A 56,142-nucleotide genomic window follows, 5' to 3' on the forward strand; every position below is an offset into this window, starting at 1 on the left:
GCCGGGGGTTTTTTCATTTCAGGCCCGGGAGAAGTGATATACTGCCTCCCATCAACCACATCCAAGTTTCTGACGGGAGCCCTTCGATGGCGGCAAGCGATCATCTGGTCATTTTCGATACCACTCTCCGGGATGGCGAGCAAAGCCCCGGCGCCACCATGAACAAGAACGAAAAGCTTCGTATTGCCAAGGTGCTGGAAAAGCTCCGGGTGGATGTGATCGAAGCGGGTTTCGCGATTGCCAGCCAGGGTGACTTCGAGGCGGTGAAGGCCATTGCTGAGACCATCAAGGATTCCACCGTTTGCAGCCTTGCCCGTGCCCTCGATAAAGACATTGATCGGGCAGCAGAGGCTATCCGGCCCGCAGCCAGTGGCCGTATCCATACCTTTATTGCAACCTCGCCTATCCACATGCAGCACAAGCTGCAAATGCAGCCAGACGAAGTGGTAGAGCAGGCGGTACGGGCAGTAAAGCGTGCCCGTAGCCATGTAGATGATGTGGAGTTCTCCTGCGAGGACGCCGGGCGTTCCGAGCTGGACTTCCTGTGTCGTATTATTGAAGCGGCCATCGATGCCGGTGCAACCACCATCAACATTCCGGACACCGTTGGCTATGCCATTCCGGAACAGTTTGGTGAAACCATTCGCCAGTTGCTCAATCGTATCCCTAACGCCGATAAAGCTATTTTCTCGGTGCACTGCCATAACGACCTGGGGCTTGCCGTAGCCAACTCCCTGGCAGCGGTCAGTAGCGGTGCACGCCAGGTTGAGTGCACCATCAACGGTCTGGGCGAGCGTGCCGGTAACGCCTCGCTGGAAGAAATCGTGATGGCGGTACGTACCCGGCAGGATCTGTTCCATATCGACACTCGGATCGATACCCAGCACATTGTCCCGGCGTCTCGCCTGGTATCCACCATTACCGGTTTCCCGGTTCAGCCGAACAAGGCAATTGTGGGTGCGAATGCCTTTGCCCATGAGTCCGGTATTCACCAGGACGGCGTGCTCAAGCATCGCGAGACCTACGAGATCATGCGTGCCCAGGACGTAGGCTGGCACACCAACAGCCTGGTGCTGGGTAAGCATTCGGGCCGTAATGCTTTCCGTACCCGCTTGCTTGAGCTGGGTATCCAGTTCGAGACCGAAACCGAACTGAACGAAGCGTTCACCCGGTTCAAGGCGCTGGCCGACCTCAAGCACGAAATCTTCGATGAAGATCTTCAGGCAATTGCCAGCGACACCAAGCAGAAAGAAGAGATCGGTCGCTACGGACTGGTATGCATGCAGGTTTGCTCCGAGACCGGCGTAGTGCCCAAGGCAAAGCTTACCCTTACCGTAGATGGCGATGAACACACGGTCGAGGCGGAAGGTAGCGGCCCCGTGGATGCCACCTTCAAGGCGATCGAGTCCCTGGTGGATTCTGGCTGTAACCTGCAGCTGTATTCGGTCAACAACATTACCAGCGGTACCGATGCCCAGGGGGAGGTCACCGTGCGCCTTGAGCGGGGTGGTCGAATCGTTAATGGTGTGGGTTCCGATACCGATATCATTATCGCCTCTGCCAAGGCCTACATCGAAGCCCTGAACCTCATTGCCGCAGGCGGTATCCGGCAGCATCCCCAGGTGGCGGATGTCTGAATCGGGTATGAGTGCGCTATTCAGGTCCATCGGAGACTGATGTGATTCAGACCGAAGCCGAGCGCCAGTTCTATCTGGGCATGTCGGGCATACGCATGTGGTATGCCCGCGATCCCCTTCCCGGTGCTGCGCCAAGTCCCGATTACGATTTCGGGGTGCAGGAGCCGGAAGCGGTTGCTGTGCCTGAAGTCCCGGTTATTCCGGCTGCTCCGCGTGCACGACGTGCAGACCCGGAGCAGGCTTCCCGTAACCGGGACAAGATTGCCCGCCTGCAAAGCTTGATGGAGCCGTCAGCGAAGGCCCCGGCGAGCGTGGGCGCAGAGTCGCCTGTCAGCCCGGCTGAGGCGCCAGCCCCCGGGGTAGAGGCTATTGAGCCTGAACCTGTGCCAGCAGAGCCGGTCACGGTCGCTGAGGATGTGCCACGGCTTAATCTGAAGGCCTGGACCGGACGGCGGGTTACCCTGATTGCCGAATTGTCTGAAGACTCCAGTCTGGCGCTGCAGGAAACCCTCGCCCGAAATATTCTTCGCAGCCTTGGCGAGGATGCCTGCAAGGCTTCTGATTCCTTGCACTGGCCCTTGTTCAATAACCTCAAGGTGAGCCTCAATGGCGCTGAACACCTTGCTGTGGCCCTTGAAGCGCTGTTCGGAGGCCTGTCCGGGCAGAAGGTTGTTGTCCTGGGGAAAGTGGGCGACTGGTATAGCCAGGCGCTGGGGCGGGAGCCGGAGGTTGTTTTCGAGACGTCCCTGGCCACCCTTGCCACCGATCCGGAGCGCAAGCGCAAGTTGTGGCACCTGATCAAGCCCCTGAAAGCCTGAGCACTGCCGTGGGTAAACCATCAGTCCTTCTTCGCCCTGACAGCGCAGTGATAAGAACACTGGCGTCAGAAGACATGGCACAGGTGATGGAGCTGGAGCGCCTCGGGCATTCGCACCCGTGGTCAGAAGGTATTTTCCGGGACTGCTTCAAAGACGGCTACCGGCTCTGGGCCCTGGAGCAGGATCACCGGGTTCTGGGGTTTGCCGTGATCAACTACCTGTTCGATGAAGCCCATTTGCTGAATATTTGTGTTCATCCGCAATTGCGCGGTCAGGGCGCCGGGCGCCAGTTACTGCAGCACGCGCTGGCAGAATCCGTCAAAGACGGCATGGTCTGCATGATCCTAGAAGTGCGGGACAGCAACCGGGCGGCGATAGAACTCTATGCCGGTGAAGGTTTCAGGGAAATAGGCCGTCGGCGAGGCTACTATCCCGACGGTCCCGGCCGTGAAGATGCCCGAGTCATGGCTTTACGGTTCACCTGAGCCCCCTCTGGCCCGTATAATAGCTCGTTTTTCAACCATACCATTCAGGTTTCCGATTTCTATGTCTAACCTTTCCCAGGAAGTGGCCAAGCGCCGCACCTTCGCGATTATCTCGCACCCGGACGCCGGTAAAACCACCATTACCGAGAAAGTCCTGCTGTTCGGCCAGGCTCTCCAGAAAGCAGGTACCGTAAAGGGTAAAAAATCCGGCCAGCATGCCAAGTCTGACTGGATGGAGATGGAGAAGGAGCGGGGCATCTCGGTAACCACCTCGGTGATGCAGTTTCCCTACGGTGGCAAGCTGGTGAACCTGCTGGACACCCCGGGCCACGAAGACTTTTCTGAGGACACTTACCGGACGCTGACCGCCGTAGACTCCTGCCTGATGGTTATCGACAGTGCCAAGGGCGTAGAGGAACGGACCATCAAGCTGATGGAAGTTACCCGGCTGCGTGATACGCCTATCCTCACGTTCATGAACAAGCTGGACCGGGATACCCGGGATCCGATCGAGCTGATGGACGAGGTGGAAGACGTTCTGAAAATCGCCTGCGCGCCGATCACCTGGCCGATCGGCATGGGCAAAGGCTTTAAGGGCGTTTACCACCTGCTGCGTGACGAGGTGATTCTGTACCAGTCTGGCCAGGGTCACACGATTCAGGAAAAGCGCATTATCAAAGGGTTGGATAGTCCGGAGCTGGATGAGGCTATCGGAAGCTATGCCAGTGACCTGCGGGACGAGATCGAACTGGTGAAAGGTGCTTCCCACGAGTTCGACCAGGAGGCATTCCTGGCCGGTGAACTGACCCCGGTCTTTTTCGGTACGGCGCTGGGTAACTTTGGTGTGGACCACATGCTGGACGGCCTGGTGGAGTGGGCACCGACCCCGCAACCCCGTGAGACCGATCAGAGAGTGGTTCAGCCCACGGAAGACGGTTTCTCCGGCTTCGTGTTCAAGATTCAGGCCAACATGGACCCGCAGCATCGCGATCGCATTGCCTTCGTTCGGATCGTTTCCGGCAGCTACAATCAGGGTATGAAAGCCCGCCATGTGCGCATCGGTAAGGAGGTAAGGTTCTCCGATGCGCTGACGTTTATGGCCGGCGACCGGGAGCATGCCGAAGAAGCCTTTGCCGGCGATATCATCGGCCTGCACAACCACGGCACTATCCAGCTGGGTGATACCTTCACCGCCGGCGAAGACATGAAGTTTACCGGCATTCCGAACTTTGCGCCGGAGTTGTTCCGTCGGATTCGCCTGAAGGATCCGCTCAAGGCCAAGCAGCTGCAGAAAGGCTTGATCCAGCTGTCGGAAGAGGGTGCCGTGCAGGTGTTCCGGCCGATGCGTAACAACGACCTGATCGTTGGGGCCGTTGGTGTGCTGCAGTTTGATGTGGTGGTGGCCCGCCTGAAGAGCGAGTACAAGGTTGAGGCTATTTACGAACCGATTAACGTGGCGACAGCCCGGTGGGTGACCTGCTCTGACGACCGCAAACTGGACGAGTTCCAGCGCAAGAACCAGGACAACGTGGCCCTGGACGGCGCCGACCGCCTTTCCTATATCGCGCCGACCATGGTGAACCTGAACCTGGCCCAGGAGCGGTACCCGGACGTCGAATTCCACAAAACCCGGGAGCATTGAGCCAATCGCTCCCGAAGCTGAGGTGACCATGAGGCTGGTAGATGCCCATTGCCATTTCGACTTTCCGCGTTTCGACGGGGTTCGGGAGCAGGAGCTGGCCGCAGCCGCAAAGGGCGGGGTCAGGGCCCTGGTGGTGCCGGGGGTGCGCAGGGCCGATTGGGATCGTGTCCAGGCACTGGCGAACCCGGCGCGCGGGATCTGGTATTGCCTGGGTATTCATCCGTGGTTTGTGGAAGAACACACAGCGGCGGACCTCGAGCTGCTCGGGCAACGGTTGGGCAGTTACCCCGATGGCTGTATTGGCGTGGGTGAATGTGGGCTGGATGGCCTGAAGGGTAGCTTTGAAGAACAGCTGCCCTGGTTTCGCGCCCAGATACAGCTGGCCACCCGGCACGATTATCCCCTGGTGATCCACTCGGTGAAGGCCCACGACCAGGTCCATGCTGCCCTGCGGGCTGAGCGATGGCAGGGCAGGGCGCTGGTGCACGGTTTCTCTGGCAGTTACCAGCAGGCCAGTAAGTTGGTGGACCTGGGGTGTTATATCGGCGTCGGGGGTGTGATTACCCACGACCGGGCCCGGAAAACCCGGGATGCCATAGGCCGGCTGCCGGCAGAAGCCCTGGTGCTGGAAACCGACGCGCCGGATATGGCGCCGGCCGGCGTTGAGAAAGGAATGAATAGCCCGGCTTGCTTACCGGCGATACTGGATTGCCTGGCCCGGTTGCGGGGGCAGGATGCGGAGGCCCTGGCGGAAGTGTTGCTGGCGAATGTGAGTCGCCTTTACGGGCGTTCGGAAAGCGTCCTTGCTCCATCGGGATAGGGGTTTAACGAAACACAGATGGGCAGGGTTGGCATTCCTGGTGGGTTCGAGTATACTTCGCGCCCTGGCTTTTCAAGGCGATGTCACTATCTCAGCCCCGAATGGTGTCAACGTCAACATACAGGTATGAACCTCCTCCGGATGCCTTGCATTTACCGGTGGTGGTTTTTAACGTTTCTTATATAGCGTTCAAGGCGGAATCAATGAAGACTCTGAGTGCGAAACCAGAAACAGTAACACGTGACTGGTACGTTGTAGACGCAGCCGGCAAGACGCTGGGTCGTCTGTCAACCGAAATCGCCCTTCGTCTGCGGGGCAAGCATAAGCCTGAGTATACCCCTCACGTGGACACTGGCGACTACATCATTGTTATCAATGCCAGCCAGGTGAAGGTTACCGGCAAAAAGGCATCAGCAAAGATGTATTACAGCCATACCGGCTTTCCGGGTGGAATCAAATCCATCAACTTCGAGAAGCTGGTTGACAAGGCTCCCGAGCAAATCATTCAGAAGGCCGTAAAAGGCATGCTTCCGAAAGGCCCGCTCGGCCGTGCCATGTTCAAGAAGCTGAAAGTGTACGCAGGCGCTGAGCATGCTCATGCCGCCCAGCAGCCCAAAGAACTCGACATCTAACGGAAGGCGAATATGTCTGTAGCACAAAATTACGGTACTGGTCGCCGCAAATCATCCACGGCTCGCGTCTTTATCAAGCCGGGTAGCGGTAACATCTCTATCAACGGTCGCACCATCGAAGATTTCTTCGGTCGTGAAACTCTTCGGATGATCGTTCGTCAGCCGCTGGTGGTTGCCGAGTCTGAAGATCGTTTCGATATCACTATCACTGTTAAGGGTGGTGGTATCAGTGGTCAGGCCGGCGCAATTCGCCACGGCCTGACCCGCGCCCTGATGGAATACGACGAAACTCTGCGCCCGTCCCTGCGCAAAGCGGGTTATGTAACCCGTGATGCACGTAAGGTTGAGCGTAAGAAAGTGGGTCTGCGTAAAGCGCGTAAGCGTCCGCAGTACTCCAAGCGTTAATTGGCAGTTCCTGCCGATGGAAAACCCGGTCTTTTGGCCGGGTTTTTTTATGTCTGTCTGGCGCAAATATTTTTGATCTGGCGCAGGGATAAGGCAGGCCAGCCGCCATTCCGGCTTGTAAGCGGTGGTTAATTTCATTACCATTTCAGCGCTTACATTTTCGGGTTGTGAAGTCCTTTTCGAAGCGCAGAGTCGGGTTTTCCGCATCTGTGCCTCGCCTGATGGGAGAAAACCATAATGAGTAATGGCGACGTGAGCCAAGGCCGGCGCCGATTTCTGATCGGTGCCACGTCTGTGGTAGGTGGTGTCGGCGTCGTCGGTGCAGCCGTTCCTTTCGTAGCGTCCTGGAATCCCAGTGCGAAAGCGGAAGCAGCGGGTGCACCGGTAACCGTCAACATCGACAAGATTGATCCAGGCCAGCAGATCACCGTGGAGTGGCGCGGAAAGCCGGTGTGGATTATCCGGCGTACCCCTGAGATGCTCGAGAATATCGAGAAACTCAGTCCACGATTGAAAGATCCCGAGTCTACAGCAACCAGCCAGCAGCCGGAGTATATCAGTGGGTCTACGCGCTCCCTGAAGCCGGAGTTTATTGTGCTTGTGGGAATCTGTACTCACCTGGGCTGTGTGCCGACCTACCGTCCGGAAGTGGCTCCGGCGGATCTGGGCGACGAGTGGCTGGGCGGCCTGTTCTGTCCGTGTCACGGTTCCAAGTTCGATTTGTCGGGCCGGGTATTCTCCGGGCAGCCGGCTCCTCTGAACCTGGAGGTTCCGCCTTACCGGTATGACAGCGACACGACCATGACCGTTGGTCTTGATCCGGAGGCAGCGTGATGCAGAAACTTCTGAATTGGGTAGATGAGCGTCTGCCGGTTGTTGACGCCTGGAACAAACACCTGGCGAAGTACTATGCGCCGAAGAACTTCAACATGTGGTACTTCTTCGGTTCGCTGGCCATGCTCGTACTGGTTAACCAGCTGGTTACCGGTATCTGGCTGACCATGAGCTACAACCCGTCTGCGGAAGGCGCCTTCGCTTCCGTTGAATACATCATGCGTGATGTGGAGTGGGGCTGGCTGTTGCGCTACCTGCACTCAACCGGTGCCTCTGCGTTCTTCGTGGTGGTCTACCTGCATATGTTCCGGGGTCTGATGTACGGCTCGTACCAGAAGCCGCGCGAGCTGATCTGGATCTTCGGTATGCTGATCTACCTGGTGCTGATGGCCGAAGCGTTCATGGGCTACCTGCTGCCCTGGGGTCAGATGTCCTACTGGGGTGCCCAGGTTATCGTTAACCTGTTTGGTGCCATCCCGGTTATCGGTGAAGACCTGTCTCTGTGGATTCGTGGTGACTACCTGATCTCCGGTATTACCCTGAACCGCTTCTTCGCACTGCACGTGGTTGCCCTGCCGATCGTCCTGCTGGGCCTGGTTGTCCTGCACATCCTGGCGCTGCACGAAGTTGGCTCCAACAACCCTGACGGTATCGAGATCAAGAAGAACAAGGACGAAAACGGTATTCCGAAAGACGGTATCCCGTTCCACCCGTACTACACCGTGCATGACCTGCTGGGTGTGGCGGTATTCTTCTTCATCTTCTTCATTGTTGTGTTCTTCTTCCCGGAAATGGGCGGCCTGTTCCTCGAGAAGCCGAACTTCGAGCCGGCTAACAACCTGAAGACGCCTGCGCACATTGCGCCGGTATGGTACTTCACACCGTTCTACGCCATGCTGCGTGCGGTCACGGTTGACCTGTTCGGCCTGGATGCGAAGTTCTGGGGTGTTGTGGTAATGGGTGCGGCCATCGCTATCCTGTTCGTGCTGCCATGGCTCGACAGAAGCCCGGTTCGCTCTATTCGCTACAAGGGCTGGTTGAGCAAGATCGCACTGGCCATCTTTGCGGTGAGCTTCATCATCCTTGGCTACCTGGGTATTGTTCCGGCAACGGAAGGTCGTACTACGGCTGCGCAGATTCTGACCGCCCTGTACTTCCTGTACTTTATCCTCATGCCGTTCTACACACGCATGGAGAAAACCAAGCCAGTTCCAGAAAGGGTGACAGGATGATGAGAAAGCTTATTTTTGGTCTCGTTTTCGCCATCCTGCCGGCCATCGGCCTGGCAGCTGGTGTCGCGGTTCCTCTTGACCCGATGGAGCCGGATCATACCAACAAGGAATCCCTGCAGCGTGGTGCGGCACTGTTCACCAACTACTGCATGGGTTGCCACTCCATGGAATACGCCCGCTACAAGCGCGTGTCGGATGACCTGGAGATCCCTGCCCAGTTGTTCGAGGAGAACCTGATTTTCACCGGTGCCAAGATCGGTGAACTGATGAAGAACTCCATGAACAAGGACATGGCTGCTGACTGGTTCGGTGCTCCGCCACCCGACCTGACGCTGGAAACCCGTGTGCGTGGCGAGTCCTGGGTATATTCCTACCTGCGTGGCTTCTACAAGGACGAGTCCCGTCCGTTGGGCGTGAACAACGCTGTGTTCGACCTGGTGGGCATGCCCCACGTAATGGTTGGCCTGCAGGGTCTGTGTGCGGTCAAGCCGAACATCGGTGTAGACGCGTCGGTAGAGCCGCTCAGTGGCAACATCAACAACGGTGATGTCTGCCCCGAGTACGCCATCGAAGGCAGCATGTCCGGTGCTGAGTTCGACCAGGCTATGTGGGACCTGACCAACTTCATGTCTTACATGGGTGACCCGGTAAAAGTAGAGCGCGAGCGGTTGGGGATTTTTGTCCTGATCTTTGTGGTGATCTTCTTCATCTTCGCGTACCTGCTTAACCGCGAGTACTGGAAAGACGTACATTAAGATTTAGGGTATAATCCCGGATCCTGAATTCCAGCGGGCCCAGTCGGGTCCGCTGGTTTTTGCGTTTTCTGGATTGTTTCGGTTTGTAGAATCGTGAGGTAGCTATATGGGCGTTGTGACCAAGCGGTCATCAATGACATTCTTTTCGGATCCAGCCAGTCATTACAGCCATCGTGTGCGTATTGTCCTGGCCGAGAAGGGTGTTACCGTTGACATTGTGGATGTGGATCCGGATAACCCGCCGGCTGAGCTGGCAGACCTGAATCCGTACAACGCCTTGCCGACCCTGGTGGATCGTGACCTGGTTCTGTACGAGCCGAATATCATGATGGAATACCTGGACGAGCGTTTCCCGCATCCGCCGCTGCTTCCTGTGTATCCGGTTGCCCGGGCTAACAGCCGGCTGATGATTCACCGCATCCAGAAAGACTGGTGCAGGCTGGTGGATCAGATCCTGGCGCAGCCCACTGGCAAGGCGGCTGATGCAGCCCGTAAAGAGCTGAAAGAAAGCCTGCTGGCTACCGGCCCGCTATTCGCCGAGATGCCGTTCTTCCTGTCTGAAGAGTTCACTATCGTGGATTGCTGTATCGCTCCGATCCTTTGGCGCCTGCCGGCGCTGGGCATCGAAATGAATGAGAAGCAGGCCAAGCCTCTTCAGAAATACATGGACAGCATCTTCGCCCGGGAAGGATTCAAGGCCAGCCTTTCTGACCTGGAAGAAGATATTCGCAGCTGATTATCAGCCCCCGGAGCCGGGGCAGGAGTGGTTGAGTGTCGGATATGAGTATTGCCATGACATCCAGCCGGCCTTATCTGGTCCGGTCGTTGAATGAGTGGATTCTGGATAACGACTGCACGCCCTACATTGTGGTTGATGCGGGTGTGCAGGGTGTTCAGGTGCCCACCGAGCATGTGGCTAACGGCCAGATCGTTCTGAACATCAGCCCCGGTGCAGTTCGGGGCCTGGTGATCGGAAACGGCGCGCTGGAGTTCAGCGCCCGCTTTGGCGGTGTACCCATGCAGGTGTTTATTCCGCTGCAGGCGGTTATGGCCATCTATGCCAAGGAAAACGGTGAGGGAATGGTGTTCGGCAGCGAACCCGGCTCTCCTGATCCTGAGGGTAACGATGATGCGGGCCAGTCCAGGCGGGCAGATGAGCGTCCGAGTGGCCGGCCTACACTGAAGGTGGTCAAGTAAGCCTGAAGATGGTTGTGCAATGATGCGAAAAGCCGGATGGAGACATCCGGCTTTTTTCTTAGCCGCCGAAAAGCTTATGGTCGATCAGGTCGCACAGGGCGTTGATGATCACCAGGAGCAGGGGCATGGCTTCATGGGGCGCCAGGTCGTTCAAGGCGATTTCATGGTCTTCCGGGTGCATCAGGGAGGAAATATCGGATTTTTCCCGGGCGCTGAGTACAACCACGCTCATTTCCCGGTCATGGGCCGCCTGGATGGCCTGGATCAGGTTGGCTTTATGACCGTCGTCGACCACCACAAACAGCAGGTCTCCGGGTTTGCCGACGGCTCTTACCTGCCTTGAGAAGGTGTCGTTGAACCGGTTATCCCTGCAGATGGCAGAGTAGGTAGTCGCATCCGCCCCCAGGTTGATCGCGGGGAGGGCCGGACGTTCCTGGTCGAAGCGTGATAGCAGTGCGGTGCAGAAATACTGGGCCACCACGTTGGCGTTGCCGTTGGCGCAGGCGACAATCTTGCCATCCTGCAACAGGGTGTTCACAAAGGCGTCCGCCACCTGTTCGATGGCCGGGGCAACCTGGCTGGCGGCCTGGGCCGTCTGCTCCATGTGGCTGGCAAACCACTGGTTAATCTTCTGTTCGGTATCGTTCATGCTGTTGAATCAATCTGCCTGAATTGCGTTTCGGATCCATTGTACCCGGTATTTGCTGGCGGAACCCGGTGATATGCCAACCACGTCGATGCGGGTGGGGCTGTCCCAGAGGCCCTGGCGGTGCAGGTAAAAAGCGGCGGCTTTAACGAGTCGTTTCTGCTTTTGCCAGGTGATGGAGCTTACCGGGTCGACCAGGCTGTCGGTTTTGCGAAAGCGGACTTCGAAAAATACCAGCACGCCGTCATCCATGCCGATCAGGTCAATCTCGCCACCACGGTTGTAGACGTTGCGCTCGAGGATGCGTACGCCGCGACTCATCAGGTAGCGGGCGGCCACGCCTTCATAGTGATTTCCGCGTTGTCTTGAGCCTTCCATGGCCATCCTGTTTAGTTGGAGGTTTCGCCTTCGATGCCCGGCGGTTCTTGTTCGGGTGTTTCCAGGAGTTCCGGCTGGCCGTTACGGATCTGTGCCCAGAGCTGTTTGCGGTGGATGGCACCGTCCGGGGTCATGCTCAGCTCGCCGGTCTGGCCGTCAATAGTGGCGTCGCTGACTTGCTGCAACAGGGGCAGTCGCTTGCTCAGTTGCCAGGCATCGGCCCCCATGGCGAACAGGCGGCCCAGCTGGCCGCGGGTGCCACTCAGGTATTGCTGTGCCTGTTCCCGAAGCGGGTTATCTTCCGCCAGGACCCAGGGGATGTCGGTAAAGTTCACATTGTTAATGTCGCGATCCTTGCCCGGGTCCGGCTCACCGCCGTAGATGATGGACGGAGCGTAGACCGGCAGGTCGCCGCCATAGTAGAAGGCAAACAGGGGGTTGAACTGGCGGGCAATGGTCGGTGTGGCGACCAGTACGATGCCCTGGGCGTCTTGCCGGCGCCGTGGCTCAAATTCGACGTTCAGGCCAATGGTGCGCTCTACCGCAATGGCCCGATTGCGCGAGGTGGTAATGCCCAGCAGGTCGGCGGTGACCTGTCTGAAGTTGTCTTCCGGGAAAAAGCGTTCGATATTCAGGGCGCGAAGTCCGTGGGTCTGTGCCCGGGTTCTTAGGGCCGCTTCTACCCGGTCGCCCCATTCACCATGGGGGATCAGTACGAGTACCTGGCGGACGTTGTCTTCGGCGAGTTTGCCTGCAATCTGGCGCGCTTCGTCTTCTGCGGACAGGCCAAACTGGTAAAGGCCCGTGGGTTTGCGGCTGTCGGCGGGCAGGTAGTTCAGACCCAGTACCGGAACCGGCAGGGTATTCATGCTGGAAAGCTCGGCCAGCCCTTCCTTTTCCAGGGGGCCGACGATCAGGTCTGCGTTGGTTTCGGAAAGCTCCTGATAGAGTTCCCGGAAAGAGCCGGCGCTGGTATCCACAATGCGGATATCGGTCTTGCTGCGGTCGGTGCTGTCGTCGCTGTAGTAGGCGGCCAGGAAGCCATCACGGATGGCTTTGCCGGCTGCGGCCAGTTGCCCGTCCAGCGGCAGTGCCAGTACCAGGTGTTCAGGGCGCGATGTTGCCAGATCAGCCAGCAGGGCCAGTTTTTCCGGAAGCATCTGCGCGGCCGGGTGGCCGGGCCAGTTATTCTGCCACTGGCGGATCAGGCGCCCCTGGGTATCCAGGTCAATGTCCGGGTCTTGCAGGGTGTTGGCAAGTTCCAGCCAGCCTTCGATTTCAAAGCCCATGGCGTTATCTGCGGCCTGTCCGAGCTGGTCCGGGGAGGCATTTTTCAGGTAGTTCCAGATTTCGTTATGCAGCTGTTGCGGGGCAGAGCTGCTGTCGGTCTGGGCCAGCAGGATCAGTGTCAGTGCCGCCGGCAGAGGCTCGCCGGCGAGGGCCTGGGTGCGGGCCTGAAGCGTAGCGGCGCGGGCCATGGTTTCGTTCGGATAACCCAGGAAGTCATCGGCCTTGCTGTTGGCAGTCAGTTCGGTGGCCCAGTCGGTATCTTTCAGTTCCAGGGCGCTGGCCATGGCCTGCAGCCGGTATTGGTTTTCCAGATCCGGAACCGGATTGGCCATCTGTTCACTGCGTAGCAGAAGGCGGGCGTCTTCATGGTTGCCGCTGTTCTGGTAGCGGCTGGCAATTCTCAGCAGGTAGCGCTGGGCAACCATCTGGTTGCTTTCATCGCTCGCCATGGCAAGCGCCTGTTCCGGGGATTCGGCAATGTGGCTGTCGAGATTGACGGTGGCGCAACCGCCGGTCAGTAGCAGAATGAGGGCTAGCAGGGCGAAAGCCGGTTTGTGGCTGCAGTGTCTGATCATGGCAGGCTCGGTCGTCTCCGGATTAATGGGCTTGTGATGCCGCTGTTTCGGTGGCAAGTTTACCAGCTCCCGGCATAATTCACATGACGTGACTGTCATCGGGCCGGTGTCCCGGCAGTTGTTGCCCTTTTAACGGAGTTTTCTATGTCCAGTTCAGAGCGTTCGACCGATCATTCCGGTGGCGTGCTTTCTATTGTCGCTACGCCTATCGGTAACCTTGATGATCTCTCTGAGCGGGCCCGGCAGGTGCTGGCAAGTGCGGACCTGGTGGCGGCCGAGGACACCCGGCACAGTGGGCGATTGCTTCAGCACCTGGGTATCAGCAGGCCAATGATGGCGCTGCATGATCACAATGAGCGTGGCCGCGTGGAGAGGGTGCTCGAGGTACTGGGGCAGGGCCAGAAAGTAGCATTGATTTCCGATGCCGGGACGCCGCTGATTTCCGACCCCGGCTATGTGGTGGTTCGGGAAGCTCGCGCCGCCGGCTACCGTGTAACGCCCGTTCCGGGACCTTGCGCCCTGATTGCCGGCTTGTCGGCCGCCGGTTTGCCGACAGACCGGTTCCTGTTTGCCGGGTTTCTGCCTGCCAAGCGGTCCGGGCGCCAGGCAGCGCTGGAACAGCTGCGAAAGGAGCCGGCCACGCTGGTGTTCTATGAATCTCCCCACCGGATTTCCGACCTGATGCAGGATATGGTTGAGGTGTTTGGTGCCGGCCGGGAGTGCGTGCTTGGGCGGGAGCTGACCAAGACCTTCGAAACTTTCTACTCTGGCAGCGCGGAAACCGTGCTGGGTGAACTTCAGGCCGACCCTCACGGGGCGAAGGGTGAGTTTGTGGTGATGGTGCGCGGGGCTGATGCGAGCCCGGAGGATGCTGGCTCTTCGGTGGATACCGACAAGTTGCTGGAGCTGCTGATTGCCGAGTTGCCGGTAAAGAAGGCGGCGAAGATTGCGTCGGAGTTGACCGGGCTGGGCAAGAATGAGCTTTACCAGCGAGCACTGGCGCTGAAACCTGATTAAAGCCTTGCATGGCGGTGCCGGCACAGGTATTGTCGGCGCCGAGCTCGCCAGACAGTCGCCGCCGGTTTTACCGGGGGAGGAAAGTCCGGGCTCCACAGGGCAAGGTGCCAGGTAACGCCTGGGCGGCGCGAGCCGACGGAAAGTGCAACAGAAAGTANNCCGAGCTCGCCAGACAGTCGCCGCCGGTTTTACCGGGGGAGGAAAGTCCGGGCTCCACAGGGCAAGGTGCCAGGTAACGCCTGGGCGGCGCGAGCCGACGGAAAGTGCAACAGAAAGTAAACCGCCTAAGCGCCTTCGGGTGCCGGTAAGGGTGAAATGGTGCGGTAAGAGCGCACCGCGTGGCTGGCAACAGTCCACGGCGATGGTAAACCCCACCTGGAGCAAGACCAAATAGGAATCCGTTGGCGTGGCCCGCGCTGGATTCGGGTAGGTTGCTTGAGGCCTGTGGTGACGCAGGCCCTAGATGAATGACTGTCCAAGACAGAACCCGGCTTATCGGCGAGCTCGCTTTTTTCCCTTCCTGAATGTGATGTTCATCAATCTCACAAAATGGCCTTTATAGCCAAAAAATCTTAAACCTGAAGTTTGCTCTTCAGAGTTATTTGCAGGTGTTTGTTTTTCCTCCTTTTCTTTACCTCTTTTTAACATCCTCGTAACTTTTCGCTCCGTAACTCGTTGTCATTAAAGGGAGTTTTCATGATGTGGTGCCGTTTGCGGCGCTTGCATTGTGTATTGCGTGTTTCTATAGTGTGCGGAAGTGGGAAAAAGTGGTTTATGGTGGTTTTTTGTGGATATCGCACCCTTGGATTCAGCATAAATGAGCAACTTTCTTGGCAGTCATGCCATCAATATGGACGCGAAGGGACGCCTGGCGATCCCGACAAAGCTGCGCGAGGAGCTCGCGCAGCTTTGTGGTGGCCGTATTGTGCTGACTGCCAATGCTGATGAAGAGCGCTGTTTGCTGCTGTATCCGGAGCCCGAGTGGGAGCAGCTGCGCCCCAAAATTGAAGCACTGCCGAACATGAATAAAGCCGCCCGACGGCTCCAGCGCCTGATTCTTGGTAATGCGGCGCCCATGGAGCTGGACAGTGCCGGCCGCATTCTGGTGCCGCCAACGCTCAGAAGTTACGCACACCTGGAGAAAAAGCTGATGCTGATTGGTCAGGGCAAAAAGCTGGAGCTCTGGAGTGAAGAGCGCTGGTTCGCCTGGCTGGACGAGTCGTCCGGTGACGAAGACATGCCGCCGGAAATGGAGGCATTGTCGCTATGACGGATAACCAGCAGGAATCCGCAGCAGCCTTCAAACACCGTTCGGTGCTGCTCGACGAGGCCGTGGATTACCTGGTCAACGATCCGGCCGGTTGCTATGTGGATGCAACTTTTGGCCGTGGTGGCCACAGCCGTTTGATTCTCGGGCAACTGGGCGAGTCCGGCCAGTTGATGGGTATTGATAAAGATCCCGAGGCAATTCGCGTAGCCGAGAAGCTGGCAGCGGATGATGCCCGGTTCTCGTGGTTCCACGGTTCCTTCGCGCAGCTCGATGAGGCACTGGACAGCAAAGAGTGGGCGCAGGTGAATGGTGTTTTGATGGACCTGGGTGTGTCGTCGCCCCAGTTGGACGACGCCAGCCGCGGATTTTCCTTTATGCGCAATGGTCCGCTGGATATGCGCATGAACCCGGAGCAGGAACCCAGCGCCTCCCAGTGGCTGGCGACCGCCGACGAAAAAGACATTGCAGACGTGATCTGGCGCTACGGCGAGGAGCGTTTCTCCCGTCGTATTGCCCGCCTGGTTGTGGCCCGTCGTCAGGAAGAGGCGATCGAAACCACGCGCCAGCTGGCGGAACTGGTGGCAGAAGCTGTGCCCAAGAAAGAAAAGCACAAGCATCCGGCCACCCGGACCTTTCAGGCGATCCGGATTTTCATCAACCGGGAGCTGGAAGACCTGGAAACCGGACTGAAATCGGCAGTAGACCGGCTGGCACCGGGCGGCCGGTTGGTGGTCATCAGCTTCCATTCGCTGGAAGACCGGTTGGTTAAGCGGTTTATGAGAGACCTGGCCAAGGGGCCGAAAATTCCCCGGGGTGTCCCGGTCACTTCAGACCAGGAGCAGTCGGGATTTCGCCTGGTGGGTAAGGCCAGCAAGGCCAATGAGCAGGAAATTGAAGAAAACGTCCGGGCCCGCAGTGCAGTTATGCGGGTTCTGGAACGGGTAGCCAATTAAACGGATTTGAAAGGGAGCGCGACGCCATGGGTGCGGTAGCGATCGAACAACCAGTAAAGACAACCCGGATTGCCCGGGAGCGTGTGCGCGATGGCATGGCGACGGCGGTGCGTCTGTCCCGCCAGGTATTCGAGGTAACCCGGGAGCCGAAGGTGGTGATTACCCTCGCCCTGGTGCTGGTGCTGACCGCCTCGGCTATTGGCGTAGTGATCAGCTCCCACCAGAACCGGGAACTGTTCAATACCTTGTCCGGTTTACAGGAGCAGCGCGACGGCTACCAGCGGGAATGGAGTCAGTTGCTGCTGGAGCAGAGCGCACTGAGCAATCATGGTCGGGTCGAGAAACTGGCGGCCCAGCGTTTCAACATGGTGGTGCCAGAGCGTCAGGACATTGTCCTGGTGCCGCTGATGTCCACCGTTGCAGCCAAATAATAGCAACAACAAACTCTTGGGGTGGCTGATTTGTCCAGTCAGGGAAAGCAGGCGACAAGCTGGAAACAGCGGGTGCTGACAGGCCTGAAGGCCTGGCGCTTCGGCACTGTGCTGGGCGTTTTCCTGCTGGTTATGGCTGGCATCAGCTGGCGTCTGGTTGACCTGCAAGTGGTCGACAACGAGTTCCTGCGCCAGCAGGGCGATGTGCGCACCATCCGGGTGGAGTCTATTGACGCCCACCGGGGTGTGGTGGCGGATCGCCATGGCGAGCCGCTGGCGGTGAGTACGCCGGTGCAGACCCTGTGGGCCAACCCCTCGGAAACCGATCCCGAAGATCCCGGCCTTGCGGCACTGGCCAGGGTTATCGGCATGTCTGAAGGCGCACTGCGCCAGCGCCTGCGTGATTACGCGGGGCGTGAGTTCATTTATCTGCGCCGTAAGGTTCAGCCTGCCATGGCCCGCGAAGCGTTAGAGCTGGGCATTGGCGGCATCTACTCACGGCAGGAGTATCGTCGTTACTATCCTGCGGGCGAAGTAACTGCTCACATTGTCGGCTTCACCAATATTGACGAAGACGGCCAGGAAGGTATCGAGCTGGCGTATAACCAGTGGCTGACCGGTGAGCCAGGCCGCAAGCGCGTACTGAAAGACAATCGCGGTCGGGTGATCAAGGATCTCATGCTGATCCGGGACGCCCGGCCCGGCAAGGACATGGAGCTGAGCATCGACCTGCGCCTGCAGTACCTCGCTTACCGGGAACTCAAGGCCGTGGTCGGTGCCCATAAGGCCCGGGGCGGCACCCTGGTGATGCTGGACGTGAATACCGGCGAAGTGCTGGCGATGGCGAATCAGGGCTCCTATAACCCGAACGACCGTTCCCAGCTGGATCCGGCCAATTTGCGTAACAAGGCCATTACCGACCTGTTTGAGCCGGGCTCCACCATGAAACCCATCACCGTTGCTGCGGCGCTGGAATCCGGCAAGTACAAACCGGAAACCCTGATTGATACTTCGCCGGGCTACCGGCGTTTTGGCCGTTTTACGATCCGGGATTTTCGTGATTACGGCGCTTTGAGCCTGAACGACATCATTGTGAAATCGAGCAACGTCGGGGTCAGCAAGATCGCCACCGAGCTGGGTGGCGATGTACTGAGAAACCTGTATGCGCGCCTGGGCATTGGCCAGGCCACCGGTATCGGTTTCCCGGGTGAGGCAGTCGGTGTGCTGCCGGCCCGTCCGAAATGGCGCCCGGTAGAAGAAGCCACTTTGTCCTACGGCTACGGGCTGAGCGTGAATGCCCTGCAACTGGCCCAGGCCTATATGGTGCTGGCTAACGGCGGCATTCGTTACCCGGTCAGTTTGCTGAAGCAGGACCAGAAGCCAGAGGGCCACCGCGTGTTGTCCGAAGAGGTAACCCTGGCGGTCAGGAACATGTTGAGGAACGCCGTTGCCAAGGGCACCGGTGGCCGGGCCCAGCCTGGCCTGTATGCCGCTGGTGGCAAAACCGGCACGGTGCACCTGGTGGGTGCCCAGGGCTATGAAGACAGCCAGTACAAGGCCATTTTTGCCGGCATGGCACCCATTGATGATCCGCGAATCGTAACCGTTGTGGCCGTTGATGCGCCGCAGTCCGGGGAATACTACGGTGGTGAAGTTGCCGCCCCGGTATTTGCCCGGGTTATGGGAGACGCATTGCGACTGCTGAATGTGAAGCCTGAACTGGAAGTGTCCGACGCCAAGGCGACGGCATCCGGAGAGAGGGGTTAACGCCATGTGCATCACATCAATCAGCACTCTGCTTCAGGGCATTGTGGACGTGCCATCGGTCTTTGACGTGACCATCCACGGCCTTCAGGCGGACAGCCGGGCGGTACGATCGGGCGACGCCTTTATTGCCCTGGCGGGTTCTGCCACGTCAGCGGAACACTATGTGGATGATGCCATCGCTGCCGGTGCTACCGCAGTGTTGCTGGAAGCCAGTGAACACCGGGAATGCCATGAACGCTCGGGCGCCTTGATTGTTCCGGTTGTCGGTCTGCGGGCCCAGTTGGGGCGCGTCGCCACCCGATTCTTCGAGCATCCGTCCCGGCATTTGCGGCTGATTGGGGTCACCGGTACCAACGGCAAGACTTCCGTAACCCAGTACATCGCCCAGTTGCTGAAAGACACCGGCACCCCGTGCGGCGTGCTGGGCACCCTGGGTTATGGCATGCCGGGCAACCTGATGCCGGCTACCCACACCACGCCGGACGTGGTGCAGGTGAATCGTGTGCTGCATCGCATCCGGACCGATGGTGGCAGGGCTGCGGTGATGGAAGTGTCTTCCCACGCCCTGGATCAGGGCCGGATCGACAAGCTGACCATGACCGGAGCCGTGTTTACCAACCTGACCCGGGATCATCTGGATTACCACGGCAGTATGGAGGCCTACGGCGAGGCCAAGGCCAGGCTGTTCCAGCGTGAGGAATTGCACTTCTCGGTGATCAATTTTGATGACCCGTTCGGGCGCCAGCTGTATGGCCAGCTTGAAGGGTTGTGTGACCGTGTCCGCTACAGCCTGCACGAGGCGCAGACCGAGTTGTGGCTGAAAGAATTTACACCTGAAGCTTCCGGGTTCCGTGCCCTGGTGGATGGCCAGTGGGGCGAGTTTGAGCTGCAGGTGCCGCTGCTGGGCAGCTTTAACGCCAGTAACGTGCTGGCGGCCCTGGCCACCGTGCTCACCCTGGGTGTGCCGCTTGAGCGTGCAGTCGAAGCCAGTTCCCACCTCATGCCGCCTCCGGGCCGGCTTGAGCGTTTCACCGGTGCCGATGACAAACATGTGGTAGTGGATTACGCACATACCCCGGACGCCCTGGCCAATGCCCTGGCGGCCTTGCGGCCCCATGCGGCAGGCAAGCTGATTTGTGTATTTGGCTGTGGCGGCGACCGGGATGCCGGAAAACGCCCGGAAATGGCAGCAGAAGCGGAAAAGCGTGCAGATGTGGTGATCGTGACTGACGACAACCCGCGCTCTGAAGATCCGGCGAAGATTGCTGCCGATATTGTGCAGGGCTTTTCTGCAGGTGTCGCGTACCGGGTTATCCATGACCGCGCAGCGGCCATCGCCGAAGCCATTGCCATGGCCGGTCCGGACGACCTGGTGCTGGTGGCCGGAAAGGGCCACGAGGCCTACCAGGAAGTGGCTGGCCAGAAGCTGCCATTCAGCGATGCCGAGCAGGTGCGCCACCACTTGAACCTCAATGGAGGTGTGGCATGATGCGCGCCTTTTCGCTGGCGGAAGCTCAGGACTTCCTGCAGGCCACACTGGCCGGCGCGCCGGTGGATGCAGATGCGCTCCGCTTTGATGGTGTGTCGACGGACACGCGGGCAGTCAAGCCGGGGCAGTTGTTTGTGGCGCTGCGCGGCGACCGTTTCGATGGCCACAAGTTTCTGGAACAGGCCCGGGCACAGGGTGCGGTGGCTGTAGTGGTGGATACCGCAGACGACTCTGTTGCCATGCCGCAACTGGTGGTGGCTGATACCGTCAATGCCCTGGCGGGCCTGGCGGCAGCGAACCGTAACGAAAGCCGGGCAGCGCTGGTGGCGATTACCGGTAGCAGTGGGAAGACCACAGTCCGGCAGATGACCTCCGCCATTCTGGCTCAGATGGGGGCTACCCTGGCGACAGAGGGCAACCTGAACAACCACATCGGGGTTCCGCTGACTCTGTTCCGGCTGGAGCCTGCGCATCGTTACGGTGCCATTGAGCTGGGTGCCAGCGGGTTGGGCGAGATTGCCCACACAGTGAACATCGTTCGCCCGCAGGTGGTCATTCTGACCAACGCCGGGCAGGCGCACCTGGAAGGCTTCGGCAGTTACCAGAATATTGTGCAGGCCAAGGGCGAGATTATTGATGGTGTGGCTGCCGACGGAGCAGTCGTGCTGAACCGGGACGACCCGGCGTTCGACCAGTGGTTGCAGCGGGCCGGATCGAAGCGGGTCGTGAGTGTTTCCCGCATGGATCACCCGCAAGCGGATTACCGCGCCCGGGCAGCAATCCAGGCAGACCAGTCCCAGGCGCTGGAGATTGACGGCCCTGACGGCTGGCATTGCCGCCTGGTACTGCCGCTGCCGGGTGAACACAACATTACCAATGCACTGCTGGCGCTGGCGGCATGCCGGGAGCTGGGTGCGACCGAACAGCAGCTGGTGCACGGGCTGAGCGGTGTGCAGCCGGTAAAAGGGCGGTTGCAGGTACTGAAGCTGACCGACGATTTCACGGTGATCGACGACAGCTATAACGCCAATCCCGCGTCCATGAAGGCGGCGCTGGATGTCTTGGCGGCCTGTCCGGGTACCCGGGTGGCCGTATTCGGCGCCATGGCTGAACTGGGTGAAGGCGCTGAGGCGCTGCACCAGGAAGTAGGCGCCCACGCCCGGGCAAAGGGTATCGAGCGCCTGTTGGCGGTGGGTGCCGGTAGCGAAGGCTACGCCCGGGGTTTCGGAACAAATGCCGAGCAGGTCCAGAGCCATGAACAGGCGATGGAGGCCATTCTGAATGGCCGGCAGGGAAATACCACTGTACTGGTGAAAGGTTCTCGCAGTTCCGCCATGGATCGCGTGGTGGAGGGAATTCAGAAAAAGGTGACAAACACATGCTGCTCTGGCTGACAGAGATACTATCGCAATACTTTTCATCACTGACGGTGTTTCAGTATCTGACCCTGCGCGCCATTCTGGGTGTGCTGACGGCGCTGCTGATCTCGCTGTTGATTGGCCCGGTGATGATCCGAAAACTCAGCCAGTACCAGATTGGCCAGGCGGTTCGGGACGACGGCCCGCAAACCCACCTGAGCAAGGCTGGCACTCCCACCATGGGCGGCGCGCTGATTCTGGTGGCTATCGCGATTTCCACCCTGCTGTGGGCAGACCTGAGCAACCGCTATGTCTGGATTGTGCTGCTGGTCACCTTGTTGTTCGGTGCCATTGGCTGGGTAGACGACTACCGCAAGGTGGTGGAGCGTAATCCGCGCGGCCTGCCGGGCCGCTGGAAGTATTTCTGGCAGTCGGTGATTGGTGCTGCAGCGGCGGTAGGGCTGTATTTCAGCTCCTCGCTGCCCCAGGAAACGTCCCTGTACCTGCCGTTCCTGAAAGATGTGTCCATCACTCTGGGGCCGGTAATGTTCATTCTGCTGACCTACTTCGTGATTGTCGGCAGCAGTAACGCTGTGAACCTGACAGACGGCCTCGACGGCCTGGCGATTATGCCTACGGTGATGGTGGCCAGTGCCCTGGCCATCTTCGCGTATGTGTCCGGCCATGCCCAATTCGCCAACTACTTGCTGATTCCGCATCTGCCGGGGGCCGGCGAGTTGATTGTGTTCTGTTGTGCCCTGGTGGGCGCGGGCCTGGGTTTCCTCTGGTTCAACACCTACCCGGCCCAGGTATTTATGGGTGATGTAGGTGCGCTCGCCCTGGGGGCGGCCCTGGGTGTGGTGGCCGTGATCGTCCGCCAGGAAATCGTGTTGTTCATCATGGGTGGTGTGTTTGTGATGGAAACCATCTCGGTAATCCTGCAGGTGGCGTCGTTCCGCCTGACCGGTCGCCGGATTTTCCGGATGGCACCTTTGCACCACCATTTTGAACTTAAGGGCTGGCCCGAGCCGCGAGTCATCGTGCGCTTCTGGGTCATTACCGTGGTCCTGGTCCTGGTTGGCCTGGCCAGTCTGAAAATCCGATAGGAAGTTGCTACGGCTATGAGTGTCATTGTTTCGGATCGTCGCACATTGGTGGTAGGGCTCGGTAAAACCGGGCTCTCCTGCGTGCGCTATCTGTCTGGAACAGGCAGGGCCATTGCCGTGGCCGACAGCCGCAGTAACCCTCCGGGGCTGGATGAGCTGAAGGCCGGCTGGCCGGATGTGCCGGTGTACCTGGGCGATTTCGATGAAGAGCTGTTTGCCCGCTTTAACGAACTGGTGGTCAGCCCGGGCATCAGCGTTGCCGAGCCCGCCATTGCCGGTGCTGCGCAGAAAGGCGCCGTGATTCGTGGTGACATCGACCTGTTTGCGGAAGCTGCAGACGCACCGATCATCGCCATTACCGGTTCTAACGGTAAAACCACGGTGACTACCCTGGTGGGCGAAATGGCGAGGGCGGCCGGCCGGAAGGTTCAGGTAGGTGGCAATATCGGTACCCCGGCCCTGGATCTGCTGGGTCAGGGCGCTGATCTGTATGTGTTGGAACTGTCCAGCTTCCAGCTGGAAACCACGGCGGAACTGAATGCCCAGGCAGCCACCGTACTGAACGTCAGTGACGATCATATGGACCGTTACCCGGACAAGATGGCGTATTTCCATGCCAAGCAGCGGATCTATCGCGGCTGCCGCAATGCCATCGTGAATCTGGACGACGCCCTGAGCACGCCGATGGCCCGGGATAACCTGAGATTTCTGTGTTTCGGTTTTAACCGGGTGAATCCGGAAACCTTCAGCACCCGGGATGACGAACGGGGCACCTGGATTACCTTCGGCTTCGACAACCTGCTGCTGGCCAGCGAACTCAAACTGATGGGCCTGCACAACATCAGCAATGTGATGGCTGCACTGGCCCTGGGCCACGCCGCCGGCCTGGCGATGGAACCGATGCTGCAGGTGGCACGTGAGTTCCCTGGCTTGCCTCATCGCTGCGAGTTTATCCGGCAACTGGGCGGCGTGGACTACATCAACGATTCCAAGGGTACCAACGTGGGTGCCACGGTTGCCGCCATTGAAAGCCTGGCCCCCGAGCAGGGCAAGGTGGTGCTGATTGCCGGCGGTGATGGCAAGGGTGCTGATTTCCAGCCGTTGGCCCAGCCGGTGGCACAGCATTGCCGGGTGGTGGTGCTGATTGGCCGTGATGCACCGGCGATTGCCGCGGCCTTGCCGGAAGACGTGGTAACGGTGATGGCGAGCAGTTTTGAGCGGGCCGTGTCTGATGCCCGGGAAATTGCCCATGAGGGCGACCGGGTCTTGTTATCGCCGGCTTGCGCCAGCTTCGACATGTTCCGGGATTACAACGATCGGGGTGATCAGTTCCGCACCCTGGTGGAGGCACTGTGATGCAGGCAGGTATGACCATACCGCAAACCAGGACCTGGGACGGCCAGTTGCAGCCGCTGCCGGTGTTGGTGGTGTCTGCGGTAGCCCTGCTGGTGGTGGGTGTGGTGATGATCTCCTCGGCCTCCATGGATATGGCCGAGGCGACCCTGGGCAATGGCTATCACTATGTGATCCGGCAGTTGCTGTATGCGGCCATGGGCTGCGTCGCCGCGCTGATTGCGGTGAACGTGCCAGTAAGCTGGTGGGAGCGCAGTGGCTGGCTGATGCTGGGTATTGGCCTGGCGGTGCTGGTGCTGGTGCTGACGCCGCTGGGGCGGACTGTTAACGGTTCTACCCGCTGGATCCCGATGCTGGTGTTCAATGTGCAGGTATCGGAAGTGGCCAAGCTGTGCCTGATTGCCTACCTGGCAGGCTACGTGGTGCGCCGCCGGGAAGAGCTGCTGAATACCTGGCCCGGCTTTCTGAAGCCCCTGGTTGTACTGGGCGTAGCTTCGGTGTTGCTGGTTATCCAGCCCGACTTTGGCGCCACTGTGGTTCTGGTGACCGCTGCGGCGGGCATGATTTTTCTCAGTGGTGTGCGGCTGACCCGCTTCGCACCGCTGATCGCCATCCTGGCGGTGCTGGGCACCATTTTGGTGGTTACCCAGCCGTACCGGCTGAAGCGGGTAGTGAGTTACCTGGACCCCTGGAAGGACCAGTTTGATTCCGGCTATCAGCTCACCCAGTCACTGATTGCCTTCGGGCGCGGAGAGTGGTTCGGCGTTGGGCTGGGCAATTCGGTGCAGAAGCTGTTCTTCCTGCCGGAAGCCCACACAGACTTTATTTTCTCGATCATTGCCGAGGAGTTCGGTCTGGTCGGTGCATTGATTGTGCTGGGGCTGTTTACTGCCCTGGTGGTGAGCGGGTTTGTGATTGCCCGCCGGGCAGAAAAATCCGGCATGCCGTTCGGGGCCTGTTTCAGCTATGGCCTGACGCTGCTGATCGGTTTGCAGGCTGGCATCAACATGGCCGTTGCCACCGGCCTGCTGCCCACCAAGGGCCTGACACTGCCGTTGGTGAGCTATGGCGGCTCCAGCCTGATGGTCACCTGCGTGGCGATCGGGGTACTGGTACGGGTTGAAATGGAACGACTGGATCGGGTTCGTATGTCCGAACAGGAAAAGAAAAGCAAGGTACGGGGAGGGGCTGTGTATGACTGAACCTCGCCGTTTCCTGATGATGGCCGGTGGTACCGGCGGGCACGTATTCCCGGCCCTGGCAACGGCCCGGGCGCTGCAGGAGCGTGGTCATGAAGTTTACTGGCTGGGCGCCAAAGGCGGCATGGAAGAGCGATTGGTAGGCGGAACCGATATTCCGCTGTCCACCATTCATATCTCCGGCCTGCGGGGCAAGGGTAAGCTGGCCCTGCTGCTGGCGCCGTTCCGCCTGATGCGGGCCCTGGGCGAGGCCTGGACACTGCTGCGCCGGATCAACCCGGATTGCGTGGTGGGTATGGGCGGCTTTGTGACCGGCCCCGGCGGGGTAGCCGCCTGGATGCAGCGCCGGCCGCTGGTGGTGCATGAGCAGAACGCGGTTGCCGGTATGACCAACCGCTGGTTGACCCGCTTTGCCGAAACCGTGCTGGAAGCTTTTCCCGGCAGTTTCGGCGACAAGGTCATTACCCGCTGCACCGGTAACCCGGTGCGCAAGGATGTGGCCGAGTTGCCGGAGCCGGCAGAGCGTTTGGCCGGCCGAACCGGGCCGGTACGCATCCTGGTAGTGGGCGGCAGCCTGGGCGCCCAGGTGTTCAACGAACAGTTGCCCAGGGCCCTGGCGTTGTTGCCGGAAGCCGACCGGCCTCAGGTGCGCCACCAGTGTGGCGAAAAGAATCTCGAAGCCGCGCAGCAGTCCTATGATGCTGCCGGCGTGAAGGCAAGCGTAGAGCCCTTTATTGCGGATATGGCAGAAGCCTACGCATGGGCAGACCTGGTGGTGTGCCGGGCGGGTGCCCTGACGGTGTCGGAGCTGTGTACCGCCGGGGTAGGCGCGATCCTGGTGCCGTTCCCCCACGCGGTGGACGACCATCAGACCCGCAACGGCCAACACATGGTCAAAGCCGGTGCCGCCATTCTGGTGCCGCAGCCAAGGTTTACCCCCGAGGCACTGGCCGACACCCTGAAAGGGTTGTCCGGTGACCGGGAAAAAATTCTGGGAATGGCGCAGGCCGCGCGCTCGCTGGCCCGTCCCGATGCAACGGAGAGAGTCGTGAATTACTGTCTGGAGGCCGCCAATGGCTGATGCAAACAATCCGCCGCTGGTGTACCAGGTGCCGGAAATGCGCCGAATTCGCCATATCCACTTTGTCGGCATTGGCGGTGCCGGCATGAGCGGTATTGCCGAAGTATTGAAGAACCAGGGCTACGACGTGTCCGGTTCCGATATCAAGGAAAGCCCGGTAACAGACCGGCTTCGGGCCATGGGCGTGGAAGTGCAGATCGGCCACCGTGCCGAGAACAGCGCCAAGGCAGACGTGGTGGTGGTGTCCACCGCCGTGGGCAGTGATAACGCGGAAGTGGCAGCGGCCCGCAGCCGCCGGGTGCCGATTGTGCCCCGGGCGGAAATGCTGGCGGAAATCATGCGCTATCGCCATGGCATTGCAGTGGCCGGCACCCATGGTAAGACCACCACAACCAGCCTGATTGCCTCGGTGCTGGGTGAGGCGGGGCTGGACCCGACCTTCGTGATTGGTGGCAAGCTCAACAGCGCCGGCACCAATGCCCAGCTGGGCGGTTCCCGCTACCTGGTGGCGGAAGCCGACGAAAGCGATGCCTCGTTCCTGCATCTCACACCGGTTATTTCCGTGGTCACCAACATCGAAGCGGACCACATGGACACCTACGGTGGCGATGTCGAGAAGCTGAAGCAGACATTCGTCGATTTCCTGCACAACCTGCCGTTTTACGGTGTGGCAGTGATGTGTGTAGACGACGACTATGTGCAGGAAATCATTCCCCGCATTTCCCGCGCCATCATCACCTACGGCATTGATAACCCCGACGCCGACTACCGCGCCGAGCAGATTACCTCGGACGGCCTGAAAACCCGCTTTGTGGTGCGTCGCCCCGGTGGCCGGCCAGACCTGACCGTGGAACTGAAAATGCCGGGCCGCCACAACGTACTGAACGCGTTGGCGACCATCGCGGTGGCAACGGATGAAGGTGTGGACGACCAGGCGATCTGTCGCGGGCTGGCCGGCTTTGCCGGTGTCGGTCGCCGGTTCCAGGTTTACGGCGAATATCAGATTCCGAAAGGTACTGTGACCCTGGTGGATGACTACGGCCATCACCCCACTGAAGTGGAAGCCGTCATCCGTGCCGCCCGGGATGCCTGGCCGGGCCGCCGTATTGTGATGCTGTATCAGCCGCACCGGTTTACCCGTACCCGGGACCTGTACGAAGACTTCGTACGGGTGCTGGCAGAAGTCGACGGCCTGCTGCTGATGGATGTGTATTCCGCCGGCGAACCCGCCATTCCGGGCGCTGACGGTCGGGCCCTGTGCCGGAGCATCCGTCAGCGGGGCAAGGTGGAACCGGTGTTTGTGGAAGACAACCGCGAGATTGAAAGTCTCCTGACCAACGTGTTGCAGGATGGCGACCTGCTGATTACCCAGGGGGCAGGAGACATTGGTGGAGTAGCGGCACGACTGGCCGCAGCAGGAGTAACAGCAAGTGAGTGATCTGACGCATACCGACGCACAGCCGTATCAGGCATCGCCCGGGCTGGTGAAAGCCCTGGGCCGGGTGGCGGTATTCATGGGCGGCGATTCGGCCGAGCGGGAAGTGTCGCTGAAGAGCGGCCAGGCCGTGCTGTCGGCCCTGCAATCTGCTGGTGTGGATGCCGTGGGTATGGATATCCGGGGCTGCCTGCTGGGTACCGTCGAGAATCCGGAGTTTGACCGGGTGTTTATTGCCCTGCACGGTCGTGGTGGTGAAGACGGCACCCTGCAGGCGATTCTGGGCCAGGCGGGTATTCCCTACACCGGCAGCGAAGTGCTGGCATCGTCACTGGCCATGGACAAACTGCGCACCAAGTATGTGTTCGAAGGCTGCGGCCTGCCGACACCGGCATTTCGGGCCATGAAATCGGTGGATGAAGCCGAAGCTATTGTGGCAGCTCTGGGCACACCCCTGAGCGTCAAGCCGGCCCACGAGGGCTCCAGCATTGGTATCCGCAAGGTGCGAAGCGCCAGCGAGCTGGCAGAAGCCTATGAAGCGGCTGCCGCCATGGACGACCTGGTGCTGGTGGAAAAATGGATCGAAGGGCCGGAGTTCACCGTCAGCCTGTTGCAGGACCGGGCCCTGCCGGCCATCGGTCTGAGTACCGACCACGATTTCTATGATTACGACGCCAAGTACCTGGCTGATGACACCCGCTACCGCATTCCCTGCGGACTGGCGCCGGATGATGAACTGCGGCTGCAGCACCTGGCCCTGGAAGCCTTCCGGGTACTGGGCTGCCGCACTTGGGGCCGGGTAGACATCATGCAGGATGCCGATGGTGAGTTCTGGCTGCTGGAAGTAAACACCGTGCCGGGCATGACCGACCACAGCCTGGTGCCGATGGCGGCAAGGGCTGCGGGCATCAGCTTTGAAGAACTGGTGGTGCGCATTCTGAAGGACACCGTGCAGGAGGCTGCGAATGCTTGAAACACTGCAGATCCGGAGCCGGGCGGTACCGCCCGAGCAGCCCCGGCGCCGGGGGGCAACCTCCGTGGGCCCGGAGCGGGACCGGTTTGGAGTGTTGAAAGCCATTCTGGCGACTGTGCCCTGGATGCAGGTAGGGCTGGGAGCCCTGGTGGTTCTGCTGGCCGCCATGGTGCCCTGGGGCACCGATCGCCTGCTGACGGCCATGGATCAGCAGATTCTGGCGGTGGATGTGCGCGGCAACTTTGTTGGTGAAAACCCGGTGGACGTAGAGCGGGCAGCCAGTGCCTGGGTCGGCAAGAGCTATTTTGCAACCGACCTGGCCGACATCAAGGCGGAGCTGGAGCGCCGGCCCTGGGTCGAGTCTGCTGCCGTCAGGCGGGTGTGGCCCGGTCGCCTGGAAATCGACATCCGGGAGAAAAAGCCACTGGCCTACTGGACAGATGGTCGCCTGGTCAGCCGCGCCGGGGAACTGTTTGCCCCGGCCAATCCGGAAGTTGCGGGCAAGCTGCCCCGGTTGGCAGGGCCTGACGAGCGGGTGCGAGATGTCATCGACATGGCCCGCAATATGAGCGAGCAATTACTGGGATACGGGCTGGGCTTTGCCGGCCTGACCCTTGAACAAAGGGGGGCCTGGACCCTTACCCTGGCCAACGGCATCGAAGTGGTGCTGGGCCGGGACCAGGTAGAGCAGCGCTTCGAGCGTTTTATGACAGTTTACGAGAACCGGCTGGCTTCAAGAGTCAGCGAAGTCAGCCGGGTTGATGCCCGTTACTCGAACGGAGTCGCGGTGCAGTGGAAAGCGGATGTGGCACAGGCCACTCCGAAATCCTGATAACGATTATTACGAACCTGGGGTTTGGTGAAACACATGTCATCGGTTGAAACGGAAAACATGATTGTCGGCCTGGATATCGGAACCTCCAAGGTGGTTGCGATTGTCGGCAAGCGCAAGATGGATGGAACGATCGAAGTAGTGGGGATCGGTTCCCACCCGTCCCGCGGCCTCAAGCGTGGTGTGGTGGTGAATATCGAAACCACTGTTCAGGCTATCCAGCGCGCCGTGGAAGAAGCGGAGCTGATGGCGGGGTGCCGGATTCACTCGGTGTATGCCGGCATTGCCGGCAGCCATATCAAGAGCCTGAATTCCCACGGCATCGTGGCGATCCGGGACCGGGAAGTGACCCAGGCGGATATCGACCGGGTGATCGATGCTGCCCAGGCCGTGGCCATTCCGGCGGATCAGAAAATCCTGCATATCCTGCCGCAGGAATTTGTGATCGATAACCAGGAAGGCATCAAGGAACCCATGGGCATGTCCGGCGTGCGCCTCGAAGCCAAGGTGCACCTGGTGACCTGCGCGGTGAATGCCGCCCAGAACATTGAAAAGTGCGTGGAACGCTGCGGCCTGGAGGTGGACGACATCATCCTGGAACAGCTGGCCTCCAGCCACGCCATTCTCACCGAAGACGAGAAAGAACTGGGTGTATGCGTGGTGGATGTCGGTGGCGGTACCACCGATATCGCCGTGTTTACCGGCGGTGCCATTCGCCATACCGCGGTGATTCCCATCGCCGGCGACCAGGTGACCAACGACATCGCCATGGCATTGCGTACGCCCACCCAGAACGCAGAAGAGATCAAGATCAAATATGCCTGTGCGCTGACGCAGCTCGCAGGCGCCGACGAAACCATCAAGGTGCCCAGCGTGGGCGATCGCGCACCCCGCGATCTGTCCCGCCAGGCCCTGGCAGAAGTGGTGGAGCCCCGTTACGAGGAGCTGTTCACCCTGGTTCAGTCGGAGCTGCGCCGGTCCGGGTTTGAAGACCTGATTCCGGCCGGCATCGTGATTACCGGCGGTTCTTCCACCATGGAAGGGGTGGTGGAACTGGCCGAAGAAATCTTCCACATGCCGGTCAGGCTTGCCTGTCCGCAGAAAGTCTCCGGCATGACGGAAGTGGTCAACAACCCGATCTACGCCACGGGCGTGGGGTTGCTGATCCATGGCTTCCGGCAAATGGATCTTGGCCGGGCGCCGGCGCTCAAGGGTGAGGATGCACCCTCACTGGTTGAGCGGATGAAAGCCTGGTTTACCGGTCATTTCTGACGGTAGGCCGGGGGTAAGGCACGAAGGTTTCTCGAAAAGCAAAAAACGATCGAAATAGCCGGCCTGGACAGGCCGGAAACCGCACGAAGGAGTAGGGGATATGTTTGAACTCGTTGATAATGTTCAGCAAAACGCAGTAATCAAGGTTGTCGGTGTTGGCGGTGGTGGCGGTAACGCTGTTCGCCACATGCTCAACAGCGACATTGAAGGTGTGGAATTTATCTGCGCCAACACAGACGCCCAGGCCCTGAAAAACCTGGACGCCCGCCAGATCATCCAGCTCGGTGGCAACATCACCAAGGGCCTGGGTGCCGGCGCCAACCCGGAAGTCGGTCGCCAGTCTGCGCTGGAAGATCGTGACCGCATTGCCGAGGCCCTGAGCGGCTCAGACATGGTGTTCATAACCGCAGGCATGGGCGGTGGTACCGGTACCGGTGCTGCGCCGATCGTGGCAGAGGTTGCCCGTGAACTGGGTATCCTGACCGTTGCCGTGGTCACCAAGCCGTTCCAGTTCGAAGGCGGCAAGCGCATGAGTGTGGCTGAATCCGGCCTGAAGGAACTGGAAGAGAGCGTTGACTCCCTGATTACCATTCCGAACGAAAAACTGCTGGCGGTCATGGGCAAGAAAACCAGCCTGCTGGACGCCTTTGCCTCCGCCAACGACGTACTGCTTGGCGCTGTGCAGGGTATTGCCGACCTGATTACCCGTAACGGTATGATCAACGTCGACTTTGCCGACGTGAAAACCGTAATGTCCGAAATGGGCATGGCGATGATGGGTACCGGCCGCGCCACTGGCGAGAACCGTGCCCGTGAAGCAGCAGAAGCGGCCGTACGCAGCCCGCTGCTGGAAGATATCAACCTGCAGGGCGCCAAGGGCATCCTGGTTAATATCACGGCCGGTATGGACCTCAACCTGGGTGAGTTCTCCGAGGTGGGTGATATCGTTCGCGAATTCGCGTCTGACTCCGCCACCGTGGTGGTGGGCACCGTGATCGATCCGGAAATGACCGAAGAACTGAAGGTTACCGTGGTTGCGACCGGTCTGGGCGGTGAGCGCGAGAAGCCGACCAAGGTGGTGGACAACACCCGTACCCTGGATGGCAAGACCGACTACAACCAGCTGGATCGCCCGGCGGTGTTGCGTCGTCGCGCGGTAACCCAGGGCAATGTGGCACTGGACCAGAGCAAAGAAAGCGAAGAGCAGGGCGTGGACTATCTCGATATTCCCGCATTCCTTCGCCGGCAGGCTGATTGATAATCTGTCTCAAATGTGGCGAAGGTCTGGTTCCTGGTGTTTCTTCAGGGAACCGAAAGCCTTGGTCAAACGTGAGCTGATTGACCATAGCCGATGACTATTGCAAAAGTTAAGTAAAGTCATGCTGGTTAAATGGTGCTCAGTCTTGAATTCTGATATTCTGCGGGCAGTTTTTTGCTCAGAATATCGAACTTTTGTGACGGAATAATGAACCGATGATCAGACAACGGACACTCAAAAACACCATCCGCGCGACTGGTGTAGGCCTGCACTCAGGGGAAAAGGTTTACCTGACGCTGAAGCCGGCACCTGTCGATGCAGGAATCATCTTCCGCCGCACCGATCTGGACCCGATGGTCGAGATCCGTGCCTGTGCGGAGAATGTGGGTGAGACCATGCTGTCCACGACGCTGGTAAAAGACGGTGTCCGTGTGGCGACGGTTGAGCATTTGCTCTCGGCCATGGCTGGTCTCGGAATCGACAACTGCTATGTCGAACTCAGTGCGGCAGAAGTGCCGATCATGGATGGTTCCGCCGGCCCGTTTGTATTCCTGCTGCAGTCTGCAGGGATCGCCGAGCAGGAAGCCGCCAAGCGCTTCATCCGCATCAAGCGTGAAGTTACCGTGGAAGAAGACGGTAAGAAAGCAACCTTCCTGCCTTTCGAAGGCTTCAAGGTCAGCTTCGGTATCGACTTCGACCATCCGGTGTTCAAGGGTCGCGCCCAGACCGCAACGGTAGACTTCTCTTCCACGTCGTTCGTGAAGGAAGTATCCCGTGCCCGGACTTTCGGCTTTATGCGGGATATCGAGAAGCTGCGGGCCATGAACCTGGCCCTCGGTGGTAGCGTCGACAACGCCATCGTGGTTGACGACTACAAGATCCTGAACGAAGACGGTCTGCGCTACGACGACGAGTTCGTCAAGCACAAGGTACTGGATGCCATCGGCGACCTTTACCTGTTGGGCAACAGCCTGATTGGTGAGTTCCGTGGTATCAAATCAGGTCACGACCTGAACAACAAGCTGCTGCGCAAGCTCAGGGCTGAAGAAGATGCATGGGAAGTGGTGACCTTCGATGACGAAGCCACTGCACCTATCTCTTATATGAAGCCTGTGCTGGCGGTGGGTTAAGGCCGGACGCCTTAATCCCGCACGTGGCTGGCGAGTTTTTCGAGAACCTCGCGCAAAGCTTTATCCTTCGTGTGCCCGGCTTCCTCTTTGAGGAGCCGGGCATTTTCTTGGCTCAAAGGTATTTTTTCGACTTTCTTGCGCGCCCGATACCTGAGCGGGCTGACCTTGATGCGCACCTTCCAGACAAAACGGAACAGTTCGTTCTGCCGTAATGCCTCCATAATTTCGTGCTGGCGGAAGCGCAATCGCGTGGCCTTGCTGGCGTTATCTGTAGCCAGAACCAGCTCGCCATCCTGGCAGCTGACAAATCGGGTGCCTGTCCGAAGTTCCGCGGGTATGGCTTCGAGCACCTGTTGTTCCGCCTGTAAATGCAGTTCCGCCCGGGCCATCAGCTCCTTCAGGGTGGAAGCGGGGGCCGGGCCACTGTTTGTGCGGAAGATCATTTTTTGATCGGATTTTTCATTCATTGACAGTTTTTGTCTCGACGAGCCCGTTTACGATTGGTTACACTTCGGCACGCTTTTTTGATGGTGCCAGCATTGCTCCCGTTTTACATTGTCGCGAGAGAGTGTGTCCAGCTGGCACTGCGTCTATTCAATACGTAGTTGTTGCAAGGATAGCAGACCCACTCGAAAATTTTCCGGGTCGCAGCACTACAGGGAACAGGTTGCGACTCTTCGATGACACCGAATGACGATATGAATGTAATTTTCGTTGGCAAACGCCATGGTCAGTCAAAGGCTGTCGCGTTGAATGGCGGTGTTCTGGCCGGGCTGATTTTCCTTGTGCTGGCGCTTATCCTGGCGGCCGGCTGGGCGGGCTATCAGGTAGCCGTTACCAAGGCAGCCGCTGAACAACCGACCGAATCCGAGTTGGTGGCTGAATGGCGTTCAAAGCTGGAGCAGCAGAAGGCCCAGCTTGCCCGTGTTCGGGAAGATGTACAACAGCAGGTAGACGCCTTGACCCTTCGGTTGGGCCAGATCCAGGGCCGTATGCTGCGCCTGGATGCGCTCGGTCAGCGCTTTATGGAATCGGGCCTGGTGGTCAGTGATGAATTCAATTTTGACCAGCCGCCGGCGGTGGGTGGACCGGAAGAACTGGGCCTTGCCGGTGATTCCTACAGTGCCCCGGAGCTGACCGAAATGATTTTCCAGCTGGAGCGTCAGCTGGAAGACCGCGAGAAACAACTGCGCCTGCTGGATAAGGTGTCGTCCCGGCAGAAGCTGGAAGACGAACGCTATGTGCAGGGCCGGCCGATCACCTGGGGCTGGCTGTCTTCCAAGTACGGTTACCGTTCCGATCCGTTCACCGGCAAACGTACCTGGCACGGTGGCGTGGACCTGGCCGGCAAGGACGGCAGCGACATTATTGCCGTGGCCAGTGGTGTGGTCACCTGGGCCGGCGAGCGTTACGGCTATGGCAACCTGGTAGAAGTGGACCACGGCGATGGCCTGGTTACCCGCTACGCCCACGCCAAAACCGTCAAGGTCAAGATCGGCGATGTGGTCCAGAAAGGCCAGGTGGTTGCACTGATGGGTAGCACCGGCCGCTCTACCGGACCGCACGTACATTTCGAAGTTATCCGTAACGGAAAGACCGAAGATCCTGTCAAATATATCCAGCGGGCAAGCCGCTGATATCATTCCCGTGAACCCTGCCTTTTGTCCTGTCGCCAAATAAGGTTAGAATGCCGGCTTCCTCCGTTTAACTGAAGAAGCAGTGGTCTATGTTCTCAAAGCTTGCAACCAAGATGTTCGGCAGTAAAAACGCCAGAGAGATCAAGCGCATGCGCAAGGCGGTTTTGCGCATCAACGACCTTGAAGAACAATTTGGCGGTTTGTCGGATACAGAGCTGCAAGGCAAGACGGCGGAGTTCCGCCGGCGCCTTGAAGAAGGCGAAGCGCTGGATGCGCTGCTTCCCGAAGCCTTTGCCACCGTACGTGAAGCCAGCCGCCGGGTAATGGGCATGCGCCATTACGACGTGCAGCTGATCGGTGGTATGACCCTGCACGAAGGCCGCATCGCCGAAATGAAAACCGGTGAGGGTAAAACCCTGGTGGCTACCGCGTCGGTATACCTCAACGCATTGCCGGGCAAGGGCGTTCACGTTGTGACCGTGAACGATTACCTGGCCAGCCGTGATGCCGAGTGGATGGGCAAACTGTACCGGTTCCTGGGGCTCACCATCGGCGTAGTGGTTGCCGGTCAGCCGCCGGAAGAAAAGCGCGCGGCCTACCAGGCCGATATTACCTACGGTACCAACAACGAGTTCGGCTTCGATTACCTGCGCGACAACATGGCCTTCAGTATTGAAGACAAGGTCCAGCGCGGGCTGAACTATGCCATCGTGGATGAGGTGGATTCCATCCTGATCGACGAAGCCCGTACCCCGCTGATTATTTCCGGTGCCGCGGAAGACTCCTCGAAAATGTACCAGGCCATTAACAGCCTGGTGCCCAGCCTGGAGAAAGGCGAGGTGAGCGAGGAGGGTGAGTCCTCCGGTGACTTCACCATCGACGAAAAATCCCGCCAGGTTGAGCTGACTGAAGCCGGCCATGAAAAGGTCGAGGAGCTCCTGCTCAGCCGCGGTTTGCTGAACGAAGGGGAAAGCCTGTATTCCGCGGCTAACCTGAGCCTGCTGCACCACGTCCACTCAGCCCTGCGGGCCCATCACCTGTTCCAGAAAGATGTGGATTACATTGTCCAGGGCGGGCAGGTGGTCATTGTTGACGAACACACCGGCCGCACCATGCCGGGCCGCCGCTGGAGCGAAGGCCTGCACCAGGCCATCGAGGCGAAAGAGGGTCTGAAAATCCAGGCCGAGAGCCAGACCCTGGCCTCCACCACCTTCCAGAACTATTTCCGTTTGTACGAGAAGCTTGCGGGCATGACCGGTACCGCCGATACCGAAGCCTTCGAGTTCCGCCAGATCTACGGCCTGGACGTGGTGGTGATTCCACCCAACAAGCCGATCCAGCGGATTGACTACAACGACCTGGTGTACCTGACCCAGGAAGAGAAATTCCACGCCATTATCGACGAGATCAAGGATGTAACCTCCGAAGGTCGCCCGGTACTGGTGGGTACGGCCTCCATCGAGGCGTCTGAATTGCTGTCCATGCTGCTGAAAAAGGCACGGATCGACCACAAGATCCTGAACGCCAAGCAGCACGAGTCTGAAGCCCAGATCATTGCCCAGGCGGGCCGCCCCGGTGCGGTCACCATCGCCACCAACATGGCGGGCCGTGGTACCGATATTGTGCTGGGTGGTAACTGGGAGCACGAAGTGGCCGGCCTGGACAACCCTTCCGAGGAAGAAGTTGCCCGCATCAAGGCCGAGTGGATCGAGCGTCACACCCAGGTGCTGGACGCCGGTGGTCTGCACATTGTCGGTACCGAACGCCACGAATCCCGCCGTATCGACAACCAGTTGCGGGGCCGTGCCGGCCGCCAGGGCGATCCGGGTTCTTCCCGCTTCTTCCTGTCACTGGAAGATAACCTGATGCGGATCTTTGCTCCGGAGCGGGTGAAGAACCTGATGCAGGCCATGGGCATGAAGAAGGGCGAGGCCATCGAACACCGCATGGTCTCCAACGCCATCGAGAAATCCCAGCGCAAGGTGGAAGGTCGCAACTTCGACATGCGTAAAACCCTGCTGGAATACGATGACGTGGCCAACGACCAGCGTACGGTGATCTATGATCAGCGTAACGAGGTGATGGCCTCCAACGATATTTCCGAGATGGTCGACACCATCCGGGCCGATGTGGTGGATGCCCTGATCAGCGAGTTCATTCCGCCCCAGAGCATGCCGGAGCAGTGGGATGTGGCCGGCCTGGAAGCTCAGCTGCAGTCCGAGATGGCCGTGGACCTTCCGGTTCAGAAGTGGCTGGAAGAAGACAACAAGCTGTACGAGGAGAACCTTCGCCAGAAGATCCTCGACGCGATTGTGGCCGAATACCGCTCCAAGGAAGAAGTCGCCGGCGCCGAAGCCATGCGCAAGTTCGAAAAACAGGTGTTCCTGCAGGTGCTCGACACCCTGTGGAAAGAACACTTGTCGAACATGGATCATCTGCGCCGCGGTATTCACCTGCGTGGCTACGCCCAGAAGAACCCGAAGCAGGAATACAAGCGTGAGGCTTTCAACCTTTTCGAGACCATGCTTGATACCATGAAGCGTGATGTTGCCCGGGTGCTGAGCCACGTTCGGGTGCAGAGCCGCGAGGAAATGGAAGAGATCGAACGCCGTCGCAAGGAAGAGCTGGAGCGGGAAATGGCCCGTGCCAAGCTCCGCCATGACGAAACCAGCGCCGCCCGGGCAGCGGAAGGTGAAGGTGACGGCGAAGACGGCCAGCAAGGCCAGCAGACCACGCCGGATACCTTTGTACGCCAGGAGCGAAAAGTGGGCCGAAACGAGCCCTGCCCCTGCGGATCTGGCAAGAAATACAAACAGTGCTGCGGCAAGGTCAGCTAACCGACCAGCCCGGCACCGAAGCACCAGAACCCGCAAACCGCCAGAGTGCTGGCAGCTTGCGGGTTTTGTCGTTTATTGATCAGGATTATTCAAGGAGACAGGCATGGCGGTAGGTCCAGGAACCTTACCCGAGTTTTTCCCGGTGGCCGGAGTGAAGATTGGCATTGCCAGCGCCGGCATCAAAAAGCCCGGCCGCAAAGACGTCGTGGTGTTCGAGCTGGCACCCAGTGCCCGGGTGGCCGGTATTTTTACCACTAACCAGTTCTGTGCCGCCCCGGTAGTGCTGAGCCGGCGCCACCTGGAGCAGGGTGCTCCCCGTTACCTGCTGATCAACACCGGCAACGCCAATGCCGGTACCGGCGCCCGTGGTATGGCCGATGCCGAACGTTGCTGCGCCGAGCTGGCCGGGCAGGCTGGTGTCCAGACGGCTGACGTTCTGCCGTTCTCGACCGGCGTCATCGGCGAACCCCTGCCGGTGGACAAGATTGTTGCTGCGTTGCCGGAAGCCCTTTCGGGCAGCCGTGAAGATCGCTGGGCGGAAGCCGCCAGCGGCATTATGACCACGGATACCCGGCCCAAGGGTGCCAGCTGCCAGGTGGACCTGGGTGGCCACACGGTAACTATCTCCGGCATCAGCAAGGGTGCCGGCATGATTCGCCCCAACATGGCGACCATGCTGGGCTTTATCGCCACTGATGCCAATATTGCACCGGACGTGCTTCAGGGCCTGGCCTCCGAGCTGGGCGAGAAGTCCTTCAACCGGATTACCATCGACAGTGACACCTCCACCAACGATGCCTGCATGCTGATGGCCACGGGCCAGTACTCCGGCCCGGAAATTACCGCAGACAGCCCGTTGCTGCCCAGGCTGAGGGAAGTCCTGCAGCAGGTCTACCTGGACCTGGCCCATGCCATTGTTCGTGACGGCGAAGGCGCCACCAAGTTTGTCACCATCGACGTAACCGGTGCCGGTAACCAGCAGGAAGCCCTGGACGTGGCCTATACCGTGGCCCATTCGCCGCTGGTAAAGACCGCCCTATTTGCGTCAGACCCGAACTGGGGCCGGATCCTGGCAGCCGTGGGCCGGGCCGGTGTACCAGATCTCGACCTGGAGGCGCTGGAAATCTATCTGGGCGATGTCTGCCTGGTACGCAATGGCGGCAGGGCGGATGATTATTCCGAAGCCCGCGGCCAGGCAGTAATGGACCAGGAAGAAATTACCATCGCCATTGACCTGAAGCGGGGCGATGTCCACGAAACCGTGTGGACCTGCGACTTCTCCCACGACTATGTGACCATCAATGCCGAATACCGCACCTGAGCCCGCGGCCATGGCAGTGAAGAAACTGATCCATGTCGCGGTAGCGGTAATCGTGCGTGATGGCCGGATACTGATCGCCCGGCGGCCGGAGCACGTACATCAGGGAGGATTGCTGGAATTTCCCGGCGGCAAGGTAGAGCCGGGAGAAACCGTACAGCAGGCCCTGGTGCGGGAAATCGCCGAAGAAACCGGGCTTCGGGTGCCGGCTGAAACGCTGGAGCCGGTGATTGGTATTCGCCATGACTACGGCGACAAGCAAGTGTTCCTGGATGTCTGGCAGACCGCAGCGGCGGAAGGCGAAGCCGAGGGCAGGGAAGGTCAGCCGGTGTTCTGGCTGACCCCGGAAGAGTTGCGGGATGAAGACTTTCCTGCGGCGAACCGGCCGATCATCCGGGCCCTGAGACTGCCCCGGACTTTGCACATTACCGGTTCCCTGGCTGGGCCAGGTGAGGCTGAAGGCCGGCTCGACCAGGCCCTGCAGCGGGTTACCGGTGGCCTGGTAGTGTTACGGGCGCCGGGGCTGGCTCCGGAGCAGTACCGGCAACTGGCCTCGATGGCGCTGGCGCGCTGCTCCGGCTCATCGGTCGGGGTAATGCTCCATGGCGGACCAGCCCTGCTTTCGGAATTCCCGGAGGCTGGCGGCCTGCATTTGCCCTGGCGTGAAGCTGAAAGGCTTTCAGAGCGCCCTGTAGCGGCTAATGCCTGGCTGGGTGTGTCTTGCCATAGCGCGGAGCAGTTGGGCCATGCGGAGCGCCTGGGAGCGGATTACGCGGTGCTGGGGCCGGTGTTGCCCACGGCCAGCCACCCGGGAGAGCCAACCCTGGGCTGGGAGGCCTTTGAGCAACTGGTCGCGGCAGCCAGGCTGCCGGTCTACGCCCTGGGCGGTATGCAGCCCGGCCACACAGCAAAGGCCAGGGCCCTTGGCGGCCAGGGGATTGCCGGCATCGGTTTCTGGTGGTAACCGGGCCTTGCTGAAATAACCCATTGAATTACTGAGGCTGAAACAATCGTGAGCAAGCTGACGCATCTTGATGATAAAGGCGAAGCCCGGATGGTCGATGTAACCGACAAGGCTGTTACCGAGCGCGAGGCCCGGGCCGAGGCGACCATCCGCATGCAGCCGGAAACCCTGCGTATGATCGTGGATGGCGAGCATCCGAAGGGTGACGTACTGGCCACTGCGCGAATTGCCGGCATTATGGCAGCCAAGAGGACCCACGACCTGATTCCCCTTTGCCATGCCCTGAACCTTACCTCGGTGAAGGTGGAACTGACCCCGGGGGGCGATGGCGCCTCGGTCCATATCCTGACCCGATGCAAGCTCTCCGGCCAGACCGGTGTCGAGATGGAAGCACTGACGGCAGCCAGCATCGCGGCCCTCACCCTGTACGATATGTGCAAGGCGGTGGACAAGGGTATGGTGGTTGATAACGTCCGTTTGCTGGAGAAAAAAGGTGGTCGTTCCGGTCACTGGGTTGCCGGCACTACGCCGGCCTAGTACCACCGTGATAGAATGCCCGCCCCATTTGTCAGAACCACGAGGAATTACAGTGGCTGTTCGTTACATTGAGACCTGCCGTTTGCCCACCCCGTTCGGTGTTTTCGACATGCACGGCTTTGAAGAGCCGGATACCGGCAAGGAGCATGTAGCGCTGACGTTGGGTGATATCAGCTCAGACGAGCCACTGCTGGCCCGTACCCACTCGGAGTGTCTGACCGGTGACGCCCTGTACAGCATGCGCTGTGATTGCGGCTACCAGCTGGAAGAAGCACTGCGCAGTATTGCCCGGGAAGGCCGTGGAATTCTGCTGTACCTGCGCCAGGAAGGCCGGGGTATCGGTCTGCTGAACAAGATCCGGGCCTACCGGTTGCAGGATGAGGGCGCAGACACGGTCGAGGCGAACGAGCGGCTGGGCTTCGGGGCAGACCTGAGGGATTACAGCATGTGCAAAGACATGCTGGAGCATCTGGGCATTACCAGCCTGAGGCTGATGACCAATAATCCGCGGAAAGTGAAGGCGCTGGAATCTTACGGCATCCGGATTGCCGAGCGGGTGCCTTTGCATGTGGGTCGTAACCCCCATAACGAGCATTACCTGAATACCAAGCAAAGCAAGCTTGGCCACTGGCTTGAGACCCACCAAGACGACGACCTGGCCTGAATAATTGATTGCTGCGGGCAACCCGGGTTGCCCGCGTACCGGTTACTTGGCGGCGGTCAGCCCCGGGTAACCCAGTTGCTCCAGGCGCCGGGCGATGGCCTCGCGAATGCCTGCGGCATTCAGCCCACACTCTTCCAGCAGTTCCTCGTGTTTGCCGTGCTCCACGAACCGATCAGGTAGACCCAGCTGCAACACCGGCATAGTAACCAGACTGGCGTTCAGGAATTCGGTCACTGCACTGCCGGCACCACCGGCTACCACGTTCTCTTCCAGGGTCACCAGCAGGTCATGCTGTTCGGCCAGTTCCAGCACCAGGGCTTCGTCCAGCGGTTTCACAAAGCGCATGTCGGCCACGGTAGCATCCAGGGCTTCGGCCGCTTCCAGTGCCGGTGTCAGCAGGGTGCCGAAATTGAGAATGGCCACCCGGCTGCCGTCCCGAGCCCGACGGCCCTTGCCGATGGGCAGCGCCTGCAGCTGTTGCTGGATGTCGGCGCCCGGGCCGGTGCCCCGGGGATAACGCACCGCTGCCGGGCCCTGGAATGCCAGGCCGGTGTGCAGCAGCTGGCGGGTTTCGTTTTCATCCGACGGCGTCATGATCACCATGTTCGGGATGCAGCGCAGGTAGCTGATATCGAAGGCGCCGGCGTGGGTGGGGCCGTCTTCGCCCACCAGGCCTGCCCGGTCGATGGCAAACAGCACATCCAGGTTCTGGATGGCCACATCGTGCACCAGCTGATCGTAGCCCCGCTGCAGGAAGGTGGAGTAAATGGCCACCACCGGCTTGGCGCCATCACAGGCCATACCGGCCGCCAGGGTTACGGCGTGCTGTTCGGCAATGGCCACATCGAAATAGCGCTCCGGGAAGCGTTCGGAGAAGGCCAGCAGGTCTGACCCTTCACACATGGCCGGGGTAATGCCGACAACCCGCTCGTCCTGTTCTGCCGCATCACACAGCCACTGGCCGAAGACGTTGGCGTACTTGGGTTTGGGGGAGGCGGGTTTTACCGGCTCCGGTTTGCTGGCCGGCACCGGTTCGATCTTGTTGATGGCGTGGTAGCCGATCGGATCGGCCTCGGCCGGGGCAAAGCCCTTACCCTTGGTGGTCACCACGTGCAGGAACTGCGGGCCTTCCAGCTCGCGGATATTTTCCAGCGTTTCCACCAGCAGCGGCAGGTCATGGCCATCGATGGGGCCGATGTAGTTGAAGCCCAGCTCTTCAAACAGGGTGCCAGGTGCGATCATGCCCTTGAAGTGCTCTTCGGTCTTCTTCGCCAGCGCCATCAGGTGTGGCGTGCTTTTCAGGACCTTCTTGCTGCTGTCGCGAACCTGGTTGTAGGTGCGGCTGGCCAGCAGCTTGGCAAAGTAGTTGGACAGGCCACCGACGTTGCGGGAGATGGACATGTCGTTGTCGTTCAGGATTACCAGCATGTCGGCATGCAGGTGGCCTGCGTGGTTCAGGGCCTCGAAGGCCATGCCTGCGGTCATGGCGCCATCGCCGATCACGGCAATGCTCTTGCGCCCGGTGTTTTGCATGCGGGCGGCAATGGCCATGCCCAGGGCGGCACTGATAGACGTGCTGGAGTGGCCCACACCGAAGGTGTCGTATTCACTTTCGGCCCGCTTCGGGAACCCGGCCAGGCCATCCTTGCGGCGGATGCTGCCCATCTGCTCGCGGCGGCCGGTCAGGATCTTGTGGGGGTAGGCCTGGTGGCCCACATCCCATACCAGCCGGTCTTCAGGCGTGTTGAACACAAAATGCAGTGCCAGGGTCAGTTCCAGAACCCCCAGGCCGGCACCGAAATGCCCACCGGTCTGGCCCACCGACCAGAGCAGGAATGCTCGCAGCTCCCGGGCCAGTTGGGGCAGATCTTCCGGCGGAAGTTCACGCAGCTGGGCCGGAACTTCAATCCGGTCCAGTAGCGGAGTGTTGGGCCGCTGTGACGGGATTTCCCTGAAAATATATGTGTCCTGCATCAGCTCGGGTCTTTGTCGGAAAGATGAATTCTCTGGCGGGCATTATAAGGGAACAGGACAGGCTGTTTCATACTTCCCGGGCCAGTTGTTACAAAAAGGTATGTTGCGGCGATAATCCGGTCAGTGGTTCCGGCTGACCACATAGTCTGCCATGGCCCGCAACGGAGCGGCTTCTTCGCCAAACCCGTCCAGCGCCTGCTTGGATTGCTGCAGCAACGCCCCGAGCCGCTCCCGGGCACCGTCCAGCCCCAGCAGGGCCGGGTAGGTGGGCTTGGCCTTGGCGGCGTCCGAGCCCTGGCGCTTGCCGATGATTTCAGTGTCGCCCTCGATGTCCAGCAGGTCGTCCTGCACCTGGAATGCCAGACCAAGGGCGCTGGCGTAATCCGACAAGGCACTCAGTTGCTGCTCGCTGACCCCCGGAGCGGTCAGGGCGCCCAGCCGCACGCTGGCTTCAATCAACGCGCCGGTCTTGTGCCGGTGCATGGTTTCCAGCTGTTCGATGTTCAGCGCAAGGCCGACCGATTCCAGGTCAATGGCCTGGCCGCCCACCATGCCCTGATGGCCGCTGGCCCGGGCCAGCTCGGCAATCATGCGAACCCGCTGGGTATCGGACAGTTGCGGGGCATCAGCGAGCAGCGTGAACGCCAGGGTCTGCAGCGCATCGCCGGCCAGGATCGCGGTAGCTTCGTCGAAAGCAATATGGGCTGTAGGCCGGCCCCGGCGCAGGTCGTCGTCATCCATGGCGGGCAGATCGTCGTGCACCAGCGAATAGGCGTGGATCAGTTCCAGTGAACAGGCCGGTGCCACGGCGGCATCTTCCGGGCTGCCCACTGCCCTGGCGGCGGCCAGGCACAGCGCCGGGCGAATCCGTTTGCCGCCTCCCAGCACGCTGTAGCGCATGGCTTCCTGCAGGCGGTCTGAAACCGAGGCCTGCTGGATGCCCTGGGCAAGTTCGTGGTCAATGCGGGTGCGGCAGTGTTCCAGGTAAGCGAGGGCCGGGGAAGTGCTGTCGGTCATCAGTTGCTGTCATCCGCGGAAAAGGGCCGGGTTTCCAGCGAACCATCGCTGTTCTGGACGAGTTGTTCCACCCGTTGCTCGGCGGATTTCAGGGCGCTCTGGCATTCCCGGGTAAGTTTTACGCCCCGCTCGAACGCGGCCAGTGACTGCTCCAGCGACAGCTCGCCTTGCTCCAGGTCGCGAACCAGCTTTTCCAGTTCGTCCAGGGATTTTTCAAAGTCGGCAATGGATGTGCTGTTGTTGCTCTCGCCGGCCATGGGGCCCTCCGGGTCCGGTGTGTCAGAAATTGGGCGGATTATATCAGAGTCCCCGGGCTACCGCTGCCAGCTGAACTGACGTCGCTCAAGGGCGGCGCCGAACGGCCCCCAGGATTGTTCGGTTACGTGGATTTCGCCTTCCCGGGAGACCGTCACCACAGTGGTAGCCCGGGTGCCATAGTGCTCACCGGTAACGAAGGGCGCCGACAGAAACCGCTCGGTTTCGATGCCCACGCCGGTATCCGGCAGTTCGTGGTCCGGGGCCGGGCTGTTGTCCTGCAGCAGGGGAATCAGTTGCTGATGGAGTGCGCCGGCATCGCCGCCGGCCTGCTCGACACAGTGGCCCACGGCGGTGCGCAGGCGCAGCAGCTTCGGCCAGGGCGTCTGCAACAGGTGATTGCTCAGGCCGTACATGCCCCGGAATACCTGCCGGCCGGGATGGGCGTCCCGGTTACTGTAATACCAGCGGCCGGAGCCGGCCAGCGACACCAGGTTAAACCCGGCGTAGCGGCCGGGTTCGGAATTCAGATGATGTTGCAATTCCTCCCGTGGCCGGGCCAGTGCCAGCAGTGGCAGCTCACCCCGGCTGTGGCGACCGCTTTCGGTACTGCCTTCGCGCACGTTGGTAACCGCAGCCACCTGGCCGTCCGGAGAGATAGCCAGCCAGGTACCGCCGGATTCCAGGTCTCTGCCTGCCAGCACTTTTTGCCCGCGGGAATCCTGCCACCAATCCATGCCGGCAGTGGGGCGCCGGAAAAATTCATCCCGGTTGGCCGCCACCACCAGCGGGAAGCGGGGATTCTGGCCAACGGCGAAGGCAATCAGGCACATGGTTCAGGCGTTTCCTTTGGTTCGGGAGGCTGCAGATGCAGTCAACTATGCGTATCATACCAGCCTGAAATCCTACCGGGACCCTTGAGACTCATGACCCTGTTCGGCGTATTTATTCTGTACCTGCTGCTCGGCGCCCTGGCCGGCACCATGGCGGGCCTGTTCGGCATTGGTGGCGGGCTGGTGATCGTACCTGTGCTGATCTTCAGCTTCGGATTTGTGGGTGTCAGCCCTGAAATCGCTGCGCACCTGGCCATCGGCACATCCCTGGCCACTATTGTGTTCACCTCGATCAGCTCCATCCGAACCCACCACCAGCACCAGGCGGTGCGCTGGGAACTGTTCCGACCCCTGACTGTGGGTATTGTCGGCGGTGCAGTGGTCGGGGCCTGGACGGCGTCATTGCTGAGCGGGCCGGCCCTGGAAACCATTATCGGTGCCTTCGCTATCCTGGTGGCCCTGAAAATGATCCTGGAAGTGAACCCCAAACCGGGCCGGGATGTGCCGGGAACAACCGGCCTTGGCGTAGCCGGCGGCTTTATCGGCTGGGCCTCCGCGATTTTCGGGATTGGCGGCGGCACCATATCGGTGCCTTACCTGACCTGGTGTAACGTAAAAATGCAGCAGGCGGTGGGAACCTCCGCCGCCCTTGGCCTGCCTATTGCCCTGGCCGGAGCCACTGCCAACATCTGGACCGGCTGGGGGCACCCGGGTTTGCCGGAAATGAGTCTTGGCTTCATATATTTGCCGGCCCTGATCGGTATTGTGGTTACCAGCGTGTTCTTTGCCCGCATCGGCGCAAAGCTAGCGCACAAACTCGACGGCCGCCTGCTGAAGCGAATCTTCGCCATCGTCCTGATCATCGTCGGCCTCCGATTCCTGCTGAGCTGAGAGACACTCCATGCTGCAACACCCGCAATTTGACCCGGTGGCCATCGCCATCGGCCCGCTGAAAATTCACTGGTATGGCCTGACCTACCTGCTCGGCTTTGCCGCCGGCTGGTGGCTGGGCCGCCTGCGCACCCGCAAGCCCTGGTCGCCCCTGCACGAAGAACAGGTGGGCGACATGCTGTTCTACCTGGCGCTGGGGGTCATCCTCGGTGGCCGCTTCGGCTACGTGGTGTTCTACAACTTCGACACCTTCCTGGCAGACCCGCTGTGGCTGCTCAGGGTCTGGGAAGGCGGCATGTCGTTCCACGGCGGATTGCTGGGCGTGATGCTGGCCATGTGGTGGTTTGGCCGCAAAACCGGGGCCGGCTTCTGGAAAATTGCGGACTTCGTGGCACCCCTGGTGCCGGTGGGGCTGGGTGCCGGGCGCATCGGCAACTTCATCAACGGCGAACTCTGGGGCAAGCCTACAGATGTGTCCTGGGGTATGGTGTTCCCCCAGGCACCCGACAGCCTGGCGCGGCACCCGTCCCAGCTCTACCAGTTCGCCCTGGAAGGCGTGGTGCTGTTCGCGTTGCTGTGGTGGTTCTCCTCAAAACCCCGCCCGAAAATGGCCGTCTCCGGCCTGTTCCTGGTGGGCTACGGCAGCTTCCGCTTCCTCACCGAATTCGTACGCCAGCCAGACCCACAACTGGGCTATCTGGCCTTTGACTGGCTCACCATGGGGCAAGTGCTCTCCACCCCCATGATCGCCGCCGGCGCCGCCCTGATGATCCTTGCTTACCGGAGAAACGCCCAATGAAAGCCTACCTCGACCTGATGCAAGACGTAGTCGACAACGGATTCGACAAAGGCGACCGCACCGGCGTAGGTACCCGCTCGGTATTCGGCCGGCAAATCCGCTTCAACCTGCAGGACGGCTTCCCGCTGGTCACCACCAAGAAAGTGCACCTGCGCAGCATCATCTACGAACTACTGTGGTTCCTGAAAGGCTCCACCGACAACACCTGGCTGGCGGAACGCAAAGTCAGCATCTGGAACGAATGGGCCCTCGAAAACGGCGACCTGGGCCCCATCTACGGTAAACAATGGCGCAGCTGGCAATGCCACGACGGCCGCGTCATCGACCAGATCAGCGAAGTCATCGACCAGATCCGCACCAAACCCAACTCCCGGCGCCTGATCGTCTCCGCCTGGAACCCGGCAGAATTGCCGGACGAGTCCGTTAGCCCTCAGGACAACGTGCGTGAAGGCCGCATGGCACTGGCGCCTTGCCACTGCCTGTTCCAGTTCTACGTGGCCGACGGCAAGCTGTCTTGTCAGCTTTACCAGCGCAGTGCCGATCTGTTTCTGGGCGTGCCGTTCAATATTGCCTCTTACGCGCTGCTGACGCATATGATCGCCCAGCAATGTGATCTGGAAGTGGGGGAGTTTGTTCATACGTTTGGCGACTGTCATCTGTATCAGAACCACCTGACGGACGACATTGTTTTCGAGCAGCTGAAGCGCGAGCCACGGCCGCTGCCGAAACTGGTCATCAAGCGCAAGCCGGAATCGATATTCGATTATGAGCTGGAAGACTTTGAGTTCAAAGGCTATGAGCCCCATCCCGTGATCAAAGCTCCGATAGCAATCTAATCTGAGTCGACGACATTCTCCGGTGCTAGGTTGCAAGGGGTTGGGAAGGCTTTCCAAAAATGTGCGGAGCCATGGATGGCGGAGCAGAAGCGCCACATGGATGTGCCGCAAGGAGCGGTTTTTGGAAAGCCTTCCCAACCCCTTGCGGGAGCACTAGGCAAGCGGTAATTAAGGCGGCAAGGCAGCAAGATTCGAGGTAGAAAAGAATGAGAAAGGCACTGATCGTAGCCATGTCCCGGAACCGGGTCATCGGGAGGAACAACCAGCTCCCCTGGTATCTGCCGGGGGATTTGAAGTACTTCAAGCAGGCTACCATGGGCAAGCCCATCATCGTGGGGCGGAAAACCTGGGATTCCATTGGCCGGCCACTGCCCGGACGGGTGAATGTGGTGATTTCCCGGAACGCAGACTGGCAGGCACCCGCGGGCACCGTTGCTGCGCCATCACTGGAAGCGGCACTGGTTAAAGCGGAAGCCCAGGCTGAGCTGGAAGGCGGAGACGAAGTAATGATCATTGGCGGCGGCCAGATCTACGCTGAAGCCCTGCCAATGGTCGACCGGATGTACATCACCCAGGTACACGCCGAGGTAGACGGCGATGCATATTTTCCGGAAGTGAACTGGGAGGAATGGGAAGAAATCGGACGCGAAGACTTCTCCGCGTCAGACAATAATCCTTACGACTACAGCTTCGTAGTCTACCAGCGTAGCCGGTCAAGCTGACCGGCTACGCTGAACAGACCTCAGCGCGGGGCGCGCTTGGGGCCCTTGGCTGCAGGCTTGCCGCCCTTGCCGGCGGGCTTGCCAGATTTCGGGCCGCTCTTGCGGAAGCCCGGCTTGCCATCCTTGCTGAACTTCTTGCCTGGGGCACCCTTACGGAAACCACCTTTGCCCGGAGGCGGGCCTTTGCGATCACGGCGGGGTGCGGCAGAAATCTCCGGCAGGGCTTCCGGCTGCTCCAGCGGCAGGGAATCCGGCTGGGAGGCTTCCAGCAGGCAGGCCAGGGCGCCGGCTACGGCCGCCATGTCCATGTCGTTACGCTCGGCAATCTCGTCCAGCAGGGCAATGGCCTTGCCAGAACGGGGATCGTTGGTGAAGCCCAGCAGCTGCTCTTCAAACTGTTCTACCCGCATTTTCTGCAGGGCAGCCGGTGACGGCAGCTGGTACGGTTCCATCGGAGAGTTGGTGGCCCGCTCCAGAGTACGCAGCCAGCTGCGCTCACGCGGAGTGACCAGCAGGATAGCCTTGCCGGTACGGCCGGCACGACCGGTACGACCAACACGGTGAATATACGCTTCAGTGTCGTAGGGCACATCGTAGTTGATGACGTGGGTAATCCGGGGCACGTCCAGGCCGCGAGCCGCTACGTCGGTGGCAATGATGATGTCTTTCTTGCCACGCTTGAGATCTTCAACGGTCTGCTCGCGCTGGCGCTGGTTCAGGTCACCGCTCAGGGGTGCCACAGCGTGGCCACGGGCTGACAGCTTTTCAGCCAGCAGGGTGGTTTCGGCCTTGGTGCGCACAAAGATAATGGAGGCGTCGAACGGCTCCACTTCCAGGATGCGGGTCAGGGCATCCAGCTTGCGCTCGGCGTACACCGGCAGAACGAACTGGGAGATGCGCTCAACCGTGCGGGTCTCGCTCTCGATTTTTACTTCAGTCGCGTTCTTCAGGTAGGTCTGCGCAACTTTCTTGATCTGCGGCGGCATGGTGGCCGAGAACAGGGCGCGCTGACAGGTATCCGGGGTTTTCGACAGAATCGCTTCTACGTCGTCGATAAAGCCCATGCGCAGCATTTCGTCGGCTTCATCCAGCACCAGTGCCTTCAGACTGCCCAGTTTCAGGGTGCCTTTGCGCAGGTGGTCGAGCATCCGGCCCGGGGTGCCCACAATAACCTGGGCGCCACGCTTGAGGCCGCGAATCTGCGGAGCAAAGTCCTGGCCGCCGTAAATGGGCAGTACATGGAAGTTGCGGAACTTGCTGGCGTAGGTCGTGAAGGCCTCTGCCACCTGGATGGCCAGCTCTCGTGTCGGAGCCAGTACCAGGATCTGGGGTTCAGCAATGTTGGCGTCGATGCGGCTCAGCAGCGGCAGGGCAAAGGCTGCGGTCTTGCCGGTACCGGTCTGGGCAACGCCCAACAGGTGGTTACCGGCCAGGAGGGCAGGGATGGATTGCGCCTGGATGGGCGACGGAGTTTCATAGCCAACAGCGGAAACGGCTTCCAGTACAGCTGGATCCAGCCCCAGTTCGGCAAAAGACAATTCTGACATGAATGTACTCGGTATTCGGAGGGTATTGCACCGCAGGGCAGTGCGTGATTTTGAAACATTATAGTCGTTTTGTCGCTGCTTTAATATGAATAATGCCGGTTTGGTGGTAGGTAGTTGCCGGGGCAAGGTTATTGCGGGCGTGTTGTGATTGGTGCAGTCTATGAGGTTTGCATACTAACCAACTGGAAAACAAGCCTATGACCTTTGATCAGCTGCTGGCCGAAGTGCGCCAGGATGGCACAGTGACCCTTCCTTCTGACTGGGCTCAGGGGCGCGCCACGTTTGGCGGCCTGGTTGCGGCCCTCGCATTTGATGTGATGGCAGCAAAGGTAGCGGAAGGCCGAGCTATGAGAGCCCTGCAGGTATCCTTTGTCGGGCCGGTGGAGCCCGGCGTGCCGGCGCAGTTCGAGGCCGAACTGTTGCGCGAAGGCAAGGCCGTTTCGCAAGTACAGGGGCGGATTCTGCAGAATGGCGAGCCTCGCCTGGTCTGCCTGGCCAGCTTCGGCGGAGACCGGGAATCGGCCATTCAGGTGGAGCCGCTTCAGGCGCCCGAAGCCAGGCCGGTCGACCAGTGTCAGGGGCTGCCCTACATCAAGGGCATGACTCCGGAGTTCACCCAGCACATCGAGATGCGCTGGGCGTTCGGCAATTTGCCGTTTTCCGGTAAGGGTGGCCGTGAAATGGGCGGCTGGATGCAGTTCCGGGAAACTCCGGAAGTGTTCACAGATGCCCATATTGTTGCGCTGGTAGATGCCTGGCCGCCGGCGGTACTGCCGCACCTGAAAGATCGTGTGCCGGCCAGTTCCCTGAGCTGGGCGCTGGAAATTGTGCATCCCCGGCCGGTGATCGAGCCCGGTGACTGGCTGCTGTACCGGGCCACCATTGACCAGGCCGGGGCGGGCTACGGCCACACCCATGCCGGTGTCTGGACTGCCAGCGGTGAGCTGGTGGCGCTGAGCCGGCAGACGGTTACCGTGTTCGGATAAGCCTGGAACGGGCGTCAGGCGGCCATCTCGGCCTTCAGGGCGTCCAGTATCACCCGGGCAAACTGGCGGGGTGAATCTTCCTGCAGGAAGTGACCGCCACTGAGGGTAATGTGGGGCTGGCCGAAAGCGCCGGGAATGCGGCGCTGCATCAGCCGGTCTCCGCCCCGGGTAATCGGGTCACTGCTGCTGAAGCAGGTAATAAACGGCTTGCGCCATTTTTCCAGTATCCGCCAGGCTTCCCGGTTCGCTGCGCTGGATGGATCCGAGGGCGAGGTGGGCACCAGTTTCGGAAAGGCCCGTGCCCCGGCTTTGTGGCGGGCGTCCGGAAAGGGGGCTTCGTAGGCGGCCAGTTCGCCGCTGGACAGGGTTCTCTCGGTACCCAGCTGGATGATCCGTGCTACGGGAAACCAGGGGCTGTGGCTGGCAAAGGCTTTCCACAGGCGAAAAACAGACGGTACCGGTGAGTCTCCGGTGGGCAGCATGCCGTTGCCGACAATAATGCGGCTGAAGCGCCGGTGGTTTTCCGCGGCCAGCCGCAAGCCCAGCAAAGAGCCCCAGTTCTGGCATACCAGCGTGATATTCCACAGGTCCAGCTCTTCAATCCACCGGGTCAGCCAGTTTACGTGGTTGTCGTAGGTGTAATCTGCGGTGTCGACGGGTTTGTCCGATTTTCCGAAACCGACGAGGTCCGGGGCCAGTACCCGGTGCCCGGCATCGGCGACCACGGGGATCATGTGCCGGTACAGGTACGACCAAGAAGGCTCACCGTGCAGCATCACTACCGGTGCCGCATTTCTCGGGCCTTCATCCACGAAGTGCATTCGCAGGCCCGGTTCGACATCCAGATAGTTGGGGGAGAAAGGGTAATCCGGGAGGCCTGCGAAGCGGGCTTCGTCAGTTCTCAGAATACGCATGCCATCGACTGTCCTGACTGATAGGTTGCGCGATTGTCGCGGTGACAATGTTCAGTCTTCAGGATAATGCAGATGGAATGTTGCTGTGTTTGAGTTCGGTAACAGAGCGTTGCGGCTTTGAATCAGGACGCAATATCGAACAGGCGCTCGGGGTTGTCGACCTGCGCGAGGGCTTCGTCACAGCAGTTGACGGCGCCGCAGTCGTCGGCCGAGCACAGGCCGATGGTGTCGCAGCAGATGTCCCGGTGGTTGTCGCCCTGGTTCCGGAAAATCCGGGCCCGGGACAGTATCGAGCGGCAATGTCCGCACAGCAGCGTGGGTACTGCGCTTCTTTCTGCCAGAAAGGCATTGAAGTGTTGATGTTGTGTCATAAGAATTCCTCCTGATCTACCTACCATAGGGACGCTTTGTGACAATTCAAAGTCTGCCAGCGGGCGTTCCACAGTTCGGGTTCAGCAGTTATACGTATCAGGCGTCAGGATCGACTACCGGGCGGCGGTTGGAACGTTTGTCGTCCCAGTCCAGGTCTTTCGGGTCGTACCAGCCCAGCCGGTCGGTTACCTTGCGCCGGGTGAACTCGGAAAGCGTGGGCCAGAGTTCCTGGAAGTCTTCCAGCCCTCTTTCCCGTTGCCGTAACTGCTTGCTGGTCAGCCGGCTGATGGTGCGGGGCAGGTGCAGGGCTTCGCCGAGTTGCCCGGGCACCAATACCTCCTGCCCCATCACTTTCCGGCGATGGGTGCGGGCGGCCAGCACCTTCTGCAGTTCGGTGGCAGCCTCAAGGGCGGTTTCGATGGTAAAGCTATCGGGATCCAACAACATGGCCTGTTTATTTGCTGTTCGATAACCTGCCACTATAACGTGAATCCGGCTACAGTGGCCACGCTCTCGTGGTAGTCTGCGGGGCTGGAAAACCGGTTCGCCGGGAACGTCATTGCTTCAGGAATGTTTGATATGTACGCAAAACTCGAGACACGGACCTTTCTGGCCATGCTGGTGGGTGTGTCGTTTGCTTTTATCTGGCTGATGAAGCCGTTTTTCGGGCCGATTTTCTGGGCCGTGGCCATTGCCCTGATTTTTCACCCGGTCCAGCAACTGCTGGTCAGGCGCCTGGGCGAGCGCCCCAACATCAATGCCCTGATCACCCTGATGATCTGCATGATTATCGTGGTGATTCCGGTGCTGTTTCTCGGGACCGCCCTGATTGCCGAAGGCGTTGGCATCTACCAGAAAATCCAGGAAGGGGAAATCCGGCCCGGGGAATACATTGACCAGGTGAACCGGTCCTTTCCGGCCATTCAGGCTTTCCTGGCCCAGTTTGACATCAACTTCGGTGAACTTCGGGATCGCGCGGTGAGCGCCATTCTGGGCGGCAGTCAGTTCCTGGCCAAGCAGGCCCTGGGCATTGGCCAGAACACCTTCCAGTTCTTTCTGGGGCTGGCGCTGATGGTTTACCTGGCATTTTTCCTGCTGCGGGACGGTCATAAACTGGTGGAGTTGCTGATCAAGGCGTTGCCGCTCGGGGATGAGCGTGAGCGGCTGCTGTTTGCCAAGTTTGCCGAAGTTACCCGGGCTACCGTGAAGGGCAACCTGCTGATTGCTATTATCCAGGGTGCGCTGGGGGGGCTGATCTTCTGGACCCTGGATATTACCGGCGCCCTGCTGTGGGGGGTGGTGATGGCGATTGTTTCGTTGCTGCCGGCCGTGGGGGCAGCGATTGTGTGGGTGCCGGCAGCGGTCTACCTGGCTGCCGTTGGCGATATCATCCCGGCCATCATCCTGACGGCGTTTGGCACCATTGTTATCGGCCTGGCCGACAACCTGCTGCGCCCGATACTGGTGGGCCGGGACACCAAGATGCCGGATTACCTGGTGCTTCTGTCCACCCTCGGTGGCATCGTGCTATTCGGCATCAATGGCTTTGTTATGGGGCCGCTGGTGGCGGCGCTGTTTATGGCGTTCTGGGGGATTTTTATCCGGGAGTTCGGCGAAGAGGCCCATGCTTCCCGGCCAGAATGTGAACCAGGTAGCAAGGATGAGGATTAGCTTGTGCTAGGGTGGGGTTAATGCCCTCGACCGTGGAGATGGGCGCCGCATTACCCTAATAACAAGATATTCAAGCGATATCAGGAGTAAGCCGGTGTTTACCACGAAAACTGCCAGCCATCCATTGCACAAACTGGTCCTCGCTGCGGGAGCCGTTGCGCTCCTTGGCACTGCCCCTTTGTCCCACGCCAACGATGTTGTCGCGCTCAAGCATGCGCTGTATGGCGCCGGGTACGACATAAACAATGTGAATGCCAAACTGGATGAGAATACCCGGGCCGAGTTAACCCGGTATCAGAAAGATCAGGGTCTGGAAGCCAGCGGTACCCTGAATGAAGAGACCAAGAAAGCGCTCGGAATGGTGGCCGTCGCAGAGGCTGCTCCCGTATCCGGGGCGCCCGCCCAGGCTGCTGCGAAGCCGGAAAGTGAGCCGAAGCCTGAAGCCATCGAACAAGCTGAAGAAAAGGATGACGAAGACGAAGCCTGGTCGCTCTGGTAATCCCGGCCTGGCCGCTTTGGCCAATGTCATAAAAAAGCCCGCAAGCTGCCAAGCCTGCGGGCTTTTTGTTTAAGGCCTGTCGGGATCAGTCCAGCTTGGACAGGTCCCGTACCGCGCCTTTATCTGCGCTGGTGGCCAGCAGGGCGTAGGCCTTGAGTGCCGCCGATACCTTCCGGGGACGGGAGTTTTCCGGTTTCCAGCCCTTGGCATCCCGCGCTTCGCGGCGCTTCTGCAGCTCGTCGTTGCTGACCTGCACATTGATGCTGCGGTTCGGGATGTCGATCAGGATGGTATCGCCTTCCTCGATCAGGCCGATAGCGCCGCCGGCAGCCGCTTCCGGAGACGCATGGCCGATGGACAGGCCCGAAGTACCGCCAGAGAAGCGGCCGTCAGTCAGCAGGGCGCATTCCTTGCCCAGTCCCTTGGATTTCAGGTAGCTGGTGGGGTAGAGCATTTCCTGCATGCCGGGGCCACCTTTCGGGCCTTCGTAGCGAATGATGACCACGTCGCCTGCCTTCACTTCGTCATTCAGGATACCGGCCACGGCCGTGTCCTGGCTCTCGAAGACCTTGGCCTTGCCTTCGAATACGAAGATGCTTTCGTCTACACCGGCGGTTTTTACCACGCAGCCGTCGACCGCAATGTTGCCGAACAGTACGGCCAGGCCGCCTTCGGACGAGTAGGCGTTTTCGACAGAACGGATACAGCCGTTCTCACGGTCACCGTCCAGGCTCGGCCAGCGGGTGCTCTGGCTGAATGCGGTCTGGGTGGGAATGCCGGCCGGGCCGGCCTTATAGAATTCCACCACTCCAGCGGTGGGGGAGCGCATGATGTCCCACACTTCCAGGGCTTCTTTCATGGTCTTGCTGTGTACGGTGGGCAGATCGGTGTTGATCAGGCCGCCGCGTTCCAGTTCACCCAGAATGCCCATGATGCCGCCGGCGCGGTGCACATCTTCCATGTGGTACAGGGGCGAGTTCGGGGCCACCTTGCACAGCTGCGGTACCTTGCGGGACAGCCGGTCGATATCGGCCAGGGTGAAGTCCACCTGGCCTTCCTGGGCTGCTGCCAGCAGGTGCAGGATGGTGTTGGTGGAGCCGCCCATGGCAATGTCCATGGTCATGGCATTCTGGAACGCTTCCATGGAGGCAATGCTGCGGGGCAGCACGCTGGCATCGTTCTGCTCGTAGTAGCGCTTGGCGTTTTCCACAATCTGGCGGCCGGCGTTCAGGAACAGCTGCTCGCGGTCGGAGTGGGTTGCCAGCAGCGAGCCATTGCCCGGAAGGGCCAGGCCGATGGCTTCGGTCAGGCAGTTCATGGAGTTGGCGGTGAACATGCCGGAGCAGGAGCCACAGGTGGGGCACGCGCTGCGTTCGTATTCTTCCACCATCTCGTCGGTGGCGGTCGGATCAGCCGCGATCACCATGGCATCTACCAGGTCCAGCTTGTTCTCGGACAGCTTGGTTTTACCGGCTTCCATGGGGCCGCCGGAAACGAAGATCGTCGGAATGTTCAGGCGCAGGGCGGCCATCAGCATGCCCGGGGTGATCTTGTCGCAGTTGGAAATGCACACCAGGGCATCGGCACAGTGGGCGTTGG

At 60.0% G+C, this 56,142-nt stretch carries 55 protein-coding genes and 1 other RNA gene (1 of these 56 only partly in view); 43 read left to right on the forward strand and 13 right to left on the reverse strand.

All coding sequences use genetic code 11. The annotated features are described in order from the left end of the window. Positions 1 to 86 precede the first annotated feature (86 nt). The 12 genes from B2589_RS10905 (at position 87) to B2589_RS10960 (ending at position 10,457) form a co-directional block, all read left to right on the forward strand. Complete coding sequence (locus tag B2589_RS10905) at positions 87 to 1,637, forward strand: 2-isopropylmalate synthase (RefSeq protein ID WP_273134026.1); 1,551 nt, start codon at positions 87 to 89, stop codon at positions 1,635 to 1,637. Between the two features lie 41 nt (positions 1,638 to 1,678). After that, positions 1,679 to 2,455, forward strand: a complete 777-nt coding sequence (locus tag B2589_RS10910; protein WP_058340426.1) for a hypothetical protein — start codon at positions 1,679 to 1,681, stop codon at positions 2,453 to 2,455. A gap of 47 nt (positions 2,456 to 2,502) precedes the next feature. After that, entirely contained in the window at positions 2,503 to 2,940 is a 438-nt protein-coding gene (rimI, locus tag B2589_RS10915; protein ID WP_232900904.1) for a ribosomal protein S18-alanine N-acetyltransferase, read from the forward strand. Between the two features lie 61 nt (positions 2,941 to 3,001). After that, positions 3,002 to 4,582 (forward strand): peptide chain release factor 3, encoded by a 1,581-nt coding sequence (gene prfC / locus B2589_RS10920; protein ID WP_286816595.1) that lies wholly within the window; start codon positions 3,002 to 3,004, stop codon positions 4,580 to 4,582. 28 nt (positions 4,583 to 4,610) lie between these two features. After that, complete coding sequence (locus B2589_RS10925) at positions 4,611 to 5,402, forward strand: TatD family hydrolase (RefSeq protein ID WP_286816652.1); 792 nt, start codon at positions 4,611 to 4,613, stop codon at positions 5,400 to 5,402. Positions 5,403 to 5,605: 203 nt separating this feature from the next. After that, positions 5,606 to 6,034, forward strand: a complete 429-nt coding sequence (rplM, locus tag B2589_RS10930; protein ID WP_286816596.1) for a 50S ribosomal protein L13 — start codon at positions 5,606 to 5,608, stop codon at positions 6,032 to 6,034. A gap of 12 nt (positions 6,035 to 6,046) precedes the next feature. Then, positions 6,047 to 6,439, forward strand: a complete 393-nt coding sequence (gene rpsI / locus B2589_RS10935; protein ID WP_022988665.1) for a 30S ribosomal protein S9 — start codon at positions 6,047 to 6,049, stop codon at positions 6,437 to 6,439. Between the two features lie 237 nt (positions 6,440 to 6,676). Continuing rightward, positions 6,677 to 7,273, forward strand: a complete 597-nt coding sequence (petA, locus tag B2589_RS10940) for a ubiquinol-cytochrome c reductase iron-sulfur subunit (RefSeq protein WP_286816597.1) — start codon at positions 6,677 to 6,679, stop codon at positions 7,271 to 7,273. Then, a complete protein-coding gene (locus B2589_RS10945; RefSeq protein ID WP_022988667.1) occupies positions 7,273 to 8,505 on the forward strand; it encodes a cytochrome b in 1,233 nt (410 codons plus the stop codon). Before petA ends, B2589_RS10945 begins: the two co-directional genes overlap by 1 nt. Further along, positions 8,505 to 9,260, forward strand: coding sequence for a cytochrome c1 (locus B2589_RS10950; protein WP_286816653.1), 756 nt, complete (start codon positions 8,505 to 8,507; stop codon positions 9,258 to 9,260). Before B2589_RS10945 ends, B2589_RS10950 begins: the two co-directional genes overlap by 1 nt. Before the next feature lie 106 nt (positions 9,261 to 9,366). Further along, positions 9,367 to 9,996 (forward strand): glutathione S-transferase N-terminal domain-containing protein, encoded by a 630-nt coding sequence (locus B2589_RS10955; RefSeq protein ID WP_022988669.1) that lies wholly within the window; start codon positions 9,367 to 9,369, stop codon positions 9,994 to 9,996. A 56-nt stretch (positions 9,997 to 10,052) separates the two neighbouring features. Beyond that, positions 10,053 to 10,457, forward strand: a complete 405-nt coding sequence (locus B2589_RS10960) for a ClpXP protease specificity-enhancing factor (protein WP_227498303.1) — start codon at positions 10,053 to 10,055, stop codon at positions 10,455 to 10,457. A 58-nt stretch (positions 10,458 to 10,515) separates the two neighbouring features. On the opposite strand, the gene B2589_RS10965 is transcribed toward B2589_RS10960, so the two are convergent. From B2589_RS10965 to B2589_RS10975, 3 genes are read right to left on the reverse strand one after another with little or no spacing between them, the layout of a single operon-like run. Further along, entirely contained in the window at positions 10,516 to 11,106 is a 591-nt protein-coding gene (locus B2589_RS10965; protein WP_286816598.1) for an SIS domain-containing protein, read from the reverse strand. A 9-nt stretch (positions 11,107 to 11,115) separates the two neighbouring features. Next, positions 11,116 to 11,481: a YraN family protein gene (locus tag B2589_RS10970; protein WP_273134031.1), complete on the reverse strand. Its 366-nt coding sequence runs from the start codon at positions 11,479 to 11,481 to the stop codon at positions 11,116 to 11,118. 11 nt (positions 11,482 to 11,492) lie between these two features. Then, on the reverse strand, positions 11,493 to 13,346 hold the full coding sequence (locus tag B2589_RS10975; RefSeq protein ID WP_286816599.1) for a penicillin-binding protein activator: 1,854 nt from the start codon (positions 13,344 to 13,346) through the stop codon (positions 11,493 to 11,495). 144 nt (positions 13,347 to 13,490) lie between these two features. On the opposite strand from B2589_RS10975, the gene rsmI reads away from it, so the two are divergent. The 18 genes from rsmI to lpxC all read left to right on the forward strand — a co-directional run bounded on the left by rsmI (position 13,491) and on the right by lpxC (position 33,270). Further along, positions 13,491 to 14,363, forward strand: a complete 873-nt coding sequence (gene rsmI, locus B2589_RS10980) for a 16S rRNA (cytidine(1402)-2'-O)-methyltransferase (protein WP_286816600.1) — start codon at positions 13,491 to 13,493, stop codon at positions 14,361 to 14,363. Positions 14,364 to 14,523: 160 nt separating this feature from the next. Then, positions 14,524 to 14,874: RNase P RNA component class A (gene rnpB, locus B2589_RS10985), an RNA gene on the forward strand. Positions 14,875 to 15,180: 306 nt separating this feature from the next. Next, a complete protein-coding gene (gene mraZ, locus B2589_RS10990) occupies positions 15,181 to 15,633 on the forward strand; it encodes a division/cell wall cluster transcriptional repressor MraZ (RefSeq protein WP_058340417.1) in 453 nt (150 codons plus the stop codon). Further along, positions 15,630 to 16,586 (forward strand): 16S rRNA (cytosine(1402)-N(4))-methyltransferase RsmH, encoded by a 957-nt coding sequence (gene rsmH / locus B2589_RS10995; protein ID WP_286816601.1) that lies wholly within the window; start codon positions 15,630 to 15,632, stop codon positions 16,584 to 16,586. Before mraZ ends, rsmH begins: the two co-directional genes overlap by 4 nt. Before the next feature lie 26 nt (positions 16,587 to 16,612). Then, positions 16,613 to 17,017, forward strand: a complete 405-nt coding sequence (ftsL, locus tag B2589_RS11000; protein ID WP_286816602.1) for a cell division protein FtsL — start codon at positions 16,613 to 16,615, stop codon at positions 17,015 to 17,017. A 30-nt stretch (positions 17,018 to 17,047) separates the two neighbouring features. Continuing rightward, positions 17,048 to 18,784 (forward strand): peptidoglycan D,D-transpeptidase FtsI family protein, encoded by a 1,737-nt coding sequence (locus B2589_RS11005; RefSeq protein WP_286816603.1) that lies wholly within the window; start codon positions 17,048 to 17,050, stop codon positions 18,782 to 18,784. Between the two features lie 4 nt (positions 18,785 to 18,788). Beyond that, entirely contained in the window at positions 18,789 to 20,273 is a 1,485-nt protein-coding gene (locus tag B2589_RS11010; RefSeq protein ID WP_286816604.1) for a UDP-N-acetylmuramoyl-L-alanyl-D-glutamate--2,6-diaminopimelate ligase, read from the forward strand. Next, a complete protein-coding gene (locus B2589_RS11015) occupies positions 20,270 to 21,667 on the forward strand; it encodes a UDP-N-acetylmuramoyl-tripeptide--D-alanyl-D-alanine ligase (RefSeq protein ID WP_286816605.1) in 1,398 nt (465 codons plus the stop codon). Before B2589_RS11010 ends, B2589_RS11015 begins: the two co-directional genes overlap by 4 nt. Next, on the forward strand, positions 21,652 to 22,737 hold the full coding sequence (gene mraY / locus B2589_RS11020; RefSeq protein WP_022988681.1) for a phospho-N-acetylmuramoyl-pentapeptide-transferase: 1,086 nt from the start codon (positions 21,652 to 21,654) through the stop codon (positions 22,735 to 22,737). Before B2589_RS11015 ends, mraY begins: the two co-directional genes overlap by 16 nt. 15 nt (positions 22,738 to 22,752) lie before the next feature. Then, positions 22,753 to 24,093, forward strand: coding sequence for a UDP-N-acetylmuramoyl-L-alanine--D-glutamate ligase (murD, locus tag B2589_RS11025; RefSeq protein ID WP_286816606.1), 1,341 nt, complete (start codon positions 22,753 to 22,755; stop codon positions 24,091 to 24,093). A gap of 11 nt (positions 24,094 to 24,104) precedes the next feature. After that, positions 24,105 to 25,292: a putative lipid II flippase FtsW gene (ftsW, locus tag B2589_RS11030; protein WP_414673952.1), complete on the forward strand. Its 1,188-nt coding sequence runs from the start codon at positions 24,105 to 24,107 to the stop codon at positions 25,290 to 25,292. Further along, positions 25,285 to 26,370 carry an undecaprenyldiphospho-muramoylpentapeptide beta-N-acetylglucosaminyltransferase gene (gene murG, locus B2589_RS11035; protein WP_286816607.1) on the forward strand — a complete coding sequence of 362 codons (1,086 nt, stop codon included), beginning with the start codon at positions 25,285 to 25,287 and terminating at the stop codon, positions 26,368 to 26,370. Before ftsW ends, murG begins: the two co-directional genes overlap by 8 nt. Continuing rightward, positions 26,363 to 27,808 (forward strand): UDP-N-acetylmuramate--L-alanine ligase, encoded by a 1,446-nt coding sequence (gene murC, locus B2589_RS11040; RefSeq protein ID WP_286816608.1) that lies wholly within the window; start codon positions 26,363 to 26,365, stop codon positions 27,806 to 27,808. Before murG ends, murC begins: the two co-directional genes overlap by 8 nt. Beyond that, positions 27,801 to 28,778 carry a D-alanine--D-alanine ligase gene (locus B2589_RS11045; RefSeq protein ID WP_022988686.1) on the forward strand — a complete coding sequence of 326 codons (978 nt, stop codon included), beginning with the start codon at positions 27,801 to 27,803 and terminating at the stop codon, positions 28,776 to 28,778. The genes murC and B2589_RS11045 overlap by 8 nt, the downstream gene beginning before the upstream one ends. Further along, on the forward strand, positions 28,771 to 29,610 hold the full coding sequence (locus tag B2589_RS11050) for a cell division protein FtsQ/DivIB (RefSeq protein ID WP_286816609.1): 840 nt from the start codon (positions 28,771 to 28,773) through the stop codon (positions 29,608 to 29,610). The genes B2589_RS11045 and B2589_RS11050 overlap by 8 nt, the downstream gene beginning before the upstream one ends. A gap of 36 nt (positions 29,611 to 29,646) precedes the next feature. Continuing rightward, positions 29,647 to 30,882 (forward strand): cell division protein FtsA, encoded by a 1,236-nt coding sequence (ftsA, locus tag B2589_RS11055; protein ID WP_022988688.1) that lies wholly within the window; start codon positions 29,647 to 29,649, stop codon positions 30,880 to 30,882. Between the two features lie 100 nt (positions 30,883 to 30,982). Further along, on the forward strand, positions 30,983 to 32,140 hold the full coding sequence (gene ftsZ / locus B2589_RS11060) for a cell division protein FtsZ (protein WP_022988689.1): 1,158 nt from the start codon (positions 30,983 to 30,985) through the stop codon (positions 32,138 to 32,140). A gap of 215 nt (positions 32,141 to 32,355) precedes the next feature. Continuing rightward, positions 32,356 to 33,270 carry a UDP-3-O-acyl-N-acetylglucosamine deacetylase gene (lpxC, locus tag B2589_RS11065; protein ID WP_022988690.1) on the forward strand — a complete coding sequence of 305 codons (915 nt, stop codon included), beginning with the start codon at positions 32,356 to 32,358 and terminating at the stop codon, positions 33,268 to 33,270. Between the two features lie 11 nt (positions 33,271 to 33,281). On the opposite strand, the gene B2589_RS11070 is transcribed toward lpxC, so the two are convergent. Then, positions 33,282 to 33,737 (reverse strand): DUF721 domain-containing protein, encoded by a 456-nt coding sequence (locus tag B2589_RS11070; RefSeq protein WP_286816610.1) that lies wholly within the window; start codon positions 33,735 to 33,737, stop codon positions 33,282 to 33,284. Between the two features lie 231 nt (positions 33,738 to 33,968). Between B2589_RS11070 and B2589_RS11075 the strand changes: the two genes are divergently transcribed. From B2589_RS11075 to ribA, 6 genes are all read left to right on the forward strand, one after another. Continuing rightward, positions 33,969 to 34,907 carry a M23 family metallopeptidase gene (locus tag B2589_RS11075; protein ID WP_414673953.1) on the forward strand — a complete coding sequence of 313 codons (939 nt, stop codon included), beginning with the start codon at positions 33,969 to 33,971 and terminating at the stop codon, positions 34,905 to 34,907. Between the two features lie 89 nt (positions 34,908 to 34,996). Then, entirely contained in the window at positions 34,997 to 37,744 is a 2,748-nt protein-coding gene (gene secA, locus B2589_RS11080) for a preprotein translocase subunit SecA (protein ID WP_286816612.1), read from the forward strand. 103 nt (positions 37,745 to 37,847) lie between these two features. Then, on the forward strand, positions 37,848 to 39,065 hold the full coding sequence (gene argJ, locus B2589_RS11085) for a bifunctional glutamate N-acetyltransferase/amino-acid acetyltransferase ArgJ (protein ID WP_286816613.1): 1,218 nt from the start codon (positions 37,848 to 37,850) through the stop codon (positions 39,063 to 39,065). Between the two features lie 10 nt (positions 39,066 to 39,075). After that, complete coding sequence (locus B2589_RS11090) at positions 39,076 to 40,026, forward strand: Nudix family hydrolase (protein ID WP_286816614.1); 951 nt, start codon at positions 39,076 to 39,078, stop codon at positions 40,024 to 40,026. Between the two features lie 48 nt (positions 40,027 to 40,074). Further along, complete coding sequence (gene moaC / locus B2589_RS11095) at positions 40,075 to 40,563, forward strand: cyclic pyranopterin monophosphate synthase MoaC (protein ID WP_286816615.1); 489 nt, start codon at positions 40,075 to 40,077, stop codon at positions 40,561 to 40,563. Between the two features lie 52 nt (positions 40,564 to 40,615). After that, complete coding sequence (gene ribA / locus B2589_RS11100; protein WP_022988697.1) at positions 40,616 to 41,227, forward strand: GTP cyclohydrolase II; 612 nt, start codon at positions 40,616 to 40,618, stop codon at positions 41,225 to 41,227. 42 nt (positions 41,228 to 41,269) lie between these two features. Here the strand turns inward: ribA and dxs are convergent, their stop codons facing one another. The 4 genes from dxs to B2589_RS11120 form a co-directional block, all read right to left on the reverse strand. Next, entirely contained in the window at positions 41,270 to 43,201 is a 1,932-nt protein-coding gene (dxs, locus tag B2589_RS11105) for a 1-deoxy-D-xylulose-5-phosphate synthase (RefSeq protein ID WP_286816616.1), read from the reverse strand. Positions 43,202 to 43,321: 120 nt separating this feature from the next. Further along, the gene (gene ispA, locus B2589_RS11110; protein ID WP_286816617.1) at positions 43,322 to 44,218 is read right to left on the reverse strand and encodes a (2E,6E)-farnesyl diphosphate synthase; all 897 of its coding nucleotides are present in this window, start codon (positions 44,216 to 44,218) and stop codon (positions 43,322 to 43,324) included. Continuing rightward, the gene (locus B2589_RS11115; RefSeq protein ID WP_022988700.1) at positions 44,218 to 44,475 is read right to left on the reverse strand and encodes an exodeoxyribonuclease VII small subunit; all 258 of its coding nucleotides are present in this window, start codon (positions 44,473 to 44,475) and stop codon (positions 44,218 to 44,220) included. The genes ispA and B2589_RS11115 overlap by 1 nt, the downstream gene beginning before the upstream one ends. 57 nt (positions 44,476 to 44,532) lie before the next feature. Continuing rightward, entirely contained in the window at positions 44,533 to 45,306 is a 774-nt protein-coding gene (locus B2589_RS11120) for an NRDE family protein (RefSeq protein WP_286816618.1), read from the reverse strand. A 93-nt stretch (positions 45,307 to 45,399) separates the two neighbouring features. Here B2589_RS11120 and B2589_RS11125 point away from each other — a divergent pair, with 93 nt between their 5' ends. The 4 genes from B2589_RS11125 to B2589_RS11140 all read left to right on the forward strand — a co-directional run bounded on the left by B2589_RS11125 (position 45,400) and on the right by B2589_RS11140 (position 48,554). Beyond that, positions 45,400 to 46,197: a sulfite exporter TauE/SafE family protein gene (locus B2589_RS11125; protein ID WP_022988702.1), complete on the forward strand. Its 798-nt coding sequence runs from the start codon at positions 45,400 to 45,402 to the stop codon at positions 46,195 to 46,197. Positions 46,198 to 46,207: 10 nt separating this feature from the next. Next, positions 46,208 to 46,996 (forward strand): prolipoprotein diacylglyceryl transferase, encoded by a 789-nt coding sequence (lgt, locus tag B2589_RS11130; protein WP_022988703.1) that lies wholly within the window; start codon positions 46,208 to 46,210, stop codon positions 46,994 to 46,996. Beyond that, on the forward strand, positions 46,993 to 47,832 hold the full coding sequence (locus B2589_RS11135) for a thymidylate synthase (RefSeq protein ID WP_286816619.1): 840 nt from the start codon (positions 46,993 to 46,995) through the stop codon (positions 47,830 to 47,832). The genes lgt and B2589_RS11135 overlap by 4 nt, the downstream gene beginning before the upstream one ends. Before the next feature lie 206 nt (positions 47,833 to 48,038). Continuing rightward, entirely contained in the window at positions 48,039 to 48,554 is a 516-nt protein-coding gene (locus tag B2589_RS11140; protein ID WP_286816620.1) for a dihydrofolate reductase, read from the forward strand. 20 nt (positions 48,555 to 48,574) lie between these two features. Here B2589_RS11140 and B2589_RS11145 read toward each other — a convergent pair whose 3' ends face one another. Next, the gene (locus B2589_RS11145; RefSeq protein WP_058340395.1) at positions 48,575 to 50,101 is read right to left on the reverse strand and encodes a DEAD/DEAH box helicase; all 1,527 of its coding nucleotides are present in this window, start codon (positions 50,099 to 50,101) and stop codon (positions 48,575 to 48,577) included. A 197-nt stretch (positions 50,102 to 50,298) separates the two neighbouring features. On the opposite strand from B2589_RS11145, the gene B2589_RS11150 reads away from it, so the two are divergent. Then, complete coding sequence (locus tag B2589_RS11150; protein ID WP_286816621.1) at positions 50,299 to 51,087, forward strand: acyl-CoA thioesterase; 789 nt, start codon at positions 50,299 to 50,301, stop codon at positions 51,085 to 51,087. 14 nt (positions 51,088 to 51,101) lie between these two features. Here the strand turns inward: B2589_RS11150 and B2589_RS11155 are convergent, their stop codons facing one another. The 3 genes from B2589_RS11155 to B2589_RS11165 form a co-directional block, all read right to left on the reverse strand. Next, complete coding sequence (locus tag B2589_RS11155) at positions 51,102 to 52,001, reverse strand: haloalkane dehalogenase (protein WP_286816622.1); 900 nt, start codon at positions 51,999 to 52,001, stop codon at positions 51,102 to 51,104. A gap of 122 nt (positions 52,002 to 52,123) precedes the next feature. Then, a complete protein-coding gene (locus tag B2589_RS11160; RefSeq protein WP_058340392.1) occupies positions 52,124 to 52,372 on the reverse strand; it encodes a hypothetical protein in 249 nt (82 codons plus the stop codon). A 97-nt stretch (positions 52,373 to 52,469) separates the two neighbouring features. Next, positions 52,470 to 52,820: a hypothetical protein gene (locus tag B2589_RS11165; protein WP_022988710.1), complete on the reverse strand. Its 351-nt coding sequence runs from the start codon at positions 52,818 to 52,820 to the stop codon at positions 52,470 to 52,472. 132 nt (positions 52,821 to 52,952) lie between these two features. Between B2589_RS11165 and B2589_RS11170 the strand changes: the two genes are divergently transcribed. Next, positions 52,953 to 54,044, forward strand: coding sequence for an AI-2E family transporter (locus tag B2589_RS11170; RefSeq protein WP_273134066.1), 1,092 nt, complete (start codon positions 52,953 to 52,955; stop codon positions 54,042 to 54,044). 94 nt (positions 54,045 to 54,138) lie between these two features. Then, the gene (locus tag B2589_RS11175; RefSeq protein ID WP_286816623.1) at positions 54,139 to 54,543 is read left to right on the forward strand and encodes a peptidoglycan-binding protein; all 405 of its coding nucleotides are present in this window, start codon (positions 54,139 to 54,141) and stop codon (positions 54,541 to 54,543) included. Between the two features lie 85 nt (positions 54,544 to 54,628). Here B2589_RS11175 and ilvD read toward each other — a convergent pair whose 3' ends face one another. Continuing rightward, positions 54,629 to 56,142, reverse strand: the 3' portion of a protein-coding gene (gene ilvD, locus B2589_RS11180; protein ID WP_286816624.1) for a dihydroxy-acid dehydratase. It continues 322 nt past the right edge of the window; 1,514 of the gene's 1,836 nt are visible here — the last part of the coding sequence; its start codon lies off the right edge, out of view; the stop codon is at positions 54,629 to 54,631.

Source organism: Marinobacter sp. UBA3607, assembly GCF_002375525.1.
Taxonomy (GTDB): Bacteria; Pseudomonadota; Gammaproteobacteria; order Pseudomonadales; family Oleiphilaceae; genus Marinobacter; species Marinobacter vinifirmus.

What these genes read in the sequence shown, in the direction of transcription:
- B2589_RS10905 (WP_273134026.1), top strand. Translation starts at nt 87, where the DNA reads ATGGCGGCAAGCGATCATCTGGTCATTTTCGATACCACTCTCCGGGAT.
- prfC (WP_286816595.1), top strand. Translation starts at nt 3,002, where the DNA reads ATGTCTAACCTTTCCCAGGAAGTGGCCAAGCGCCGCACCTTCGCGATT.
- B2589_RS10925 (WP_286816652.1), top strand. Translation starts at nt 4,611, where the DNA reads ATGAGGCTGGTAGATGCCCATTGCCATTTCGACTTTCCGCGTTTCGAC.
- rplM (WP_286816596.1), top strand. Translation starts at nt 5,606, where the DNA reads ATGAAGACTCTGAGTGCGAAACCAGAAACAGTAACACGTGACTGGTAC.
- rpsI (WP_022988665.1), top strand. Translation starts at nt 6,047, where the DNA reads ATGTCTGTAGCACAAAATTACGGTACTGGTCGCCGCAAATCATCCACG.
- petA (WP_286816597.1), top strand. Translation starts at nt 6,677, where the DNA reads ATGAGTAATGGCGACGTGAGCCAAGGCCGGCGCCGATTTCTGATCGGT.
- B2589_RS10945 (WP_022988667.1), top strand. Translation starts at nt 7,273, where the DNA reads ATGCAGAAACTTCTGAATTGGGTAGATGAGCGTCTGCCGGTTGTTGAC.
- B2589_RS10950 (WP_286816653.1), top strand. Translation starts at nt 8,505, where the DNA reads ATGAGAAAGCTTATTTTTGGTCTCGTTTTCGCCATCCTGCCGGCCATC.
- B2589_RS10955 (WP_022988669.1), top strand. Translation starts at nt 9,367, where the DNA reads ATGGGCGTTGTGACCAAGCGGTCATCAATGACATTCTTTTCGGATCCA.
- B2589_RS10960 (WP_227498303.1), top strand. Translation starts at nt 10,053, where the DNA reads ATGACATCCAGCCGGCCTTATCTGGTCCGGTCGTTGAATGAGTGGATT.
- B2589_RS10965 (WP_286816598.1), bottom strand. Translation starts at nt 11,106, where the DNA reads ATGAACGATACCGAACAGAAGATTAACCAGTGGTTTGCCAGCCACATG.
- B2589_RS10970 (WP_273134031.1), bottom strand. Translation starts at nt 11,481, where the DNA reads ATGGAAGGCTCAAGACAACGCGGAAATCACTATGAAGGCGTGGCCGCC.
- B2589_RS10975 (WP_286816599.1), bottom strand. Translation starts at nt 13,346, where the DNA reads ATGATCAGACACTGCAGCCACAAACCGGCTTTCGCCCTGCTAGCCCTC.
- rsmI (WP_286816600.1), top strand. Translation starts at nt 13,491, where the DNA reads ATGTCCAGTTCAGAGCGTTCGACCGATCATTCCGGTGGCGTGCTTTCT.
- mraZ (WP_058340417.1), top strand. Translation starts at nt 15,181, where the DNA reads ATGAGCAACTTTCTTGGCAGTCATGCCATCAATATGGACGCGAAGGGA.
- rsmH (WP_286816601.1), top strand. Translation starts at nt 15,630, where the DNA reads ATGACGGATAACCAGCAGGAATCCGCAGCAGCCTTCAAACACCGTTCG.
- ftsL (WP_286816602.1), top strand. Translation starts at nt 16,613, where the DNA reads ATGGGTGCGGTAGCGATCGAACAACCAGTAAAGACAACCCGGATTGCC.
- B2589_RS11010 (WP_286816604.1), top strand. Translation starts at nt 18,789, where the DNA reads ATGTGCATCACATCAATCAGCACTCTGCTTCAGGGCATTGTGGACGTG.
- B2589_RS11015 (WP_286816605.1), top strand. Translation starts at nt 20,270, where the DNA reads ATGATGCGCGCCTTTTCGCTGGCGGAAGCTCAGGACTTCCTGCAGGCC.
- mraY (WP_022988681.1), top strand. Translation starts at nt 21,652, where the DNA reads ATGCTGCTCTGGCTGACAGAGATACTATCGCAATACTTTTCATCACTG.
- murD (WP_286816606.1), top strand. Translation starts at nt 22,753, where the DNA reads ATGAGTGTCATTGTTTCGGATCGTCGCACATTGGTGGTAGGGCTCGGT.
- ftsW (WP_414673952.1), top strand. Translation starts at nt 24,105, where the DNA reads ATGACCATACCGCAAACCAGGACCTGGGACGGCCAGTTGCAGCCGCTG.
- murG (WP_286816607.1), top strand. Translation starts at nt 25,285, where the DNA reads ATGACTGAACCTCGCCGTTTCCTGATGATGGCCGGTGGTACCGGCGGG.
- murC (WP_286816608.1), top strand. Translation starts at nt 26,363, where the DNA reads ATGGCTGATGCAAACAATCCGCCGCTGGTGTACCAGGTGCCGGAAATG.
- B2589_RS11050 (WP_286816609.1), top strand. Translation starts at nt 28,771, where the DNA reads ATGCTTGAAACACTGCAGATCCGGAGCCGGGCGGTACCGCCCGAGCAG.
- ftsA (WP_022988688.1), top strand. Translation starts at nt 29,647, where the DNA reads ATGTCATCGGTTGAAACGGAAAACATGATTGTCGGCCTGGATATCGGA.
- ftsZ (WP_022988689.1), top strand. Translation starts at nt 30,983, where the DNA reads ATGTTTGAACTCGTTGATAATGTTCAGCAAAACGCAGTAATCAAGGTT.
- lpxC (WP_022988690.1), top strand. Translation starts at nt 32,356, where the DNA reads ATGATCAGACAACGGACACTCAAAAACACCATCCGCGCGACTGGTGTA.
- B2589_RS11070 (WP_286816610.1), bottom strand. Translation starts at nt 33,737, where the DNA reads ATGAATGAAAAATCCGATCAAAAAATGATCTTCCGCACAAACAGTGGC.
- B2589_RS11075 (WP_414673953.1), top strand. Translation starts at nt 33,969, where the DNA reads ATGAATGTAATTTTCGTTGGCAAACGCCATGGTCAGTCAAAGGCTGTC.
- secA (WP_286816612.1), top strand. Translation starts at nt 34,997, where the DNA reads ATGTTCTCAAAGCTTGCAACCAAGATGTTCGGCAGTAAAAACGCCAGA.
- argJ (WP_286816613.1), top strand. Translation starts at nt 37,848, where the DNA reads ATGGCGGTAGGTCCAGGAACCTTACCCGAGTTTTTCCCGGTGGCCGGA.
- B2589_RS11090 (WP_286816614.1), top strand. Translation starts at nt 39,076, where the DNA reads ATGGCAGTGAAGAAACTGATCCATGTCGCGGTAGCGGTAATCGTGCGT.
- dxs (WP_286816616.1), bottom strand. Translation starts at nt 43,201, where the DNA reads ATGCAGGACACATATATTTTCAGGGAAATCCCGTCACAGCGGCCCAAC.
- ispA (WP_286816617.1), bottom strand. Translation starts at nt 44,218, where the DNA reads ATGACCGACAGCACTTCCCCGGCCCTCGCTTACCTGGAACACTGCCGC.
- B2589_RS11115 (WP_022988700.1), bottom strand. Translation starts at nt 44,475, where the DNA reads ATGGCCGGCGAGAGCAACAACAGCACATCCATTGCCGACTTTGAAAAA.
- B2589_RS11120 (WP_286816618.1), bottom strand. Translation starts at nt 45,306, where the DNA reads ATGTGCCTGATTGCCTTCGCCGTTGGCCAGAATCCCCGCTTCCCGCTG.
- B2589_RS11125 (WP_022988702.1), top strand. Translation starts at nt 45,400, where the DNA reads ATGACCCTGTTCGGCGTATTTATTCTGTACCTGCTGCTCGGCGCCCTG.
- lgt (WP_022988703.1), top strand. Translation starts at nt 46,208, where the DNA reads ATGCTGCAACACCCGCAATTTGACCCGGTGGCCATCGCCATCGGCCCG.
- B2589_RS11135 (WP_286816619.1), top strand. Translation starts at nt 46,993, where the DNA reads ATGAAAGCCTACCTCGACCTGATGCAAGACGTAGTCGACAACGGATTC.
- B2589_RS11140 (WP_286816620.1), top strand. Translation starts at nt 48,039, where the DNA reads ATGAGAAAGGCACTGATCGTAGCCATGTCCCGGAACCGGGTCATCGGG.
- B2589_RS11145 (WP_058340395.1), bottom strand. Translation starts at nt 50,101, where the DNA reads ATGTCAGAATTGTCTTTTGCCGAACTGGGGCTGGATCCAGCTGTACTG.
- B2589_RS11150 (WP_286816621.1), top strand. Translation starts at nt 50,299, where the DNA reads ATGACCTTTGATCAGCTGCTGGCCGAAGTGCGCCAGGATGGCACAGTG.
- B2589_RS11155 (WP_286816622.1), bottom strand. Translation starts at nt 52,001, where the DNA reads ATGCGTATTCTGAGAACTGACGAAGCCCGCTTCGCAGGCCTCCCGGAT.
- B2589_RS11160 (WP_058340392.1), bottom strand. Translation starts at nt 52,372, where the DNA reads ATGACACAACATCAACACTTCAATGCCTTTCTGGCAGAAAGAAGCGCA.
- B2589_RS11165 (WP_022988710.1), bottom strand. Translation starts at nt 52,820, where the DNA reads ATGTTGTTGGATCCCGATAGCTTTACCATCGAAACCGCCCTTGAGGCT.
- B2589_RS11170 (WP_273134066.1), top strand. Translation starts at nt 52,953, where the DNA reads ATGTACGCAAAACTCGAGACACGGACCTTTCTGGCCATGCTGGTGGGT.